Below are 57671 nucleotides of genomic sequence, written 5' to 3'. Positions count from 1 at the left end.
AAACTCATTAATCGCGGACATGACTACCAAACACTAGTTGAAGGAGTTCAAAAACTACGAGCAAAAAATATTGATGTCATCATCCATATCATTAATGGCTTACCGAATGAAACACATGACATGATGCTCGAAACTGCCAAAGCAGTTGCCCAACTCGATGTACAAGGGGTTAAAATACACCTTCTTCATGTTATCGACGGAACACCGATGCACAAAATGCTAACAAAAGGCAAACTAAAACTCATGGAAAAAGACGAATATGTAGACTTAGTCGTTGATCAACTCGAAATTCTTCCTCCTCATATGGTTATCCACCGACTAACAGGTGACGCCGTTCGTGAGGAACTCATTGGTCCGATGTGGAGCCTCAAAAAGTGGGAAGTGTTAAACGCCATCGACGATCGATTAAAGGAAAGAAATACTTACCAAGGTCGCCTTTACAAAAAGGAGGAAAAGTAACATGGCTCAGACACTAGAACGTATCCTTCCCTTCTCAAAACACTTACTCGAACGGGCTCTATCTCCCGGTGATGTTGCGATTGATGGAACAGCAGGAAATGGACACGACACCTTATTCCTAGCGGAACTTGTAGGGGAAACAGGTCATGTTTACAGTTTTGATGTTCAAAAAGAGGCGATTATCAATACACAACATAAATTAGAGGCTGCCAACCTCACTCAAGTGAGTCTCATTCATGATGGACATGAAAACCTGTCTAATTATGTGACCCAACCAGTGAGTGCTGCAATCTTTAATTTAGGTTATCTTCCTGGAAGTGACCAAGCCATCACTACCCACGGGGAAACGACATGGAAAGCAGTCACTGATCTCCTCTCATTGCTCAAAAAAAACGGGATTATCATCCTTGTCATTTACCACGGGCACCTAGAAGGAAAAATCGAACGAAATCATCTGGAGTCACGTCTTCATGAATTAGATTCAAAAATGTATCAAGTGCTCACCTATCAATTCACCAATCGAAAAACGGCCCCGTTTATTATTGCCATTGAAAAACTCCATTAAAAAAGGTTACCGAAAGGTAACTTTTTTTATCCTTATATATTAATAATGAATCTAGAGCCTTTTTATGTCCTATCTAAACCGCTAATCATCCAAAACATTCGATTGCCAATTTCATTTTTTAGAAAAACTCCACTTAAACAAGTAACTATACTAAAACATTATTTCATCGCGAGACTGTTTTCTCGTTGCCCAAGTTTCAGGGGGGGAGAGACGACAAAGCTCCTCTCCCCCTATTTTTAAGATCGGACGAATTTCTTTGTATGATGAAGTAAAAAGCGTGCCCTTAACCCTAAATTTTTCATGATTTTTTTTTCGAATGTTCTTAGCATTGGATTTTTCCTCAACCCTTCTGCTAAATATAGAGCAAACAATCCATCATTAATCGTTTGGTGAAACACTTTCTCCGGTAAATGCTCCACCTCGCGTTGAACTCGCCGATATAATTCAAGGATTTGATCGATTCCTTCATCGTCATTCTTATAATAAGAAAAAAAGTTTAGCTCGCCATCCGCTAAATCCTCTGGTAAATCAATTACATAATCTAACATGATATGTAGTTGCTGAACACCGGGAAACATGGACCGAAAAATACGGTCTGGAGTCACCTGATACTTTTCTTGATTCATCGCATAGGCAACCATCGTAAAAATTCCAAGCGTTGAACCACACGCCGCACCAAATTCAAACCAAGTAAGTCCTTCAGCTAACTTTTCATTTTCAACTTTTAATTGCTTCAGACGCTCTTCACGTTCGCTCACTTTTAAATGTTTATACACTTGTAAATCCACGTAAAGTCGTGCTAAACGTGAAAAATAAGGTTGGTATCTTTTATAATTATCAATCGTTCTTAAACATCTTTGACAAATTCGTACGAGTAAATTCAAATACCCCGAATCGAGTTGTTGGGTTTGATACTGATAATAATGTTGATTTGGCGGCGTCAATTTAAAAACATCTAATAACGATTGATGCAATCGTCTAAAATTTGTTTCGTTTATAATAGGAGTCTGATCCACTAGATTATCAAGATAATCGCAAATACTTTGGTAGGCAGTCATAAAACATAAATAATCAGACTGTTTACTTTGTGGGACTAAGGAGGCATAAAAAGATGCCCCATAACAATGAAATGCCTTTTGTTTGAGACTGGCTAATGCTTCTTTTTTTAATTTAGGATCTGTTATTTGAGTCGCTTGCTTTTCATAAAAAATTAAGCAAGCTTTCGTTTTAGGCTGATAGAATCGATAAAAATTCATCATTAGAGCCGGATAAAACATCTTATCACCTCTTCATGCTACTTCCTATAGTTTAGGCTACCTCTTTAATATTCAAACAACATTTTATAAAAATATTCCTCATTTTAACAAAAAATATTACTCTCCCTATCAGTAACCGATTACAACCTCGCCTCTTTCATGCGAGTTTTCTATTTTTTTCCCCTTAAAGATGATATAATAAATGTGCATTTATGGAAACGGAGGAATAAATAGTGAGGGAGAGTAAATTACAAAAATTATTACATACATTAAGAAAGCATGACCAAAAAAATGACGTTTATAATTACGTGGTTCCAGATTTATGGAATGCTTGGAACTATCAAGGGGAAGAAATGGTGCGCACGAGTTGGGGAGAGCTTATCGTCAATCCATACAACTTCTACAGTGAAGTAATCGAGTCTTACATCTTACCAAAAGCAAAGGAAAACGTGAATTATAATCAGTCAATTAGTCAAATCAATCAAGCATATGAGGCTAAACCTGGCTATTTAGGGGGAGACTGGATCAAAGATTCAGTTGTTTATTCAATGATGGTACGTACATCGACGTCATGGGATCATGACCGCAGCGGTGATTTAGAAAATCATAACTTATACGATTTAAACGAAACGGGAACATTTGTTAAATCATTAGTCTTACTTCCGTTACTTAAAAAAATGGGTGTGGATACGGTTTATATGTTACCTATTTCAAAATTTTCATTAAAAGATAAAAAAGGTGAATTAGGATCTCCTTACGGAGTTTGTAATTTCTTTGAAATCGACCCAAGTTTAAAAGATAATATGACAGGTTCAGACTTAACTGTAGAAGAAGAATTCCAGGCATTCGTTGAAGCATGTCATATTTTAGATATGAAAGTCATGATTGACATCATTCCTAGAACGAATTCGGTTGAAAGTGACTTAATTTTAGAACATCCAGATTGGTTCTACTGGGTATATACCGATACGTTCCATGAATATTACCCACCACATGTACCTGGACTTGGTAATACACTTGCGCCAAAACCTGAATACTTACCACAAGTCTATTCATCACAATCTGTATGGAATCACATTCGTAAATTCTCATACGCACCAAACATCATCGATCCTCAAAAATGGGAACGTGTCGTTGAAGAATACCGTCAAACACCAGGAGCTTCTATTTTAGATATCGTTAGTCGCGAATTTGGTTTAACTGTTGCACCTGCCTTCTCAGACCATATTAACGACGTTCAACCACCTTGGACAGATGTTACTTTCTTCCGTATGTACATGGATCATCCAGTTGAGAGCCAAAAATATTTAGGTGGCCAAGATCTTCCTCCTTATATCTTATTCGATACAATTAAATCAAATTTATATAAAGGTAATATTATCAACGAAGGATTATGGGCAACTTTATCAAATATTATTCCATTCTATCAACAAAATTATGGAATCGATGGGGCTCGTATCGATATGGGACACGCCCTTCCATCTGAATTAATCCATCGCATTATTGAAAATGCGCGTACAAACGATCCAGACTTCTGCTTCATCGCTGAAGAATTACAAGATGAAAATGCAAAAGTATCACGCGATAATGGATATAACATGATCATCGGATACGGATTCTACCAACAACCTCGTACATTTGAACACCGCACACACAAATTCATGTATGAGTCACGACACTTACCATGTCCAGTATTTGCTGGAGGGGAAACACACGATACTCCTCGTTTAGCTGCTCGCGAAGGTGGACGCACGCTATCAAAAATGTTAACAGTGATGAATATGTTTATGCCTAACGGGGTTCCTTTCATTAACTCAGGGCAAGAGGTTTATGAAATTCAGCCAATGAATACAGGACTTGATTGCCGTGATTATGAACAATATATTTTACCGCACAACGATCGTTACTTCGGAAAATTAGCGTTATTTGATAAATTTGCAATTCACTACTTAAATCATATGCGTTGGGAATTACCTGATACATTAGAAGCTGTTTCACAAATTCGTAAAAACCATTTATCAACGTTTAGAAACTTAAGTAACTTCGTTCCACTTGGATTTGATAACTTAGGTGATCCTGCCATTGGATTTGGATACATTGAAGAAGGAAAACGTGGTCACTTCAACAATAACACTTTCATTATTGTAGCAAGTACAGATATGTATCGTCCAATTGACGTAACAGTACACATTGAAGATTTACGTAAAAATTCAGGAAACACATGGTGTACAGGATCATTATTATTCTCAACTCATGAATGGCAACGTGAAGTTCATGAATTTGACAATAACCATAATTTACGTCTTCACTTACAACCAGGGGAAGTTAAAATCATTAAATTATAAGACAAAAAAAATCAGCGTTCTGTACGCTGATTTTTTTATTCCCCGTCCCTCTAAAAAGAATGCTAACTACCGGATCCCCCTATTTATCTCCCCTTTTTCGCAGCCCTAAACCTCATTTCTCTTAATAAAGCGTCTATGCCCACCCTAATCACCTCTAGTGCCTATTATTAAATGAGACTAAACGCCTCAAGGTAAAGGAAATACGATACGAATAAGCATAAAATATCTAGTTTTTTCATATAATAAATACATAACCATATAAAGGTAATTAGTGTGAGAGATTAATTATTGAATTGAAATGAATGATCATGAGGAGGAATCTATGATGTACCGAAATATTTTAGTCGCTGTTGATGATAGTGAAAAATCAAAAACCGCTTTTAGATCAGCCGTTGAAACTGCACGTGCGTTCAATGCCAAATTAACAATCTGTCATATTAAAAAAAATACAATTATTTATACCCCAATCGATCCAACGGGAATGCTCGCAACGACCTATATTTTTAAACAAGATTTCTCAGATTATATGGATGGTGTCTTAGATAAATTTAAAGAAGATGCAACGAAAGAGGGAATTAAAGAAATAGAAGTGGTTCAGACTTATAGCTCATCGCCAGGACTTGCGATTGCTGAAGTCATTGCACCCGGTTACGATGTCGATTTAATTGTATGCGGTGCAAGCAATAAATCTGGACTAGACCGTTTCTTATTAGGAAGCGTCTCTCTTGATATTGTTAAACATGCAACATGTGACGTGAACGTCATTCGTAATGGTGGTTCTCATTAAATAGAACCTCGTGACCCCTTATCGATTATAAAAAAGACAACGATTCAAACAATAAGAATCGCTGTCTTTTTTTTATGAAGAATTGTCAATACAAATGCGACAGTTTCTCATGAAATAGCTCGAATGAAGTTTTCCAACCTAAGCATTTTCGTGGTCGATGATTAATGAGGAGGAGGGCTTCATCAATCTCTTTCTCACTAACTCGTGCTAAGTCCGTCTTCTTCGGAAAGAATTCTCGAAGAAGACCATTGGCATTTTCATTACTTCCTCTTTGCCAAGAGGAATAGGCGTCAGCGAAGTAAACAGGAACCTTTAAATCTGCTTCTACTTTGGAATAACAAGCAAACTCTTTTCCTCGATCAACGGTATAAGTTTTAAAGGTGTCTTTAGGAAAATGTTCATATAACTCACTAATCGCTCGGTACATTTCAGATGCTGAGCGATTTTCGATTTTAACGGCGACATAAAATCGTGTTTGACGTTCAATAAATGTAGCTAAACATCCTTTACTTTTACCACGGCTTGAAACAACTGTATCAAGTTCCCAATGACCAAATGCCTGACGTTTTTTTACCTCTTTCGGACGTTGATGAATTGATGTCCCAATGTTAAATCGTCCGCGTGTTTCTCGTGGTTTTCGGCGTTTTCCCTTTTGCCTTAAACAGCTTAAATCCCCTAACAAAATCGTTCCGTCATAAATCCAACGATAAATAGTTTTGAATGAAATAACACCCTTTAAAACCGTATTAGAAATTTGTTCAGGCGACCAGGTTAACTTTAAATAATGTTGGATGGTTTGAATAACTTCTTCAGATTTGGTCTCTGGACGATGACAAACTAAGCGACGTTGCTCGGCTAATTCATCTGCTAGCTCTGCTTGATACGTCTTTTGAGTATTTCGTTTTAGTTCACGAGCAATGGTTGAATGATGACGATTTAATTGCCCCGCAATTTGTCTCGTTGAATAACCCATTTTTGAAAGAACTTCTATACGTGTACGCTCAAATGTGTTAAGATGTTTATAACTCATAAATAGATCTCCTTGTTAAGAATTTGGTGTGGTAACTTCATTCTATAACAAAGAATTCTATTTATGAGCTTTTTTTATTTGTCGCACTTAATATTACAATCTGTCTTATGAAAACAAATCATTTTTCCACCTCTTCAAAGGCATATCGCCTTGAATGACTCATGATTTAGAGTTAAACATATCAAATTCTTCGCAGAAATCCATGAAGCATTTAATCGGCACCGAAATATACTTATCTCGATGAATCGCACAAAATAACGAACGATTAAGTTCATGGCCTTTGAGCCTATACACTTTTAGCGAGTGAAGTCGTTCCTCTCGAATCACTGACATATAAGGTACACAACTAACACCCATATTCAGTTTAACATAATTTAAGATTGCCTCTAAATGGCTTAATTCAATTGTCGAATTGACAGTAATCCCTTGGCTTTCTAAAAATTCCTCAAACCGCTCTCGTGTCCCACTCCCACTTTCTCGAATAATAAAGACATTATCCTGTAAATCTGCGACCTCTAAATACTCCTTTTCGCGCCAATTATGCTCAGTTGAACTAATGAAGACAAGCTCATCCGTCCAGATATCTTTCGAAATAATCTCTTTTGCACCAATGCTCCCTTCAATAAAGGCGAGATCAACCTTATTCGTTAAAAGTAGCTCCTCAATATGATGCTTATTATCAATAATCATCGATATTTTAATGTCTTTTTCTCGCTTATTAAATTCGTGAATCACATACGGCATAATATAGGCCCCTATCGTTGTACTGGCCCCGATGACTATTTTACCTTGATGCGTCTTCGAATATTGAACTGCATCTACCGCCTCCTCGTAAATATTCAATAACCGTCTCGTATATTCATAAAAAATCTTTCCCTCATTAGTCAAATAGAGCTTTTTTCCTATTCGATCAAATAATCGTATACCCATTTCTGACTCTAATTCTGATATGCATTGACTAATCGAAGGTTGACTAATATACATTTCTTTGGCCACTTGGCTCATATTTAAGCACGTCGCTGTTTTATAAAAAATATGTAATTTTCTAATATTCATTCTTATCTCTCCTTAACGACTAAACGAAACAAAACGAGGTGAAAATAAGTAATCACCTCGTTACACAATAATTATTTTTTATAGATTGTGTTACCCTCTTTAATCGTTTCTAACACATTAATTTCTTTGATTTTTGATGACTCTACTTCTAATGGATTACGATCTAAGATGACAAAGTCAGCTAATTTTCCTTCTTCAATCGATCCCTTTGTCTCTTCCTCAAAATATTGGTAGGCAGCGTTTAAGGTTAAAGCTTTAATGGCTTCCATCACCGTTAAGCGTTGATCTTCTCCTAGGATACGACCACTCTGTGTTTGTCTATTAACCGCATTATGAATCGCTAAGATTTGATTTGGCATTTTAACAGGGGAGTCTTGATGTAAAGTAAAGTTCATATTTCTTCTTAAAGCCGATTTCGCTGGACTTAATCGATTAGCTCGCTCCGGACCGAAGACAGAATCATAATGATAATCTCCCCAGAACCAGATATGATCTAAGAAAAACGTTGGTATAATTCCTAATTCCTTCATCGCATCCAACTGATCTTCACGAACAGTTTGCGCATGAACCATAACAGGTCTTAAATCCGTTTGACTTCCCGTTTCTTCTAACGCTTTTTTATAACATCTAATAAATTGATCTGCCGCCGCGTCCCCATTACAGTGAACGTTAACTTGAATATTATTTTCAATTAATGATTTAAAATAATCAGTAACCTCTTTATCTTCTTGTGTTCCATAACCACAATAGTCTTTTGATTCTCCTTCAGGAACTTCATAATACGGTTTAGTTAACCACGCTGTTTTACCTTGTGGCGATCCATCTAACCATGTTTTACCGCCTAATAATTTATAATGGTTAACATACTCTCTTTTTGGTGTTCCCTCATTTTTCAATAATTTTAATGTCACGTGCTGAACTGCTTGTCCGACAACATCCATTATTAACTCATTTTTTTGAGCTGCTAAACTTAATAATTGATGAAGATTTTCATCAACCCCGGCATCTTGAGCAGTCGTTAATCCATACGAAGAATAGATTTCTTGTGCTTTTTTAATACATTTTAATAACGTCTCAATCGATGGGGCAGGAATAATTTTTCTTTTTTCAGGGGCTAAGCACGCATTTTCTTCTAAGACTCCATTCGGCTCATTTGATCCTTCGACTGTTCGAACAACCCCACCTTCAGGTACCTCATAGTCTGTTCCAACATACCCCAATGCTTCAAGCGCTTTGGAATTCGTTGTAGAAATATGACCTGAAGCATGACTAACGAAGATTGGAACCTCAGTTGTAACCGTATCTAAATCAAATTTAGTAGGGTGCTCCTCATTTTCAAACTTCGTATTATCATAACCGAATCCAATCACCCATTCACCAGCTTTAGGGGAATTATTTTTGACGTATTCTTTTAACATTGAAATAAATTCTTCCTTAGAATTTGCTTCGCTTAAATTAACAATCATTAACGTTTGAGCGACTGCCGTGATATGACTATGCGAATCAATAAATCCAGGCAACATCGTTTTTCCTTCTAAATCAACAAGCTCTGTCTCACTATCCTTTAACTCAAACACTTCGTCTTTAGAACCTACTTTTATAATTTTTCCATTTTCAATTAAAACGGCCTCTACAGTCGGCTGATTTTCATTCACCGTGATAATAGTTCCGTTAAAATACAATTTTCTCATTTATTTCACTCCTCGTACTGTTTATAAATAAGTCATTCACTAAGTAAAATGATTTGAACAGATAGTTTTCTCAATCATTCCTATATCAAATGAAAATATAGAATAGAAAACAAATACTTAATGACACATTTATCTATAAAGTGTCTAATAATATAATCACAAAAACCGACAAAAATATTCAAGAAGAACATTTTTTATCGTCTAAAAAATACTCATCGTCTCTTCATTGTTTATCAAGGATATAAAAATAAGTAACTTATTGGCCTACCCTCTCAATCCTATCTATGATTTCTCTATTCGTAAAAAATTAGAGATTTTATTAAAAAATTCTCATAGAAAAAAAGATAAAAATCAATACTATAATAGATTTTATTTTAAAAAATAATGATCAGGCATCCATGTTTGATTCATGAGTTTTTTTATAGATTAAGTGTGATTAATCTGATTCTTATACATTTAAATGAATCCAATAATTAGACAACTTTATGAGATGTTTCTAATGAGTCAGATAATGGCTTTCTAAAGTCATATCCTCTTCATCATCATTTTCTCAAAAATTTAACATTTTTATTATAAAATTTTTTCTCAGATTTGTTAAATACATAAATGATATAGTTCTTATAAGGAAATACCTATAAGACAGTATGTATAATTAATTCTTATATTTTTCATAAAAATTTTGTATTTAACAATTAATAAATAGGTAGTTACAATTATACTGGATTAAACGAAAGGAGTCTCTTTATGAAAAAAAACAAATCAAAATTTATCCAAAATATAATTGACATTATTCCCGGATTTTTAGTTTCCCTCATCGTTGCGCTCATTAGTATGTTTATTGCTACATTCATTCCAAAGTTAGGAGCCGCATCAATCGCTATCTTCCTCGGAATGTTTGTGGGAAATGTATTCCTGAATCAAAAAGTATTTCAAAAGGGATATAAGTTTTCTGAAACAGATTTACTCTCTTATTCAATCGTATTATTAGGAGCAACCTTAAGTATTTCTACCATTTCTGAAATTGGATTTTCAGGTGTTCTATTTATCGTTCTTCAAATGGCGATTACTGTTATAGGTGCTTTATTTATTGGAAAAAAACTAGGGTTTTCAGATAATTTTAGATATATGATGGCCAGTGGAAACGCCGTATGCGGTTCATCAGCCATTGCAGCAACAGCTCCTGTCATCGGAGCCAATGATAAAGAAAAAGGAATTTCCATTACAATTGTCAATGTAACTGGGATTGTTCTTATGTTCTTACTTCCTTTAATTTCCCAAATTTTATATAATAACGAAACAACTCAAACATCTGCAATGATTGGAGGAATCTTACAATCTGTAGGTCAAGTCGTTGCAAGTGGAGCAATGGTCAATGAGCACGTTAAAGATTTATCTACAATTTTCAAAATTGTTCGTATCATCTTTTTAGTCGTTGTCGTATTTGGACTTGGACATTTAAAACATAAGTCAAATAAAGAGATTCTCGAAGAAGAAGTCGAAGAAATTGAAAAAGGGAAAATAAAAATTCCTTGGTATGTTATTGGTTTCTTCATTACATGTGCTTTATTCTCTGCTCACATTATTAGCGATGATATCTCAGTTATGTGTAAGGAAATAAGTAATAAATTTGAAATTATCGCTTTAGCAGCAATTGGTCTTCGTGTTAATGTAAAAGATTTAATTAAACAAGGAAAAGCCGTCTCATTATATGGTTTATTTATCGGATTAATCCAAATATTAACTGCCATCCTTTTAATTGCCGTCTTATTATAAAATATAATTTTCTACGATATGAAAATACTAAGTCATATAGAAAGGTGAGATTGATCTTCTCTATCGATAAAACGAAAAATTCACGTACCAGTCAATCACTATTGTTATTTGATTCATGTGAAAAACAAACGAATAATAAGGTCGTCATTAATTTTCCCCCTAACAAATTTAATGACGACCTAACTAACCTTTCTAAATCTATAAAGAAAGAATGTACGATTTATGAGAAAAAAAACATTTTTCTATGGCTGGATTATCGTTTTAGCGTGTCTTTTAATCCAAGCCGTTCCTTATTCCCTCGTAGCTAATATTTTACCTACGTTTACGAATTTCGTTATCTCTGGAGAAGGGTTTACTTATACCGAATTTGCGTTTTTATTTACACTCGGAACTTTCGTCTCAGCACTCTGCTCCCCCTTTATCGGTAAACTCTACTCACGCCCTAATCCTAATATTAAACGACTTTATACAGTAGGTTGCCTTCTTGTTGGGATTGGATTTGCTGCTATGTCCCTAGCTGGAAAAAATATTATTGTCTACTACGCACTCTCTATCCTCCTTCAAATTGGGGTTTCCATCGTCTCCGCCATTGGGGTCCCAATGCTAATTAATAGTTGGTTCGTCGAAAATAAAGGAACCGCCATGGGAATTGCATTTTGCGGGGGAGGACTTGGAAACATGATTCTCCAGCAGTTAGCAAGTAAATGGCTTTCTAATCCAAGCATCGGTTATAAGGGCGCCTTCCTACGATTTGGGTTCATGGCACTCATCATTTCGTTGCCAATCGCCCTATTTGTTATGCGGCTCCCTCGCTCTAAGAAGGAACTGCAACACACGCCACTTATTCATCCTAAAAAACAGCTCATACACGACGCTAACTGGGGATACTCCTTCAGTGACGTTCAAAAAATAAAATCATTTTGGGTATTCGCTCTTTCCTTTACCTTTATCGGCCTATACGTTGGAGGGATGTCCATTGAATTTATTCCTTACCTTCAAACATTAGAAAAAACAGGTGCCTTCACGCTAGGATCAGCCCTAGTTGCCTCGTTATTTGGATTTTTCTCCATCTTCGGTAATTTATCTGGAGGTTACCTATTTGATAAACTAGGGATTAAAAAATCGCTAATACTGGCAGGAATCCTTGTTGTCACGTGTGGCCTTTCATTAATTTTTGTTCCAACCTTTAATTTTCTTGGAATTATATTTTCCATTTGTTTAGGAATTTCTATGTTTTCATATATCATCGGCCCATCCTATATGACAGGTGCTTTATTCGGTAACCGAGAGTTTGGTACCATCCTGAGCGTGGTTCAAATATTTTTCGCGATTGGATTTGGTCTAGGATCTACCCTTTTCGGAATAGTTGTCGATAAACATGGATTCCCAGTCGCTTGGATTTCAACGATTATTTATGCTATTATCGCCTACAGCGGATTACTCTATTCCACTACGGCTATCATAAAATTAAATAAAGAGGCAAATGTCATCGAAACAAAAAAAATATCATAAAAAAAGGATTCCAACGAAAGGTTGGAATCCCTTTTTTATTGATAATTAACTAAAGCTAAAAATGATTGTGGATCTAATGAGGCACCACCAACGAGCGCTCCATCAATATGTTCTTGTGCCATTAACTCTTTAATATTGTTAGGGTTAACAGAACCACCATATTGGATACGAACCGCTTCAGAAACTTCTGATCCAAATAAACGTTCAATCACTGAACGGATATAACCAATCGTTTCATTAGCCTGTTCTGCCGTTGCTGTACGCCCCGTTCCAATCGCCCAAATAGGTTCATAAGCAATAACAACTTGTTTAGCTTGCTCTTTTGTTAAACCTTCTAATGCTTTAACCGTTTGTGCCTCTACAATTTGATTTGTTTGCCCTGCTTCACGATCTTCTAATGATTCCCCTACACAAATAATTGGAATTAAACCATTTGAAAAAGAAACATGTACTTTTTTATTAATTGCCTCATCTGTTTCATTAAACATTTCACGTCGCTCACTATGTCCCAATACAACATAAGAAACACCAATTGAACTTAACATCTGTGGCGCGATTTCACCCGTATAAGCACCTTCTGATTCGAAATGCATATTTTGTGCCCCAATACGTAAAGAAGCGCCCTGACGCTTAACTAAACATCTTAAATATGGAAATGGTGCACAAATCACAGATTCTACTGTATCTGCTGAAGCTACACGATCTTTGACCGCGTAAATAAATTGCAACGATTCATCTCGTGTTTTATTCATTTTCCAGTTTCCTGCAATAATTGGTTTTCTCATTACTTTACACTCATCCTCTCTTACTTCTCAGACGCTTCCCCTACTGAAACATCCTCTTTTTGTTCCTTAACCGGAACTTGTTTCTCCTTTGTTTTTTTCAACCTAAAGAGCCCCGTCGTATTAAAGATTAACTCGATTAAAACCATCGAGATAACCAATAGAACTAGTCCGTAAAACTTAGACACCATGGTATATAAAATCGCTGTAAATGAAAACAAAGCAGCAATTCCATATAAAACGAGTACACTTTTCACATGCCCAAGATTTCGATCTAGTAATTGGTGATGGACGTGACCACGATCGGGTTCAAAAGGAGACTGCCCATTTAGTATACGACGAATAATAGCCCAAATCGTATCGAAGATTGGAACCGATAGCATAATAATTGGGATAATAAACGACACAAAGGCTGCATTTTTGTAACCTAATAGCGATAAAACCGAAACCGAAAATCCTAAAAATAACGATCCGGTATCTCCCATAAAGATTTTTGCTGGATGAAAGTTATGAACTAAAAATCCCAGCGTCGATCCGAATAGTAAGCAGGCCATCATCGCAACAAATAATTCCCCCTGATATCCAGCAAGAATCGCCATTGTTCCAAATGAAATCGCTGATATCCCCGAAGACAGTCCGTCTAACCCGTCAATTAAATTAATTGAATTCGTAATCCCGACAATCCAAATAACAGTAATAATTCCCCCGAACCAGCCTAAATCAATCACAGGTAAAAACGGTAAATAAATTTTATCAATCATAAAATTCCCGTAAAAAACCATGATTAACGCTGCTACTAATTGAGCCAACGCCTTTGGTTTAGCTGGTAATTCGAACATATCGTCTAACATTCCCGTCACAACAATTAAAAAGGAAGCGATAAAATAGGCATCTATAAAGGCAATCTCATCTTGATCGATGGCGTACCCTTTTACCCTAAAGATCATATAGCCTACTAAAAAGGCGATATAAATGGCAAGACCACCCATTCGTGGCATCACCCGACTATGAACCTTCCGTTTATTAGGTTGGTCCACAGCATCTGTAAAATACGCTAACTTCATCACATACGGTGTAATAAAGCATGCGATAAGAAAGCATAAACTAATTGCTAATAAGTAAATCATGATGGCACCTCACGGTTAAAATTTGATGTTATTATATCACATGACATTTATGAACAAAAGATGAACACTATTATTTTCTATTTTTACGAGTTATTTCTACCTTTTTTCTACATCAAATCGTCATTTTTAATATTATTTTCGGCATTCTAAACGAGCAAGCTCATCCATGACCTCGATAAATTCTTCCATGAAAATACTTAAAATTTCCTCGTAGGCCCCATCCTCTTTCAGTTCCATTTCTAATTCACGACTATATTCGTACAGTTCATCTGCTCCTATTTGACCCGCTAATCCTTTAATCGTATGGACCATACGAATAGCCTCTTCTCGATTAGAATCAATGAGCTGAGGTAACTGTTCAGTCACCATATAGAAATGCTTTCTAAAATTGTGCGCGATGCGTAAATATAATCTCGTATTTCCTGCGACTCGCTCAAGGGCATAAGAAATATTTAACATCGTAGACATCTCAATCAACTGTTCAGGTTTTACTGGTTTAACATCTGTCGATTTAGCTTGTAAAACGCGGTAAACTCCATTTGAAAGTGTATAGTGATCAACAGGTTTAGGAACGTATCCATCCACCCCATGCCTTAAAATGAAATCAAGCTCTTGACGCTGGCTAACACCTGTTAATAAAATCACTTTCGCCTCACTATTAATTAACTTAATGGCTTTAAAGGCCTCCGTTCCACTCATTCCTGGCATAATCACATCTAATAAAATACAATCATAGGTATTTTCGGCCTTGGCGTAATGTTTAAGCGCCTGTTTTGGGTTTGAAAAAGCCGTCACACTATAACCGAATCCTTCAAGGAGCGCCGCCGTAATTTCTAAATTTGATGGTTCATCATCAATTAATAAAATCTTTCCAGCTCCATGTAACACCGATTCTTCAGTCACTAACTCCTCGATTCCGTGGTTAATCGGTAAATATAACGTAAATGTTGTCCCCTTACCGACCACGGAATCCACTTCAAGGGCCCCATTATGATTACGTAACGTTTCAACAACACTCGCTAATCCCATTCCGGTTCCTTTACCGACATCCTTTGTCGTAAAGAACGGTTTAAAGATTTTAGGGAGTAAGCTTTCTTCAATCCCAGAACCTGTGTCCGAAACTTTTAAAATGGCATAATGATTCGGCGTAATCGTCGTATTTAACAAATTGCCCGGTATCTCTTCCAACTGATCATGGGTTAAAGATAAACGAATTTCTCCCTGTCCAGCAATTGCATCACGCGCGTTAATACATAAGTTTAAAATAGCATTGTTTAATTGTGATTCATCACCGAGAACATAATAATCTTCCGGCTCTACATTTAATTCGATACGAATTCGACGGTCAATCGTATGCTTTAACATATTCACTGTATCTTTCACAATTTGAACCAAATCAAGATTCATACGTTTATTTTCAGGCTTATGCGAAAAGTTAAGCAGCTGACGCGTTAATTCCGTTGAATGACGCACCGAGCGCTCAATCCCATCCATATAACGCAATAACGTTTCATCCGTTGTCATCGTCTTCATCAAAGCCACATAACCCAAAATTCCATTTAACTGGTTATTAAAATCGTGACTCACCCCGCTCGTTAACTGCCCAAGCGCCTGTAATTTTTGAAGTTGGCCATCGATTAAATCGTGTTTTTTCTTGGCAGAAGAATCGATTAATAATCCGCGGACAATCACCGAACCCTCTGATTGAATAATCTTTTCGCACTTAATCGTCAACGTCTCCCACGGTTTATGTTTATGACGAATCATCACATCTTGCGTTAACTCCACACTCGGATCCAATAAGAAATTTTCAACAATTTCATTAATCGATTCATTATTATATAAACTTTGACTCTCTTTCGAATCTTCATCAAAATCTAACAATTGCTCAACGACTTCACTCACATACCAAATTTGTTCACTCACGCGGTATTCAAAAAAGCCGCAAGCTAAATGAAGTAACTGTAAATACCAATTTGTTGCCCCTACTTCTAACTCTAATTCAGAACTAAATGTTAATTTATTTATCTCTACAACTCTCATATCTTTTATTCTGTTAAAAAACAGGTACCCCACTTTCTCTAAAGTAACTAATAAAAGTTTCCCCTAATTTAGGAAACCATATACTACAATTATCCTAATTACCTTATTTTACCACACTCTATTCTATTATAGGTCTTTTAATAACAACATTCAATCTCTTCTGTATAAATGCGACATAAAATAACAAAGTTGTCTATTTTTATCCCCAACTTTCCCCCCTTGACATATACTAGATTAGATAGTGACTAACCTCACATCGTTTAAAACTATCTCACAGTTTTAGATGGGCTCGAAAGACACTTATCCTTTTAAAAACAACACGCCTTCACTTATCCGATGACTTGCCTGCCATTGAAGCCCCCTGTCTTTTAAGACACCGTGACATGACTCATCAAAAGGAGATTGTTATGAAAAACAAACAACAAACTAAAAATAGGACCACTCCCTCTCCTAAACAAAAGGCGCCTCCACAACAACTCACCCACCAATTTATTGAACTTTTATCTGAGAAAATCGATGAAGTTCAGACTATCATTAAGGATACGCCTATTCATTTAACAGAACCAGAGGAGACGGATTCGGACTTTTTAGATGATTTTGATCCGACTGACATGCGATTTCAAACACCAGATGCAGAAACTTTAACCGGTTCAAGTAGTCGTATAGTCATTCAAAATGATGCTGCCTCAAATAGCGGACAAAGTGCGGCGGCCATTGCCCGACGAACTTCCTTTCAATATGCTCCTAAAGAAACGAAATCCTATAATTATGGTTTTACGAACAATGAATTTTTCGCTTTTATCGGATCACTTGATCCCGTTGAATATATTTTGGTCATTACTGTTATTGCTATTATTGTTGGCGTTGAATTTAACGTCTTTGAACTCCAAATTTTAGGGGGAGCACTCGTTGATATCGGGGTTACACTCGGGAATATGGTTGAACAACAACTCTTCCAACAAGCGAGAAAAAGTGAAATTTTCAATCGCGAACGTAATGAGGCCGAACAAAATGACTTTGATACACTCTATGACGATATCGATGCCTTACAGGCACAAATTAACGAACTTAAACGTCAGTTAAATAATCAACCATCTTAAAAAGGACACTCATTTATAAAATGGTGTCCTTTTAATCGCTTATATCTTCCTCATCGTCATAAAGATGAATTAATCTTCTAGTTGATAACCAAAAATAACAACTTGAACCACAACTTCTAAAACTTCTAAAATTGCTTTCATGCATAGCCTCCCTAAAACATAAATAATCGTCATCTACGGTGGTGCTCCATCCCTTTGCTCAATTTCAATGAGATAGAAATAGAACGTTTTCTACCTTTCACTCAACAACGTCGCTCGATGACCTTCCGTTTTATCCATCAGACCTTCATTGACATCGACGTTTTACTTCTTAAATTTTTTCCGGCTTTAAATCACGGATGTTCCTCAAATAGATTCAACCCATTTATTTAAAACTTCCTCCCATCTTGACCGTTGTCATCACGCCGTTCAACTAGCTAGCATCGAAAAATAGTCTCAACTGACGCAGACATCTTCATTCTAGTTCGCCTTCTGTAACGGTCACCCTTATGTTATAGAAAAAAAATCAAACTTTATTCAAATCATTTTTAAAAAAATAAAAAAAGGCGCAACGCCTTTTTTTATTCATTCGTATTTTTTACATGAGTATCAATAAATTGATAGATATGTTGGAAGTATTCTGACTCCATCTTACTATCTGCCTCACAGTGTCCGAGTCCTTCAATATACCACAACTCTTTATTCTCATGCGGAATAGCATCGTAAATATATTGACTACTTTCTGGGGGCGTCACTTTATCTTCCGTCCCATGGATCAATAGAACAGGAACCGTAATATTTTTTACAGCATTCACAGGTTGGATATCGTCATACGTTAAATCTTCTTTTGCCTTTAACACGACATTTCCGGCCCATTTCGCAAAGCCAACAGGTAAAAGCGGAATATCCTCGGCAATAATTCCAAGCTCAACGGCACTTTCCATCGTATGGTAAGGGGCATCTAAAATATAAAAATCAACATTTTTGCTCTCTTCATTTAATTCAGTTTGCATCGTTGACGTGGCAGCCCCCATTGAAAATCCATGAACGCCGATGGTCCCATCTTGATACAGTGAGCGCGTGTAATCCGCAACCGCCTCTAAGTCAAAACGCTCATATAATCCAAACGTATAATTATCACCACCCGTTAATCCGGTATTTCGTTGATGATAAACGACCACATTATAGCCATTTTCTAAATAGTTGAACGCGACGTTCAACACTTCATGATAGTTACTCCCAATTCCATGAACAACAATCATCGCGTCAGATGTCTCCTGATTAGATTTGATATGAAGCGTTTCTACGTCATAATCATTGACTTCACTTTTGACAAAAACCGTCTCATGCTGATAACGATTAAGCGTGTCTAAAACCTTATCCTCACGCTCGGCATAAAAAGTTGGCATATCTTCCGCCTTTACGGATGGCTTTTTACCGACCGTTCCATCATAAACCATCCCACCAATAATCCAAGTCGCCGCACCTACAACGGTCGCCGCTGCCGTTGCCGCAATCCCAGATCCAATAATGACATTTTTCTTTTTCATAACTTCACCTCACAAAAAAGTACTTTCCTCTATTATAACAATATTTATTTTGTATTTCAAACTTTTAACCTAAATTCCTTTTCTAATCTTTAAAGGCCACTATTTCGTTGATGAAACGAAAGAATTCGTCGCTTGCTCCAACAAAAAAATGTCATTAAAACTCGATTTTTGTTTCTTAACATTATATAATAAATCCAACAAATTGAAGAACGAATACGAGGATATAACATGAATTTTAACGTACAAAATGCGGAACAATTCCGTCATACACTCCTACAACAACTGAATTTTATAAAAAAAAATGAACGTTACTGTTCACTCTATCACCATCCAAACACGAAAGACCAAGGACATCTTTTCATTTATGAACGTCCTGGATACTATTATTTCGCTATCGCGGATTATACGATTCCCCACGCCTTTTCCATTCACTTTAATAACCCCCAACGCCTGATGAGATTTGGAACCGTCTATAAAGGAACGACCCAATTTCAATTAGAAAATAAACCGGTCTCCTCCTTCACACCGTCCTCTTTCTTCGTCGTCGAAAAAAACTTAATTGGGACACAAACATGGCAACAAGGGCAACATTTTCATGGCGCTGAAATTACGATTTACGAAGCTTATTTTAATGAAGTCATCGCTCCCCTATTACAAACAACCATTAGCTTCGACTCTTTTATTGAAAACTACACGTATCATTACCTGCCGCTGGAGGTGATGAACGTGATTCAACACATGCAGACCCTTTCGCAAAAAAACAAACTTGATCCTCTAAGACTAGAAAGTTCCATTCTCGAATGTATTTCGCTTATTTTCACAAATATTGAACATTCCCCTGAAAATACGTTTACCCATCAAATTGATTATGGGAAAGTAAAAGTCGGGAATCGCTATCTTAAATTAACAGTTACCGATATAAAGAGTATCCAACGAGCACATGATTTACTGATTGAAAACTTTGCCACCCCTCCTACGATTGAAAAACTAAGCGAACTTGTTATGCTTCATCCCCAAAAATTAAAGGCCGGGTTTCAACACTATTACCACATGACCATTGGAGAATTTATTACGACTCATCGCCTCTCCATTGCAACCAACCTTCTTTGCACCACGGAGATGAGTATTGCTGATATCGCCAAGCACGTCGGCTACCCTTATCCGAGTAACTTTATTAAAACCTTTAAAAAAGCCTTTAACTGTACGCCTCTCCAATACAAAAATAAACAATAAATCCCAGTCCATTTAAATAGACTGGGATTTTTCATCTTCTTTAATTAATCGAACATTCCATCTGACCAGTAAGGTCACTAAAAAAACAAAGAACGCGGCCATAAGGATTAACAAATAAAGTTTTTGAGATAAAACCTCTAAAAGACCACCAAATAATATTTGTCCAAGTGGAATACACAACGTCGCAAACGCCGAACCAAAGGCTAAAATTTTTCCGAGGATTGCTCCATCAACAGCCTGATATAAATAAGCCGCGCTTAGCACGTTGGCAATTCCAAGCACCCCCATAATAATCATTCCACAAACGGTGAAAAGCACAACACTTGTCGCTGCATCAATAAAGCCGAAATGAAAAAGGTAAACAACTCCACCCATTAGCATCATCGAAACAGAGGTCAAATATAGAAGTTGATAAACTCGTTTAATATGAAAATGGTTTGGCCTATAAGTAATGATGAATCCTCCGACAATCATTCCAAGAGCAATCATCCCTTCAGCCCATCCATAAACCTCAGACGATAAAGCAAACGTCACCTTAATCAAGTAAGGGGTTGCCACACTAAAGACCGGAACTAAAAATAAGTTATAAAATCCAGAAAATAAGAGCATGCGACAGACAATTAAATTCTCATGTCTCAAATAATGATAACTTTCCTTCATATCGGTCATAAACGCCGCTTTAAATGATTGTTGTCCCTCCCGGCGTTGATGCGGAATTTCCAAAAATAACTCTAAGAGCGCAGAGAATAAAAAGCTAACTAAATTAATGATGACAACACCCGTAATCCCAAAAAAGCCGTATAAAAGACCTGCCAAAATAGGACCTAAAAATTGGCTTAACGAAGCGACTTGCTGAATAATGGCATTGGCTCTTACTAAATGGTCTCGGCTGACAATCAGTGGAACACACGTATTAACAACCGGTTGATAAATCGTAGAAATCGTTGACAACAAAACCATGACTGTTGCAATCACTAAAACATGGTCTTGGCCGTTAAAAACAATCCATACATAAACAAGCAATAATAAAGCACTTAAACTATCAAGCCCTATCATTAACCGTTTTTTATTCCCCCGGTTCAGCTAACTCATTTCTCGTGACACTTTGCAACACACAACCCGATGTGGCTAAACAAACAGCGACCACAAGGGCGACACAAAGACGTGGGAGGCGAATATCAAAAATAGTGGCATTTTGAAGCTTCGAGCCATTCCCCATGAGCGTCGCTATCACCTCGTAAACAGACATCTGATAACTTCCAAGACTAATAGCGACTAAAAAAATGGCCACTAACAGAAGACTTAAACTTAAACTGATGACAATCAATCGTTTATTCACTAAGCGCCCTCCTTTCTCACCATCCAAATAAATAAAGGAACCCCGACTAATGAAGTAAATAAACCAATCGGTGTTTCGTAAGGCTGATTAACTAACCGTGCTAATACGTCCGCCCAAATAACAAGCGTTGATCCAAATAGGAAAGAAAGAGGCATAATCATCCGATAATCTTGTCCCACCCATCTTCGAATAATATGAGGAACGATCAGTCCAACAAATGCGATATTTCCGGCGACTGCCACACAAACTGCACACATCGGAATAATTAAGAGTAACGTTTGCATGCGAATTCGATTAGGATTTTCCCCTAATCCAATACAAACATCTTCTCCTAAATTAACAACATTAATTTTAGGTGCTAAAAACAAAGCGAGAATCGTCGTCAACACACCCACGATTAACACGAGTTGGACGCTCGCCCATGTCGTCGCGCGGAATCCACCCGCTAACCAAAACGCTAGATTCTGAGACTTATTCGTTAGTAGCGCAATAACGGTTGCCATGGAAATAAAAAAAGTACTCAAGGCAGTTCCTGCAAGTAATAGCTTTGACATATTCATATGACGCGCACTCTTCATACTAAAAAGTAAAACGAGGGTTCCGCTCACTAACGCCCCGATAAATGCCGCAAACATATAGCCAAAAAGACCTAATAACCCTGAACTTGCCCCCATCAAAGCGATGGCGAATGTCGCCCCTTGAGTAATCCCCATAAGTGACGGTTCCGCAACAGGATTCCTTGTCACCCCTTGCATCATTGCACCCGTAATACCAAGAAGACCGCCTATAAAGGCGGTACAAATAGCTCTTGGTATCCGAACATCTCTAACTAACTGCATATCTAAAATATCTTCATAATGAAAAATACTATCGATCACTGTCTGCAACGGGATACTTTTCGCACCCGCACAAATCGCAACAATTAGCCCGATTATTGCGAATAAACTGCATAACGTAACTAAAAGGGTTACTTTCTTATTCATGCATACCCGCTAATAAACTTTGTACTTCATCAACAAATTCTAAACGTCCAATTGGGCTATAACCTTGATTAAAATATGGACTTGCCGGTAAAATCACAACATTCCCTTCTTTTACTGCCTTTGTTCCTTTCCAAATGCTGCTCTCTTCTAACGTTTTTAAATCCTCATCTGTTCCCACTGCAAAAATATAATCTGCCTCAATAGATGCTAATCCATCTAAAGAAACAACTGGTAAACTAATATCTTCTTGCTCTGGCATTCCGACTGGTTTTAATAATCCCATATCATTATATAAAATCGATCCAAGTCCCGCTTGATCAAAAATGAATAAACTTCCCGCACTCGCTAAAAATGAAAGATACGTACTATCCGCTCCATAAGTCGCTTTAATTTGTTCACCGACTTCTTTTGCTTTCGCTAAATAATTATCAATCCAAGCTTGTGCCTCGGCCTCTTTTCCAAATACCCCTGCCACATGTAAGAAATCCTCTTTCCAATCCACTTGTTTCATCTCAACCATCACAACAGGCGCGATTTTTGATAACTGATCATACATCTTCTCTTGCACCGTAGAAATAATAATTAAATCCGGATTAAGCGCCATAATCGCCTCAACATCCATCTCCGCTAACATACTATATCCTAAAATTTGAGCATCAGCTAACGTCTCTTCTAAATAGGTAGGTAAGATTGTGTAATCATATCCATCACTATTAGCTGTCCCGATAACCTCATATCCGATTAACGATAAAATATCACTAGCTCCACTAATATCAACAATACGTTTTGGATCCTTTGGAATTTCAACGTCACCCTTCACATCTGTGACTGTTACCATTTCAACCGTCTCTTGTTGATCCGGTTCCTTTGGTGACTTAGAACATCCAACAAGTAATCCAACTAAAACAAAAAAACTCATAAAAGATAAAAATGCTTTTTTCATGTTTGACTCGTCCTCCTTTAAATTTAACCATCTCGCATCAAATGGTTAGCATAAGCTAACTTATAGGATGATTATACAAAATTAACCTCTTGGACACAAGAATTGCATCTCATTTCATTATTTTATCATCCGATTCCATTATCTTTCCTTTACACAAATCTACCTATCTGTCATTCCCTCCCTTTAATCTCAACTATGTTTAATATGTAAAAAAAACACCTATCTTATTCCAAATCTCTAAGTCTCGCTCAAATTTTTAGGCTAAAAAATGAAAAAGAGCCGGAGCCGACTCTTTAACAGTCTTTCATTTAATCCATCGCTCGGCCAAAAGAAGTTGGATTAATCAATTCCAAATTCTTTGGCATACTTGATCGTCCCACACACCTTCGGTACCTCTTCTTTTAGTGGATACGCCATAAAATTCTCGCTTGGCACCTCAAAAGGTGGCTTAATTCCAAAGGTAGCTGCTGGTAAATAACCGGCCTTTGGGTAGTAAGTTTCACTGCCTAAGACAACCGAATAATCATAACCTAATTCACGCGCCCTTTTATGTCCCTCGTTGATTAAGGCAAGCCCAATGCCCGACCTTTGATAATCAGGAAGCACCGCTAACGGGGCTAGTGCTAACACCGTTTCGCGTCCCACCTTAGCCTCGGTAAACAAAATATAACCTACAATTTTCCCATCTATCTCGGCAACGAGAGATAAATCTTTAATAAACGCCTCTCCCTTCTTTAATGCCTTGACGAGCTCATGTTCATTCCCATCCGTGTGTTCTGCCTGCTCAAACGCCGCTTTAATCACTGTATGGATGATTTCATCATCCTTCGTCGTCTGTTTTCTTATCAACAACATAATCCCTCCATTACATTTAATTCATTTAAACTAAGTATACCGTTGTAACGTTAAGGCCTCAAGCTTCTTCTCCTCCCATCGTTTAAATACTCCCTCATCAAACGGCACCATAAAAAATTGCCTACGAGCCGAAGCTAACGTAGGCAACCAACATCCTCTTATTTTCGTTTTAATGGTTTGTTTTTACGAACGAGACGTACGACACATTCCACGTGAGATGTTTGAGGGAACATATCAATCGGTTGAATGTAATCAACGCGATACTTTTTCGTTAATTCTTTTAAATTTTTCGCCATCGTTGAAGGATTACATGACACATAGACAATCGTTTGCGGTTGAACGCGTTTTAACATTTCAATTAATTCTTCCCCTAATCCTGTACGTGGAGGATCCACAATCACAACATCCGGTTTGAATCCGTCATTCGCCCACTTTGGAACAATTTGCTCAGCCTTTCCAACTGCGTAATACGTATTAGTTAATCCGTTTAACTTCGCATTTTCCTTCGCATCATTAATCGCTTGGCGCGTAATATCAACCCCGCGAACCTCGCTTGCTTTATCCGCAACCCATTGACCAATCGTTCCAACCCCACAATAAGCATCAACGACTTTCTCTGTTCCCTTTAAAGCCGCCGCATACTTCACTTGATTGTATAATTTAACCGTTTGTTCTGGGTTTAACTGATAAAAGGCACGTGGTGATAAATTAAATTTAAATCGTCCTAACTCATCCGAAATAAACTTCTCACCCGCTACATGTTGCAACTCTTTTCCTAAAATCTCGTGCGTATCTTCGCCGTTAATGCTCACATACACCGATTTAACATCTGGGCAGTATTTCATTAAATCTTTCGCCAACGAATACATCTTTTTAAAATCATTATTCGCAAACACGAACGTCACCTGAACCTCACCCGTTTTAAACCCGCGGCGAACCACAATATAGCGTGCCGTCCCTTTACGCGTCTTCGGTGCATACGCAAATACTTTATAATCATCTAATAAATCAACCGCATGATTAATAACCTTATTAATTTCCTCATACTGAACATCACAATCCGTCACATTTACTAACTCGCGTGAGTTCATACTATAAAATCCGACCATAATTCCATCTTCATCATAACCGACCGGCATTTGCGCGCGATTACGATAATTATAAGGGTCATTCATTCCCATCGTCGGACGAATATCACACTCATCTGGATCTAAACTTGTATAGCGCTCAATGGCCTGAGACACAGCATCACGTTTAATACGTAATTGCTCTTGATAAGACATATGTTGTAATTGACATCCACCACATTGCCCATAAACTTCGCACGCCGGTTGAACGCGATGTTTTGATTTACGCTTAATACGAACCACTTCAGCCTCTGCATAACCATTTGCCACGCGTGTACACGTCGCGACAACCTCTTCGCCGACTAGTGTTCCTGGAATAAACACGGCTTGCTTTTTATAATAGCCGATTCCTTCACCGTTAATACCGATACGTTTAATGGTAACTAAAAATTCTTGACCAACCTTTAAAGGAGACATCTTCATTTATTTAAACCTCCAACTGTATTTTTTCATTTATCTTTTAATCTTACCACATTCGCTCACATTTTACACTGAAATCTCTACATTTTACGACAACCCTTTCTCTTCCCTAAAAAAAATTAAATGGTAATACTTGACTATCTTTTAAAAGGTGCTACAATAGACTTAATTGAATACGTTGCTTGTTCTCTTTGATGAGTTAGAGGCGCATGGCCAATGAGTAGGAATTTCGAGAGTGACGTCCATGACAAATTCCAAAAGGTGTCCATGCCGAAGTCTTGTTTGTGTCAATCAAACTTGTGCTGGTGTTACGTTAAATAGGCTTAACACTGTCACTACGAAAGTAGTGGAGGACTAATGATCGGAGAGTTAAATGATACCTGTCATCTGACGTCTACTTCTCGTAGGCCTGAAGAGTCATGTTAGAGTTTAACTCAACATGACTCTTTTTTTTATCAAAAGGACAGTTACTTATTCAAATTAAACAAAGGGAGAGGATTTTATATGACTGGAACAATCTATTCTTTAATTCCCGCGTTACTGACCATTGCCCTTGTCATCTTAACGCGTCGTGTTGTTTTATCACTTGGGGTCGGGGCATTATCAGCCGCCTTTATTTTGGCCAACTTTAACCCGCTTCAAACATTAGAAATCTTAATGAGGTCATTTAGCGGACTTATCGTTGAAGAAAATGGACTCTTCGGATTCTTAAATGACTGGAACATGTCTATTATTTTCTTCTTACTTGCCCTTGGGGTCATCACCGCTTATATTGTTTTATCAGGTGGCGCAACAGCCTTCACCAATGCAATTATTAAACGCGTCAAATCACGTGAGGGCGTTCAATATACGGCAGCTATCTTAGGAATTCTTATCTTTGTCGATGATTACTTTAACGCACTTGTTGTTGGAAACGTCTCTAAACCTTTAGCAAAAGAACAACGTGTCTCACGGGCACGATTATCTTATATCGTCGATTCAACCTCAGCACCTGTTTGTGTCATTTCACCTATTTCAAGCTGGTCAACAGGAATCATGGGATCGATGGCGGTTATTTTTGCAAGCACAGGAGCGACGTACAATACGTTTTCTGCCTTTTTAACAACAATCCCTTACCACTTCTATGTTCTTGTAACGGTCATCATGGTCTTCATCGTCATTAAATATAACTTCAATATTGGATTGATGAAAACTTATGAAGAAAGTGCCCTCAATCAGCAAGACACATCACTCACTCATGCTGAGGCGACGGCTCAAGAAATGGACGCCCAATCATCAAAAGGAACCGTATGGGATTTAATTGCCCCGATCTTAACCTTAATTATCGTGACTATTTGTACCATGGCGTATACGGGATATACAGGAGCAATCAACTCAGAATCAGACTTCAATCTCTTCTTTGCCATCCTAGAAAACATTAGTTTAGCGACCTCACTTCGCATCGGAGGATTAGCTGGACTCGTTGTTTCAATGGCACTGACTTACCGCCACATCATGGCACGCGAAATTTCATTCGCTCAATATACAAAAGCATTTTTCCTAGGAATGAAATCAATGGTCGGAGCCATCGTCATCTTATTATTAGCTTGGGCAATTTGTGACCTCGTTGGTACACTTGATGCAGGTGGATATCTTGCGTCACTCATTACACAGGCTAATATTGCACCGGGACTGATTCCAATGGTCATGTTTATAGTCGCTAGTTTCATGGCATTTGCGACGGGAACCTCTTGGGGATCATTCGGTATCTTACTTCCAATTGCGGGTTCAGTCGCTGCTGCCCTAGACATGGACCTAATGATTCCGATTATGGCCGCTGTCTTATCAGGAGCAATCTTTGGAGATCACGCCTCACCCATTTCAGATACCACATTGCTTTCTGCAACAGGAGCGGGATGTGACCTTGGCGCACACTTTAACTCTCAACTTCCTTACGCCCTACTATCAGCAACGATTGCTGCCATCGGGTATTTAGTATTCGGACTGAGTCAAAGCTTAATCATCGCCTATGGAGTCATGGCCATCTGCTTAATCGCCGTTATCTTCTTTGCAAAACGAAACAGAAAATCAAGGGAAGGAAATTCAAAATAAATCAAAAAGGAACCGATCGCAGGGGGGAAACTGCAAGTCGGTTCCTTTTTATATTAAAGAGAGGTTGAGAGAATTGGAGAAAAAATATTTATAATTATCAGAAAAGGATAATTATAAATGACTTATCTTTGAAATAGAGAACTTTAAACCATCATTTAAAGTATAGCCGGACGACTATTAACTTGGGGGGAGTCATCTCTACTCACCCCTATTATGGGGCGAAGCTTTTATTTTTAAACAACTCGCCTTTCTTTTTTTAAAAAAATAAAAAAAAACCTTAAGAGGGGGAACTCTTAAGGTTGGTAAACGGTCGTGGGGGAACACGATCCGTTTAGGGAGTGAGAAAACATAATGAATAAGAAAATCAAAGGGGAGAAAATTTATTATCATTTTCATCCTCAGTTATTATTACATAAGGTTATGTTCAAAAAATGATTGAAACGTGTCCATTTTGTGTTCTTTTTTTCAACTATTTGAATAAATATCCAAATAAATCCTGATTGATTTTTCATCTATTATTTTCCATCTTTTCCTGATATTTAATCCAACGGAACAGGGGCATCCTCGGTCATTAAATATTGAATAGACTTAAATTCATAACCTTCCTTTTGAAGTTCGGGAATTAACTTATCCAGACATTCGGCGTTATCACTTGAAATACTATGCATCAAAATAATGGCCCCTGGATGAATGCGTGCCAGAATTTGATTGTACGCATAGTCCGCACCTTTTTGTTGGTCAACATTCCAATCCATATAAGCTAATGACCATAAAATCGTGTAATAGCCGCGCTCTTTCGCAAAATCTAACATTTGTTGATTAAAATGGCCTTCTGGGGGTCTTAAATAGCGAACCATCTCTTGACCCGTAATCTCTTTATATTTATCTTCAACAAGTTGGAGCTCCTCGTTAAATTTTTCTTTCGTTACTTTGGCTAAATCAGGATGATGCCACGTATGATTTCCAACAATGTGTCCCTCGTTAGCCATTCGTTTGACTAAATCGGCATTTTCATCAAGGAAATGACCGGTCACAAAAAATAATGCGGGCACCTCATGTTTTTTCAAAACATCTAAAATTAATGGGGTATTCCCATTCTCATAACCGCAATCAAAGGTTAAATAAATGACCTTTTCATCGGCTGAGCCAATATAATAGGCATCATTTTGACGGACGATTTCATCAAACTCTTTACCTGGCCACGGTTGTTCATGATTCTCTCCTTTTGGAATACCCCAGCCAATATCTTTCGCCTCGGCGTGATAAACTGAGATAAAGCATAAGAGGAACGTTAGAACCGTCAACTTCAAGAACCTAAAGTTAAGCGTTAGTTTCATGTTGTTCACCTCTCATCATAAAAATTATCATTAATAATTTGTCGTTTTTTTGTACAAAATATACATTAACAAACAAAAACGATCGATGTCTCAAGGCATTTCTTAACAAAAAGTATCATAGGATGAAGTAATTACTCTATTTGGGAGGAAACAGTATGAAACATATTTTTAGCATAGAGTTTATAAAAAAAATTCAAGAACAATTATCACACCGTGAAATTAAAGGTCTACCTGAACAGATTGCCTTCAACTTAATCATGGCTATCGTCCCGCTCCTCGTTGTCATCGTCCAACTCGGGACTTATTTTTCGTTAAACACCGATGCCGTTAAATACTTTATTACCGCCTACGCTCCACAAGAAGTTCAACAACTACTCCTTTACTTATTCGATACATCCGCTGCTCCTCAATCTAGCACCTTTTTTGTCATTGCAACGGCCCTCTCCTTTTGTTGGATTATCTCAAAAGGGTTTTACGGAATTTCAACAGCTTCAAACACCACCTACCAGGTCCCCCTTTTAAAATTCGCCTTTTTAGAACGCATCTTTTCTTTTATCATGCTTTGCCTGATGGTCGTCCTCCTTCTTGTTGCCATCATCCTTGTTTTCTTCGGGCAGGCCATTATCACCGCCATCTTCCACCTCTTAAACATCACCCTGAGCCCACACCTCATGATTATCATTACCGTTCTCAGAACAAGCATCAGTTTCTTTGCCTACCTCACCTTCTTTCTACTCCTGTTTTACCTCTCTCCCACCATCAAAATCAAAATACACGAAATTATTCCCGGTGCCCTCGTCACCTCAATTGGTTGGAGCGTCGCTTCCATCGCCTTTAGCTTTTACGCGAACAAAATCGCAAACTACAATAAATTTTACGGAAGCCTCTCCGTCATCATCATCCTCCTCTTTTGGCTCTACATCCTCGGCTACGCCATCACCGTTGGTCTCCAAGTCAACTACGTCCTAAAACGCGATTACTTCGGCGGAGTCGAATACACCCCACGCCTATCCTTTATTCAAAGATTTAAATTTCTATCCAAATGGGTGAATTTTTCAGATAATGGCGAACAAAACTTGAAAGAAAAGCACTAACTTTTCGTATGAATCAAACCTCTACTGAATACAATGAACCATACTTACAATTGAGGTGAATATTATGAAAAGAGTATGTCTAATAGCTGGATTAGCGGTGACTTTAGCAGGTTGCGCCAACAATAACGAGACAGCAAAAAGTATTTCCACACCTCAAACCCTTCAAAATTTATCTGTTGCACCTAACACGACCGCACCTGCTACAAGTGATCAAACAAGCGCATCAACTGAACAAACAACAAACGATTCTTCAAATGCCTCAGATACTCAAACTGAGTCAGGGACAGAAAAAACATTTTCCACACAACAAGAATTCGTTGATTGTATGTATGAAAAAGTAAAAGCGCTAGAAGATACGATTTCTTTACTCGACTCAAACTTAACACAAGTTTACTCCGTAACAGGAACAGATGAGGAAGCTGCTCAACTTTCTATTCGAAAAAACCTCATCAAACAAACGACAAGTGAAATGGAAGCCATCGAAAAATTATCGACGCCAACAGAAGAGGTCGATAAACTTCACGACTATGTCGTTAAAGCCTATGAATACAACATCGACTACAAGTCAGAGGAGTACGAAGTCTTTAAAGCTGAGAGCTTAGAAGACCGCCAAGTGTTACTCGATGCCAATGCAGAAAAGGAACAATTGGCTAAACAGTACATCACCTTAGCATGGGCAGAAATCGATCGTCTATCAGAAACAACGTACGATCGTAAATAAAAAAACTGAGGCTCTATTTATGAGCCTCAGTTTTTAATTGTTTCACATGATTGTGATATTTAAATTCACTTAGCATCCAGACGATAGAAGGAATCACTAATTGAAAGATAGGGAGTAAGTTTTTAGGGTGATTAAGAATTGCCTGATAAATATCCTCAACTCCGCCTGTTGTTAAATGCATGGCTATAAAGATGATTAAAACACTAAACGGAAAGGCTAATTGACGATAACTAAATCGACGAATCAGTTTTTCAATACAACTTAATCCCGCATAAAAATAAAGACTTAATTTAAAAAAACACGTCATCATGACAATGATAATCGCTAACGGATCAAGCCGTTCAAATAAAACGTTAACCCCTACCATTTTCATGGCATTGAAGAATGGATAAATAAAATTCTTCATTAATCCCACACCTAAAATTCCCACACACATCACATCGGCGGCGAGTAAAATAATCGTTGCTAACACAATAGCCCAATAACTATATCTTAAAATTTTCCCTTTTCCCTCCTTCGGTAAGAGCGGAAAAATCGTCAGAAAGACAATGGACTCTCCATAAGGAAACAGCGTCATCGTATAAATATTTTGTTTCAATGGGGAAAATCCTTTTTCCAACACAGGTAAAAAGCGATCAAAACTAAAAATATCAGAAGTAAATACTGCAATGACGAGGGGAATAAAACAAAGAATTACCACATAAAAAAGCAACTCCGATGAACGTCCAATTGCATTGACCCCAAGGATTAATCCGTAAACAATCGGAACCATCAATAATAGCATAATTAATATCATATTTGCATCGACCATTAAGGTCACCTCAATGACGTCTGCTGTGCTTTTTAAAAGACTTGCCGTCATCAATAAAAAGTAACCACTATAAGCGATTAAAATAAGACTTCCGAAAAACTTCCCAAATAAATCGGTCAAAATGCCCGACAAGCTATCAAACTGATGCAACTTTCCAATCCGGTAATACATCGTAAACAATAGCGTCCCAAGAACCGCACTGATTAATAACGAAATCCAAACATCGGCCCCAGAAAAGCGACCCACATTAACGAGCGTAGCGCTACTAGATAAGAACAAGACTAATAATGAAGAAAATTGATTTAAACTAAGGCGTGACGTTTTCAAAAAATCACCTACTTTCTACTCCTGTAAATTAGCCACATCACCAACAGATGTAATCTCTAATTTAACTTTCACGTCAAACTCTAACTTCGGATAGATGTCTTCCCAGTATCCACTCACTTCCGCCCATTTCTTTGGATTTTTCTGATGAACCTTTCCACCCACGCCTAAAATATCTGACGCTAACTCGTTTTGCGTCTTATCAATAAGAGACTGTATATTTTGTTTTAGCTGCTTTCCTAATGCGGCCTCTAAATCACTCACGTTATCGGGATTCATTAAATCTATAGGATACCCATTCTCCATTAAAACTCCTTTAACTGAACAATCTACCATTACCTTATTTTTTTCTAAATCAGGTTTTATCTCTACTTTCGATTCACGCACCTCATAAGAAAGCTTATATTCATCATCAAGTACTGTTGTCACAACATAACGCTTACTCGTTCCAACTAATAAATTATAATATTGAGCCTCTTTACTCGTTAAGTATCCAACCAATTGATCCCCTTGAAATGCAGCTAATGAATCAATTTTGAGTTGAGAAGGCGCCTCCATCTGTAAAACATTTTGAATATCTCCCTCCTCGCTCTTTTCCTTAGAATCAATTGATACACTATTTAATACAATATTAGAGCTTGGATCATTAACCATTCCACTGACCTGATAGAGGTTATAATTGACTTCTCGTCCCGTACACGTCAAACAGAGATTAGATAACGAATTGAGTTGATTAATCGGAATTTGTTCACTTGGAGTAAGAACATTCAATACCTCACGGGCCGTCGTATGATTCGCAACGACTAACGTAATATTGGGGCGAATCATCACATTACGTAAGACAAAATCAACAACGGGATCAATTCCCGATTGCGCTATATCTTCATTAACCACAATCACACTTAAATGCGGCAAGTACAACACCTTAGCTGTTAGTGAATTTAGTGATCGATAAGCATCGAATAACGTCTCACCTTCACCCGAGATTGAAAAAACGGATAACGTATCATGCTGATTCCCGGCAATAGAAGAGGGATTAACAACTTGGGCCGTCATTAAATACCCATTTTCCGTTTGATCAATCCCAAGACCCGCTACAATTCCAATTTGGCTCATCTCCACTTTATGGCCACATCCACTTAAACTAATGGCCATTAACATGACCATGACATACATCAAACGTCTCACGCCTACTCCTCCTTCCTTTTTTCCTGATTAAGATTATGACGGACCCGATTCGTCGTTTTATAAATTTTTGGACGATACTTCATCCAAGAAAGGGGTAAGCGTAAAAATTGATCTTCCTGATCATGTAAGTTTAATGGCGCCATCGGAGCTAAGTAAGGTTGATCGAGCGTCGTTAAAGAAGACAAGTGTAAAATCAATAAAATAACACCAATCGTTATTCCGTAAAGTCCAAAAGCAGCTCCTAAAAATAAGAAGGCAAACGTTAAAACACGCATCGCATTCGACAAACGGGTACTTGATAAAATAAATCCTGCAATCGATGTAATCGAAACAATAATAATGACAATATACGAAACTAATCCTGCTTGAACAATCGTCTGTCCGATAATCAACGATCCTACAATCGTCATCGAATCCCCAACTACACTAGGCTTACGAAGCGCCGCTTCCCGGATAATTTCAAACAAAATTAACATAATTAATGTTTCAATATATGTTGGAAACGGGTTAGCACTCCGTTGATTAATAATCGTAATCAATAACACCGTTGGAATCATCTCCTGATGATACGTCGAAATAGCCACGTACAAGCCGGGAACGAGGAGAACGATAAAAAAGGCCGCGTATCGTAATAAACGAGTGACCGTTGCAATAAAAGGTCGCGAATAATAATCATCCGTCACCTGAAACATCGAAGCAAAATAAGCTGGCCCCGTGGTCACAAAAGGTGAACCATCAACAAAAATCGCAATTTCTCCCTGCATAAGAGCGGCCGCCGTTTTATCCGGACGCTCCGTTTGAATCAACCGCGGAAATAACGTGATATGATGATCCTCAATTAACTGCATGAGCTCACTCGAATTCACAATCCCATCAATATCTAAACTCTCAATCCGTTTATTCACCGTATGAACCAACTCTTTATTCGCAATTCCCTCAATATACGCCACAAAAACATCCGTCTGAGTCACCGTTCCCACCACATGAGCATCAAATCGCAAATTCGGATCCTTAATTCGCCGACGAAGCGTCGCCGTATTCGTACGAATCGTTTCAACAAAACAATCTTTCGGACCATAAAGCGACTGTTCCGTCTGTGGCTCGCTAATCGAACGCATTTGCCATCCCTTACAGTCAAACATCATAAATTGGTCGACACCGTCGACAAGAACAATAATATGGCCGTTAATAAGATTCGTGTAAAGATCCTCGTACGACTGTCCACATTTCGCATCTAACATACTGATTCGAGACTCAAAAATCGTCTGGAAAACGCCACAACTTCGAGTATTCGATTCCTTAACTAAAGAAAGATCAATACTTAACACATGAACAATAAACTGTTCAGCTTGGTTCGTATCGATAATACCGTCGATTCCTAAAATGGCGACCGAAACATCTTCAGCACCCTTTAATGTCAGCGTGCGAACTAACAAATCGTTGGCGTTTCCTAACCTCGTTTTAATCGTCTGTAAATTTTCATCTAATGCGTGATGAATTCGATGTGGCGTCGGTTCTGAAACAGGCTTTTTAGTTCCTTTCTTACCCTTAAATACCTTAAAAATATCCATGAATGACCCACCTACCTTTCTACTATTATCCGTAAACTTAAAAAAGTTATACGTCCATACAGAGGATAAATTTCCTCATCCTCCCTGATAGGAGGCCCCCCTTTTTTATAAAGAACAAACCATTTAATTTCACTTAAGGAGGAGTATGATGTCATCATTAAAAACACCGTTATCTTACTTAAAACAACTTAAACTTAAATTAGCTTTTGAGGGAATCCTCATCGGCCTCATCTCAGGTCTTGTCGTCGTCTTTTACCGCCTCATTTTGCAGTATGCGGAGCAGCTAAGACAATGGGTTACCAATCAACCGACGCCCTTCGCGTTTTTTGGTTGGTTCATCATCCTCATCCTAGCGGCTCTTTTCGTCGGTCGCCTCATGGTCAAAGAACCAATGATCTGTGGGAGCGGAATCCCTCAAGTAGAAGGCGCCTTAGCCAATAAAATTAAAATGAATCCCCTCTCCGTCTTAATGAACAAATTCATTGGAGGAACGATTTGTATCGGAGCGGGATTATCCGTCGGACGTGAGGGTCCTTCTATTCAACTCGGTGCCGTCGCCGCCCAATGGGTTAGCCGTCTAACCAAACGAACTAAGCTAGAAGAAAAGTATCTCTTCTCAAGCGGGGCGAGTGCTGGACTAGCCGCCGCCTTTAATGCTCCACTCGCTGGGGTCATGTTCGCGCTTGAAGAGGTGCACAAACACTTCTCACCCCTCGTTTTAGTCGGTGCCATGTCCGCCGCGCTAACAGCTGATTTTGTCTCAAAAAACTTTTTTGGTTTAAAACCGGTCTTCCGCTTTGACCTCATCCATAACTTGCCCCTCCATCACTATGGATGGATTGTCGCCTTAGGACTTTTAACCGGAATTTTAGGCGTCCTGTATAATAAAACACTCGCCTCTACGTTAAACGGGTATGATAAACTAACCTTCTTAAAAAAACAGTATCATCCCCTTATCCCCTTCCTCCTTGCGGGGATCCTCCTTTGGATCTTACCGGATGTATTAGGGGGCGGGCACGGATTGATTGAAAAATTAACAGCGGATCTCTTTTCAATGAAGACCTTACTTCTTTTATTGACTGTCAAATTCGCTTTCTCCATGGTGAGCTTCGCGTCTGGTGTTCCAGGAGGAATCTTTTTTCCGCTCCTCGTCCTCGGGGCGCTCACCGGTTCAATTTTTGGCCATCTTCTCGCAAGCCTCCATCTTGTCGATGAAATCTTCATTCAAAACTTTATTATTTTGGCGATGGCCGGCTATTTCAGCGCCATCGTCCGTGCCCCAATTACCGGAAGCATTCTCATTGCCGAAATGACGGGATCATTAACAAACCTTCTCCCGCTCTCTCTCACCTGCCTTATCGCCTACACCGTGGCGGAAGGACTGAGAAATGAACCAGTCTACGATTTCCTATTACACCGATTACTGCGTGGAAAAAGCAGCCTAACCGTCGGTCAAAAAAATATCCTCGTTGAAATTCCAGTCTTCGCCGATTCTAGCATGGATGGATGCCTCGTTCGCTCCCTTGACCTGCCAACCGATTGCCTACTCATCGCCATCAAACGCGGAAATGACGAGCTTATCCCACGGGGAAATACCCAACTGATGGCGGGTGACGACCTCATTATTTTAATGAAAGAAAACTTGGCGGCCACCCTTCAAGAGCACCTAAAAAGTACCTCTCAAAAAGTTCCCATGTACTAGCCCCCTTCCTCGATTTATGTGATATAATAGCCTTAAATTGATCGTAAAAAATGGAGGGTTAACACTTTATGAAAGAACTAATGCACCTTTTAGGGTTTAAAGATAAAGAAATGGCGACCGATATCTTAGTATCGATTGAAAACCAAACATTCTTCCCTATGACATCACACGAAGAATTGCAACAACTCGCACTTCAACCAAACGCTGTCGATTGTGTTTATTTACAATCCTCACAAAAACAAGTGTACGAATTAGAAGAATCACACGTATATACGATCGCCCACTGTACACCGGCGCAACAAACCATGTATACGAACGTGAAAAAAGAAGACGTCATCCACTTTATTAAGCAACATCTTGAAGACTATGAACAAAATAACATTGCAATCTACGTCGCAAACGACTGCCTTCCGTTCACGGACTATATCAAACAATGTGGGATCTATATCGCCAAAGAAGATTTACTCATTATTGAAAACCAAGCGATTTGGACGGTTGATCAAGGGGAAAACTTAGAACCAGCAGACTTTACAAAAAATGCCTTTATCGGGGCCTATCCACTTGAAAAAAACATGAATATTGACCAACTAACACCATCTGAAAAATACTGTATGGTCATTAATGCTTACGAGTTAGGCGTTGTCGATGCGTTTAGTAACCTTGACATGATGGAAGTTTTAAAATTGGTCAATCAATACATTAAAGAATACGCAGCAGGAAACTTATTCATCTTTCGTGAAAACGACCGCTTAGTCTACACTGATTTATTTAATCAAGTGAAAGAAGAACCACGTTATCCATCATTCAGCCAAGTATTAAACTTCCTGTTCGCAAACCCAACAGTAAATGAAGAACACTTAATGCAAAAAGTAAATGCCTATATTAAAGCACGCCAACAACAGTTCGCGGCTCAAGATCAAGCCAATAAATCAGAAACACTTGCCTTAAAAGGTGAAGAAGATTTTGAATTGGCGCAATTACTTGCACCGGTTTTCAATGCTCACCGTGACGTTAAAGAATGTACATTAACAACGATCAACCAGACACCTGTCTTTAAAATTGACTACGTTGCGTAAGTTTCACAGCAAAAAAACACCGATTCTTCGGTGTTTTTCTTTAGTCTTGATCAAACCCTTTTGTTAGGAAAGAAAAATCTCGTATCATAAAACCAATCAGAAAAAAGGAGAATGAAACATGATTGATAAACTTAAAACCAATCCAAAACTAGCTGAATTTATCCGCTTTATCATCGTTGGGGTTTTGGCAACTGCCCTCCATTACGGAATTTACCTCGCCCTTGAATACGGAATCGGACTGAATTACAACATGGCCTACACGATCGGCTATCTCTTAAGCTTTATTTTTAACTTCTTTGCTTCAACCTTCTTTACTTTCCAATCCGAGGCAAACGCCCAAAATGGAATTAAATTTGCCGGCGCACACCTCATCAACTACTTCGTTCATATGTTTTTACTCAACTTCTTTATCTTCATCGGTATTCCTGGAGGAATCGCCCCAGTCTTTGTCTTCCCAATCGCCATCATCATTAACTTCTTCATGGTACGATTCGCCTTAAAAAAATAACCCTACAAAAAAAGGTTCTATAATATTTGGTGTGGGTGGGATTACTCACACCTTTTTGATTGCCATAAATATTGAGACAAAAAAAGAGACATAGTCCCCAAAATCCTATACAATGTAATCGGCTAAAACAACACGAAAGGATTGGTTTTATGTCTCACACTAATTGTATCTCAACTTTACTTGATTTAAAAGATAAAAATATTACTTTTTCAAAAAATTGTATCCAAGAAACTCAGATTAAGAATGTTCGTTCTAAACTTATTTTGGGAACTCTTTCTTTTCAACCGACTCATTGCTACCACTGTGGTCATTCTTTTGACTCAAATATCATTAAACACGGCTTCAAAACTTCACGTATTAAGCTAGTCAAAATTTCCGGATTTGATGCTTATCTAGACTTAAAAAAACAACGTTATAAATGCCGTCATTGTGACCGAACATTTACCCTAGAAACATCTCTTGTTAACCCTAATTGTTTTATTTCCACTCCCGTAAAACAAGCCATCTTTTTAGAAGCTAGTCATAAGAAATCCGAAACAGATATTGCACGTGAGCTTAACGTTTCTCATTCAACCGTTAACCGCGTCATTCATTCTTCCTATGAAGAACAGCCGCTTCCCTTTAATTCTCTCCCAAAAGTTCTTTGTTTTGACGAGTTTAAGTCGGTTAAATCGGCCGAGGGAGCAATGTCCTTCATTTTTTGTGATGCGTCCAATGGAAAGCTAATTGATATCGTTGAAGACCGTCGCTTAAGTACACTAAGGACTTATTTTATGCGATTTTCTAAAGCAGCTCGTGAAGGTGTAACCCACGTCGTCATTGACATGTACGCCCCTTATATGACACTCATTAAAGAGGTATTCCCTAAGGCTAAGATTGTTTTAGATAAATTTCATATCGTTCAACTAATCTCTCGTGCTCTTAATAAAACACGCATTCGTTTCATGAATCAAAATAAAGAGTTTTATAATAAATTCAAACATTATTGGCGACTTCTCTTAAAAGCCCAAGAAGATCTTAATGCCACTCATTACTTCTATTCCAACTGCTTCAAAAAGATGATCTCTCAACAAGAAATTATTGACTTTTTATTAGCCCTAGACCCTGAACTAAAGGAGACTTATGATTTCTACCAAACTGTCCAACAGGCTATTAAACTTCGTAACCTTGAAATATTTCATCATGCCATTCAACACCCCTCTGATCTGCTTTCACACGAAATGAAAACAGCTTTAAAAACACTCACTCATTATCAAGACTATGTCAAAAATACAATTGAAACTCCTTATACCAATGGAGTACTCGAAGGAATTAACAACAATATCAAAGTCATTAAGCGAATCGCTTTTGGATATCGTAGTTTCTACCATTTCAAAGCAAGAATTTTGATTATTCATAAATACACTTTTGAACAAAAAAAGAAGAGGAATCAAACCATCTAAAGAATAGCCTAATTCCTCCCGATTATATGTATAGATTTTATTCACCCACACTATTTGACAAAGAACCCAAAAAAAAGTGCACCTATCCGAAATGATAGCTGCACTTTTTTTGATTAGTCAACTTCATTAATAAATTCCTCGACAATAAAGCGAGGGCGTTGTTTAGATTCTAAATAAATTTTTCCGATATATTCACCAATCACACCAATACAAAGAATTTGCAATCCACCTAGCGTCCAAATCGATAAAATTAACGTCGTCCATCCTTTAATCGTATTCCCATTCATCCATTGGACGAGAGAGTATAGCAATGGAATTAAACTAATAACAAAAACGCTAATCCCAAGTGTGGTGACTAAACGAATCGGCTTCACACTAAGCGAAGTAATCCCTTCAATCGCAAAGGCAATCATTTTCTTTAACGGATACTTCGATTCCCCTGCAAAACGCTCATGTCGCTCATAATACACAACATCCGATTTATACCCAACAAGTGGCACTAATCCTCGTAAGAATAAATTAACTTCTTTAAATTCGGATAATCCATTTAACGCCCGACGACTTAACAATCGATAATCCGCATGATTATAAACGATGTCGGCCCCTAATTGATTCATTATTTTATAAAACATTTGTGCCGTATGTCGTTTAAATCCCGTATCTGTTGTCCGATCGTTTCGCACACCATAAACCACATCACATGATTCATTTAAAAACTTATCAATAAATTGGTCAATAACATCAATATCATCTTGTAAATCAGCATCTAAAGAAATCGTTGCATCACATAAATCTTTAACCGTCATAAGACCGGCTAATAATGCATTTTGGTGACCCCGATTGCGTGATAACTTGACCCCGCTGATTAAGTGATGAGTCGTTGATAACTCTTTGATCATTGGCCACGTTTGATCTTTACTTCCATCATCAACAAAAGTAATTCGACTTTTAGGAGAAATCACGTCCCGCCGAATTAACGACTCCACTTTCTCCATTAACTTTTGTGCCGTCACTTCTAAAACGGCCTCCTCATTATAACAAGGAACAACAAAGTAAATGATATTAGACATGTTCTCTACTCCCCTTCATCGAATTTTTATTTAAAGATGCCATGGCATACGTGCAAAGCATCATCATTAACGGTAAATAGAGCACCAAATACCGTGAGCGGGTTTCCCAAATCAGTAAAAATAGGAAGTTACCGAAGAGGGTGATGGCCATCACATGAACAAACGCGTGACGGTTTTTAAATAAATAAACACCGGAGATCGTCATTAATCCAAGCATGACCAACTGGATTGCCTGGACGGCATAAAGATACGGATGATTTTTATCACCAAACACGTAAGCTTGGTAAACATTCGTCTCAATCGGCTGACGGCTTAACTTTTCAGGGATAAAATAGGTCCCCTCAGCCCAAGTGAAATTCATCTTCTGATGGAGATGGTTAAGAAACCCTCTAACCCCATACTCTGATAACTGTTGTTTAATTCTATCTAGATGAATGTCTTTAATTTGATCATTCGTCAACCCTTCTAACTTTAAGGAATTCGTATATTCGGCATCTTCATGAAAATATCCACCGTTTCCGTCTAACCCCATCATTACCCAATGCGTCATTGGAAATCCAAGTTCTGATTTCTCTGTCGGATAAAGGGGCGAGATTCGTGACTGATAGATTGTATTCACGATAAAAAATGGAAGTGCAATACCGATCAACAACTGAATCCATCTTTTCATTGGATTCATCATCAAATAATGAATCAGGATGGCAACGACTAAAATAATCGCATTTGTCTTCACTAATACACCGATCGATAACACAAGCCCTAATAAAATTAAGTAGACATAACGGCGCCTATCCGTCGAATGATAAAATAAATCATAAAGGATAAGCCCTAGAATTGGAAAAATCATGACCAATGTATCGGTATAGACGATAGGAACGTACATATATAATGGCGTCATAAATAACATCAATAAACTCGCCCATGTGGCAGAGACAAGGCCAAAATGGCGATGAATCAACCAATAGAGTCCACCCATCGATAATAAGATGACAAGGGCATTAACAAACGTAAAATAAAAATAATAATTCGTAACCCCGAATAAATCTAAAAACCGCATCCCGAGAATAAAAACAATGAGCAACGGAATATTATTCGGATACTTGATCGTAAAGTAATCCGACAAGGCATAAAAACTATCTTTCTGTTCAAGTGCGGCTCGGTAAACATCCCCGACATCCCACGTGGGATTCACTTGAAAATAACGAATAAAGAAAAGTTGTAACAGCACTAAAAGCACTAGATTGACAAGACTTACGATCATTAATCCACGCGTTGATAATTTCTTCATGCCCCGATAAGCAAAATAGAAAAAAGCAGCGATCAAACAAGCGAGCCCGCCTACTTTCCACCCACTCATCTGCAAAAAGGTTGCATTGGGATGAATGAGCGCATCCGTAAAAATAAATGCAAATGTTGCGGTAAATACAAGTAAAAATAATTGCAGTAATATCGACTTTATTTTTATAACCATTTAGCTTCCTTCCCTCATAAAATATACATATTTTTTATTATACTACAAAATTTTTCTAATATTTATCACTTTTTCTTTTTTTCTTAAACTCCGTACGCTCCCTCAACAAAAAAACCTCAAGCCATGGCGTGGGGAATCCCACCGTAACGGCTTGAGGTGATTTAATCTTATGAAATGAGTTGAAGCAGTTGATCCATGGTTTTTGCCCCAAAGTAAACGTGATCATCATTAAGGATGAGGCATGGAACTGCGGTAATCTGATAGTGCGCCTGAAGGTGTGGGAAATGGGCTAAATCAATCATTTCCGCCTCGACATTGGGGTTTTCAATAGCGATTCGCGTCGCTGCAACGACGACATCCGGGCATAAACGACTCGATAATGAAACAACAACCTTTAAATTCACGTGTTGACGAATCGCACGGATGGCTTCTAGCGTTCGCTCATCGATGGCCTGTCCCGGTCCAGCCAAATTATAAATCGCCAATAAAAACGCATTAATCTCTTGGCCCCCAGGAACGGCATGAAACTTCACCCCTGAGTAACACCCCTTCTCATCAAGCAAGGCAACAACAGGAAACTTATCCACCCTTATCTTCTGTTCTAAAGACACATCTTCCCCCTTCATTTTGACAATCGCTTCTAACTGATCCCCTAAATTCGCAAGATCGAGCACAAAATCACGTAACTCAAGAGACACCTCTAGATGAGGATCCACGATGGTTACTAAAGTCACCTTTGTTTCCATCCGTTTTAAAACCGTCGCCAGTTGTTGACGTAAAGTATCATTCAATAAATGAGATTGTACATTCATTTAAAAGCCTCCTCTTTTCGTTTTTAGATTAGTGTTCCCACAAGAAACCATTTCATTTACTTTCGACAACCATTGAAAAAATGCACGGAAAATTCCGTGCATTTTTTTCTAACATTGTGTGTGTGCAACTTGTGTTTATGAGACTCATTAAGCAATTAGGTTTAACATCTCTTGGATTGATTTTGATCCAAACGCGATTTTTTCATCATTTACGATCATACATGGAACTGACATCACTTTATGTTTTGTTTTTAATTCTGGGAAGTTGGCGATGTCTAACATCTCAGCTTCTACATTTGGATTTTCGATCGCAATACGTTGAGCTGAAACAACAACATCCGGACATAAGTGACATGATAAAGAAACCGCCACTTTAATATTTACTTTTTTATCAAGTGATTTAATCGCTTCTAATACTTGAGCATCTAAAGCTTGTCCAGGTCCAGCTAAGTTATAAATCGCGAGTAAGAATGAATTTAATTCATGTCCACCAGGAACACCGTGGAACTTCACACCCGCATAATTTCCATCTTGGTCAAGTAACGCAACAACTGGGAATTTATCGGCATTCACTTTTTCTTCTAACGCCACATCTTCACCTTTTGTTTTGACGATAGCCTCTAATTTATCTCCTAAATTCGCAATGTCCATCACTAAGTCACGTAATTCAATCGATTTTGCATTAGCAGGATCAACAATCGTCACAAGTGTAACATTGTTTTCCATACGCCCTAAAATTCCAGCGATTTGTCCACGTAACGCATCATTTAATAAAGCAGATTGTCCACCTTTTGCTACTTCTTTAGCTGGTGCTTTTTCTTCTTTCACTTCTTTAGGTTGTGGAGCAACTTCTACCTCTTCCTCTACAATTCCTAAACGTTCCTTCTCATGCGCCACATATTTTTCAGCTTCAAGAGAAGCAATCGCTCCGTCAGCCACAGCAGTAACCACTTGGCGTAATACTTTAGGACGTAAATCTCCGGCTGCATAAACACCTTCAACACTTGTGTGCATGTTTTCATCCGTGATAATGTATCCGAATTTATCCATGTCAACTAAACCATTAAATACTTTTGTTTGTGGCACGTATCCAGCGAAAATAAAGATTCCGAATGTTTCATCATCTTGCGCCACATGTTCAAATGTTTCATTTGTTTGATTATTAATAAATTTAACGCGACGTAATAATTCATCCCCTGTTGCTTCTACCACTTCAGTATTGAATTTAACTTCAATTTTTGGATGAGCTAAAACTTTATCCGCAATTGTTTTTGCACATGTAAACTCTGGCTCACGGGCGATAACTGTTACTTTACGAGCAAAACGAGTTAAGAAAATTGCTTCTTCTGCTGCCGCAAATCCAGCACCGATGACAAACACCTCAAGTCCTGTGTAGAACTCCCCATCACACGTTGCACAGTAAGCAACCCCGCGTCCACGGTACTCTGCTTCTCCTGGGAATCCAAGTGTACGTGGTGTCGCACCTGTTGCGATAATCACTGAACGAGTTTCATAGTCCCCGTTTGTTGTTTTTAACACTTTAATTTCACCTTCAAGTTGAGCTTCTAACACTTCAGCTTGAGCAAAAGCTACACCAAAATCTTCAGCTTGTAAATGCATTTGTTCCATTAATTCTGGCCCTGTCGTATGACGAATCCCTGGGTAATTCACAATTTCATTTGTTGTTTTTGCTTGACCACCTACTGATCCTTGCTCAAGCACTAATGTTTTCATTTTTGCGCGCCCTGAATAAATCCCTGCAGACATTCCGGCAGCCCCGCCACCAATTACAATTACATCATAAATTTTCTTTGACATTGAAACTCCTCCTTCTCCTCTATTGTACTTCATTTTTATGGTTATTTGATGTACTTTCCTAAATTTTTCTAATTAATTTTTAAAAGTAGTAATAATTACTGATATTATTATAAAACTATCGTGAAAGAAAGTCAATGCGTTTTCTTATAAAATAATAATATAGTTATTAATAGTATTTCTTTATTGATAAAAGGTATGCAAATAAAAAAGGAGGCCACCTTCCCCGGTTTGCCTCCTCATCTTCTTAGATTTCTGTAATCGTGCCATCCTCAGCGACGAAAAGCATCAAAATAATGCCATCGCCACCTTCCGTCTCTTGCAATACTTTTGACTTTAAGGCCACGTAATAACCGATTTGATTATCGCCGTAATGTTCGTGATTTTCGTCATACATATAGACAATATCTTCGTCAGATCCATAACGATCCACGGCTAAGGCAACCGCATCAACCCCTGTAAATTCATGGTTATGCTCCTGATCATGAACCTCCACTTCGTGTAGCGTTTCTTTTAAAACGTTCAGACGCTCTCGTTGCTCATCGGTTCCCTCATCATCTAACTCGACTAATAATTCGTTTAAAACACCTTTAGCGGCTGCTAATTCATCGACTCCCACAAGTGCCTCAATATAATTGAGCCCTTCTTCAAGTGAACGCTCGCTTAAATTCGTCCCGTTTTCTGTCAAACGTGGTCGATGCAAAATATCTTCTTTATGATTATCGTTCTCCCCATCTGTCTCATTTGCACATGCACAAAGTGCGATCATAAGTGCAAGTAACACACTGATTCTCTTCATCATGATAATCCCTCCATTTCATCTCTTAAGGCGATCAACGTCTCTATTTCTCCCCTAAATAGTTTTAATGATCCCATCCTTTTTTCCACGAAACGAATTAACGCAATTAACTCATCATAAGCTGACGTTTTCTCTGCTTCAATGGCTCGGTTAATTTTTTCCTCAAGAGAATTTAATTGAGACCGTACATAATTAATGGCCTCATCTTTCACAAAACTTGGCTGACTATCAACTAAGTTTAAATCCGTCCAAGCCAACAGCAGTTTATCCAAGTCCTCTAACTGATCATATTCAACCATCTTAAGTAGAGCCTCCCCTTGCTCATGCCAAATCTGATACTTTTTATTTGAACTTTCATCAGTTGCTAACTTTAAAAAACCGACGCCCTCTTGATAGGATCCGTCTTCAAAAGCCTCCCTCGCCTCTTTAACTGCCTGATTTGCTAGTCCACTATCCCCACAAGCGACCAACATAGCTAAAAAGGTGACAAGCAGATAACGCTTCTTCAACCTCTATCACCCCCCGATACTACAAAAATAACACACCTCCTTAAAGAAAATTGCCATATATTAACCAAAAAATAACACTACTTCTGTCTTGTTTTAGCTTGCTCCCCTAAAATGACCACCATTTGGACAAACCCATTAATAAGGCGACAAAAAAAGGTGTCTCCTCGTCGAAGAGGAACACCTTTAGCATGTTCATTCTTATTAAATTTACCACTCTCATTTATAAAGAAGATTCAACTTAATGTAGTTTATTATGCTTAACACGACTAATTTTCTTCCATTGATGCTTATGCTTACGATATCCAATCAAAGCACTAAATCGATACAAGGAAATCAATTGTCGATAACCAAAATTCTCTATCAAACTAAATAAAATTAACTTAATTCGTGCCCGTAACGATAGCGACTCCCTAAACATATACTCCTCGAATTTTATCGCCATAATAGATAAACCCGTATTATAAAAAACATAGATTAACATAAAAGTTAAAAAGAAGGTCATGTTTAAAAAACCAGCAAAAAAGGCAAGAACAATAATGATAATTCCTAAACTATCAAATACGCATGACATCATCTCATAGATAAAAAAGTATGTAAAGGAAAAGAATCCCGTTAAGCCGTATTGAGGATTTAATGCCATTTGCCGATGATTAAACATCGAAGTCATTAAACCAATTTGCCACCTTCTCCTCTGATTCTTCAAATCCTTTAGTTTAGATGGAACTTGAGACCAACAAACCGCATAAGGTTCGTAACTAATTTGATAAGGAATCTGATTTTGGCGATAAAAAGAATGTAATTTTAATACCAAATCCATATCTTCGCCAATACTTTTAGTATCATATCCTCCAACAGAGATGACGGCATCCTTACGAAAAAGACCAAATGCACCAGAAATAATTAAATTACCATTAAATAAATTTAACCAGACCCTCGTATTTAAAAACACCCGGTAATATTCGATGAGCTGCATCATCACGATAAATCGTTTTGGAGTCAAATATTTAACGACTCGCCCTCTATCTAATATTACCTGGTTAGAAACTTTAATATTACCACCAACAGCTACCGTTCGATTATCCCGATTAAATGGCATTACAATTTCACGAAGAGAATCATATTGTAAAATTGAGTCGGCATCCAACGACGTAATTAACGGATATCTTGCTAAATTAATTCCCATATTTAAAGCATCAGCTTTCCCACCATTTACCTTATTAACGAGGGTTAACTTAATCTTCTCATTAATGATTCCCTCATAAATATCAATCTCACTTTGGCAAGGTACAACCCTACGAATCGGACGATTGACACGTTTTAACTTAAAATGTTCTTGAACCAAATCACCTGTTCGATCCTTAGATCCATCGTTAATAACAATGACCTCAAACTCTGGATAATCTAAATATAAGTTAGACTCAATACAATCTATAATAGTCTGTTCCTCATTATAGGCAGGAACCAATATTGATATTGGTAATAAACTATCCTCATTCTTTGAATCTATCTCATGTTGATATTTCCGATAAGATTGATTTTTTTCAATAACAAAGATGGCAGAGAGAGTGGAAATAAAAAATATAATAGCGTAAATGGCAATATATATCATGAAAAAATTATTAATACTATCAACCAAAAACTCTAACACTGCACCGCCCCCTTATTGAAAAGATTTTTCCTTTAAGGATAATGCATATTGCAAAATATCCCTTGAATAATAATCCTTTGATTGTAAAATATATTCTTTTATTCGTTGATTGATATTAAAGTTACAAAGGGCCATGGCCGAGTTAAAACGAACATGCCAATTAGAATCACCCGTAGCTATAAATAACTGATTAATAACATCTTCCTCAGAGAAATACTGCAAGGCCTTAGCACTTAACACACGGTACTCCCATTCATTATGCTTTAAATAATCTAATAGTATTGATTTACTCTCTAAATTCGGATGATTCGCAAAATATTTGATAATACTTAAACAGATTTCCTTGTGAGAATCTCTGCCTTCCGATAAAATTTCACAGAGTTTCTTTTCAACCATTGGACATGGAACAACGGTAAAATACTGAATCAATAAGAGTTGAAAATCATCTTCAGCCTCTTTAAAGTTTCTTATTAAAAAACGATTTAATTCATCGTAATCTCCACTAAACTGTTGCATAATACCTATTAGCACTTTATTATTATATAATTCAAAATCTTTATAGCTACTAGTCAAGGCCTTAGCAAAAATCGAACTATTTCCAATTTGAGCTAAGGAGGTTAAAACGTTCAATTTTAAATACATAGAGTTTTTATTCAACTTTTTTAATAACCATTGATTGATAAAGGGTAAATCCATTTGATAGTACCCGAAGAGTTTGGCAAGCTTTAACTCTTCAATTTCACCCTTTCTCTTATCCAATTTAATCACTCGCTGTAAAAAGCCAATATAAATTTCTACATAGACTTTAAGGATAGGCCTATATTCCTCTATCAGAAATAACTCTTCAATTACTCGATTAAATAAATCAAAATAAATATTACTTTTTAAACATTTCTCAGTTTGGTCGATTGTTTCTTGACTTAACCGATTTCCCATCCTTAATGTATCAAATTGCTCTCTAATTTCAACTTTAAAAGAGGCATGCTTCATTAATTGCTTCTGATGGCGCTGATCCTTTCGAATTCTATAAGATAAGTAAAGCCTCATACAAAAGATTAAATAAATAAAAAAGGTAATCATTAAGGAAATGATAAAGACCTGCATCTCACCGCGTCCTTTCTATTTGTCCCTAAATTCATTTTGTAATAGCGTATAGGCAAGTTTTAATCGTGATTTATATGTTGGATTAACCCATGGCATTAAACGATATTTTTCAGATGGTAATCGAACACTCGAATGATCTGCTTCCACTACCGTCAATCCAATATTTAAATGATTAATAGACATGGAATGAATTCCAAATCGCTGATAATAGTCGTCATGAATTTTTAAATTAGTAGGATCACTAAAGTTTAAAAGTCCCCATGGGATTTTTATCTCTATATAGTTATCTCCCACATAATAATTAGCCAGGGAATTAAATTGATTGGAATTCGGATTAGCATTCCCCTCAATTAATCGTCCTGCTTCTTGTACAATAGCCTCCTCAAATTCTTTTATTTCCTGATTATATGCTTTCGACTTAACCTCGATTAAAATAGGCGTGAACTCATCCATATCCGGAAGAACTTTAATTTCATCGGGATGGATTTGTAAATTCGTTCGCTCCTTTAAAAATTCATACGTGTGATAATAACGTTGAACTAATAGACGACTTTGATTATTAGGATTAATATTAATGACAAAGTCTACCGGATCTTCAAAGGTCAATCCCTTCTCCGTATAAGATTTAGTTCCTGAATTAGGAGTCACATCTAAATCAATCCAATAACTTGACTGATTATTTATTTGCTCTTCTGACTGAATAAGAAAAAAGATTCCCTCTTCATCCGTCTTTACAGATAAGGTTAATCCATCGTGGGTGGATAAAACATTTTTATCTTTCCACTCATCTATTTGGTGATCAGGATAGTCAGTTGAAGCATCAAAGGTATAAATTCCCCTCGATTGTAAATCCGTTAATTTATTTGGCCAGTAAGGGCTACGATCGAGGATAACCCGATCAACTGTCGTAAAGGATGTTCGATCCCATCGATCTTGCCACTCAGACAAACAAGAGCCCAAAATAGATAATTGTCGAAGTGTGCGATAAATAGTAACCAGGCCTTCCGCCTGTTCTCTTTCATTAATCCCTAATAACTGTCCCGACATCTCCTCATAAACTACCTTTGCCGAGGGAAGACTATACTCCGCTATCATAATCGGTATTTCATGAAACCTTTGTAAATCCGTTATCACTTCTCTTATGGACTCTCCCATTTTATCACTATAAACCGGATATAAATAATACGATGCAAAATAGCCACTTTTTAGCTTTTGCGTCGGTTTAATCTCATTTAAATCAACAACAGGCTTAATATTTCGCTTAATTGTTTGGCCAATATATTTTTCTGACTCTGCGTTTAATTGACTATTTTTATAAACTAAAAAATCCTCTATATTAGACCCTACGACCGTCACCAAATGTTGAATTCCATAACGTTGAACCTCATAACTAACTAATTTATCCATAAGTTTAGCTAACAATCCCTCAACATTAGACGCCGAATCCGATGTATAAAAATAATCCCCTTCATACGCGTACGACTCATTCATAATATCCGAAAAAATAACATCCTGATTTGCCCATTCCATACCTAGACTATATCCTATTAAGTAAGATGAAAGATTCACCCCTTTTTGTAAAGAAACACCAAGATCATTACCTGGATACGCCCCGCCGTACATAAAATCAATGATTTTCTTTATCTTACCCATATAAGACTGCTCTAATTGCTGAAGATCGGCACCATCCGCTAATGCAACGTCATCCATATAAATTCCTTGTAAAAGATAAAGAGGCTCCTGCCGGTTTTCATTAAATTTGTCCAATGCCTTGTAAAAATTTAGTGGCATTAAATCTGGTACCCTTAAAACCGTTACGCCTAACTCTTGAATTAACTGCAACCACTCTAAATAAGTTTCTTCTCCTAAATCTACTTCATTAGGAAAACTACCAGGAAGTGCTGAAGTAACATTCATTCCAATAAATTGAAAAGGAGTCGTTTCTTTATTAAATGAAGTATATAGTTGCCCATCTCTAATAGTAAATGGGCTCTCATCACCTCCACCATTATTTAAAAAGGGAGGAATAATCCTAAGGAATATTAGAAAAAAGAGGGCAAAAACAAGGGTACTCAAAATAAGAAATCTTTTCATAATCTCTCCTCCTCTCCTACTCTGCCCATTTTAAAAGACTATCAATATTTTTATCAATCCAAGCACCACGCTCACGAATAAATAGCTTAAGCTTCGCAATCTCCTCATCATAATTATTAGCTCGATTTTCAACTTCGGCAGTATATTGTGGATGTTCCCTAAAAAAATTCAACAATGCGTCAACATCATTTTCGTAAGGTCGGATAATGGAGTAATACTTTTTAAGCATTTCAGATTGATTACATAACTCAACAGGCCACTTTTCAAAATTACGCTCAATCGCTTCCCCCAATTCACTGACATAATCATCAATCTGTTGAATAAGATAATCATCACTTAAATAGGTTAAGCGAAGTTGGTGGTAACGGCTAATAACTTGATTCACAAATTTTTTATCTTTTAATAACTCACTAAACCACGCTGTTTGAGGCATATAAAACCCCGTTTCGTCATAATAAGGGAATAAATGCGTACTATTTCCCATGGCTGAGTCAAAATCCCAAACAGGACCCGCTTTAATCTTCTCTCCATAATCCTTGTGTAAGTACGTACTAAAAATACCCGCATCTGTATTCTTAAAAAATTCATTTATAATAAAATAATCGACAAATGAATCCACATCGATATAGGCTGCATACCCCTCTTGCGGGTCATCGAAACGATCTGAATACAAAACTCGTTCAAATTCACTAACCGTTTGGGTAATATAATTTTTTTTCTCGTCTGTTAAATTTGTTTTAGGGTACTCTACAACCATATTGTAATCGTAGAGATATGTTTCAAACCCATAGTTATCTAATAGTATATCTGTAAGCTTTAAACGATTTCTCGCTACAATAAAACTTGTTTCAGAAGAGGCCGATTGAGTTTTAGAAATATTAATTCGTTTATCATGGCGTTCTATCTTTTCAACCAGTAAATAAATCCCCTTATAGTGCTGTGAAGAAAGTGGCTGATTATCATCAACTAAGTAAACCTCACAAAATTTAACACGGGGGGCGTATTGCATGATTTTACCAGAAATATCATAGGCTAATTTATTTCGCAATAAAGACTGGTCTTCAAAAGAGGCATTTAGAATCCACTTTGCACTTTTAGGCATTCCTAATAAGGACGCCTTTTTTTCATCCCCTTTTTTATTTAATAACGTCAAACTATACTGCTTTTTGGGAAGAAGCCGAGACGTATTTCCCCTCACGCCAATATCAACCATTGTCTCAACCTTTGCCTTTAAATCTCCATTTTTAAAGTTTTCAGGAAGGTAAAGACTAAACTCGGCTAAAATGCTCTCTCCCAAACTCTCTCCCTTTCTTACGTAATGAATTTCTTCACCATTTGTATCTATTACAACAATCGGCAAATCCGAATGTTCTAGGACATCACCAGGTAAGCCTAAAGTTGATTTAATTTGCTTCTGTTTTTTCTGATCTAATTTATCAATACTTTCGACCATCACCAAGCAACTTATCATTAAAAATAAAAGAACCATCATAAATGCGACTAATTTTTTCATCGTCATGCTCCTAGCCAATGGTTTCCCCATTTTGCGCCACTATATTTACACTTTGAACCCCCTCAATTCGATAGAATTGATCAAGCATTGTTTGTTGCGCCTCATTTTTTAACGTGATTTGATAAACCATTTCAATGCTTTGCGTCGTTGTATTTTTACCACGTAATTGCGCCCCTTTAAACTGTTTAAACAAATAAGACATAACCTCCTGTTCACAACGGTTTTCTCCTCGAATAATCAATAAATACCTATTTTCTACACCAAACTTTCCAAAACTAAACAAAATGAGAACAGTGGCTAGAAAAATAGATCCCATTAAAGCTATAGCATAGTTTTGCGTTCCTGCACAAAGTCCAATTCCAATACACCAGAAAATGTAGGCTGTATCCCGGGGATCCTTAATAGCCGTTCTAAAACGTACGATCGATAGTGCCCCGACCATCCCAAGGGATAGTGAGATATCACTTTTAATAACAATCATTACCATCGTTGTCACTAATGTTAACATGACTAAGGAAACATTGAATTTACGGTTATATAGTACCCCACTGAATGTAAACTTATAAGTCCAAAAGACAACCATCGATAATAATAAAGCAATAATTAAAATCTCGAATGCCTCAAATAAGTTTACCTCTCCACTCCGCGTCACCAAATATTCATACAAAGTCTCTTTCATTTTTCTTCCTCCTAAAATTTATGCTAAATACTGATCAAACAATGACCTTGAAACGCAATACTTACTCAAAGATTGATTAATCGTATCGCGCCCCCGTAAAACTTCCGCAATCCAACAAAATAAATCACCATTAAACTTAACCTCTAAAATGGCATGATACGTTGTAAACGCCGGTACCATCGGAATATTTTCCGAAAATATATCAAAATTTGTTTCACTACTTCTAATGTTACTATCTAACGTAAGTCGAATGTTATTCTCCTCATGATAGAAGGCACGACGATCGTAATCAATCAGAACAACAGGTCGGTATTGCCCTAGTGTCATAATATTGTAAATCGTTTGGGCTGTTTTCTCCTTATATTTTAAAAGAACGTCGTATTGACAATTAATAAGCGATCTGGCGTCATCCGATGAAATCCAAACCGTTTCTTTCACCTGATTAACATTAATTTTTCGTTTCAGTTCTAATTTCACTCGTTTTGTATTTACATCGTATAAACGAAGACGGATTTTTTTTCTCACCTCTTCACCGTTCATTTTACTGTAATAATCGTCATCCGTAAAAGTATCGAAATATAGGCTGCGAATCGTATATCCCCCGTTTTTTGAATGTGGGTCACTTTTCAAAATTTCGTTAAATAAATTTAAGTAACGATAATAGTCCGCATCACTAATAGAATATTTAATCTCCCGCCTATTAACAACAATCAAAAAACCACTCCTCCACTAATCACTTTATAAATCTTTTAATTTAGTAAACTTAAACTCCCTCAGTATAATACTTATAGGTTCTGATAAACCTTCACGTTGAACAGCCTCCTCATCCCTTAAATAGACATTTAGCCGAAATCTCATCTCATCACCTTTGGCTATCCCCCGCGGATACTCCCATGTCGCAAGGGGTTTATGATTGGAATCCCCCATATCGTAGATTTCAATTCTAACCTTATCAGTAAAATTATCGATACGATAACGTGTCATTCCACCCTTTTCACCTCTATTTAAATCTAATTTCTCAGTTGGACGATTAGAATTCCCCCTTTTATAGTAAGGTTGTACAACAAATTGATAATTTCCCTCCCTTAGCCAAGGACTCTCATTAGCATTATCTTCCTCATCCCATGACGAAAACTCAATATCTACCTCATTTTCATCATCAGCATATAAAAACGGACTGACAATCACTTCAGCAGGAATCCGATCGACACCTCCCTCTAAGACAAACTCATATCGACCTAAGCCTTTAGCATCAATACTAATAATCTCGGCAGCTAAAATCTGATTATTTTTTTCTATTAGCTGCAAGTGTATCCCATCCTTACTTTGAAACACCACATCCTCATCATCCGAAAACACATTCAATCGAGGTCCTACACGCTCGCCTTGCGAATCCTTCACCGCAAAGGTATAATTATTTAATTCATATCGCGTTTTATAATGAGAAAATTCATCTCCTTTCAAATGTTTACATCCTGTTAAACACAAGATAGACAATAACACACATCTTCTAAACGTTTCTTTCATTATGTATCCCCCTCTATACACCCATTAAATCCAGTTCATCAATCGTAAAAAAATTTTTCAATCTTTTATTTCTACAAAAAATGTACCCTCCTTTTCTCTATGCAAAAGGCAATCAGATTGACTTCAATTGCCTCTTATCTCTTTACATCTCAGATTTTATTAAAAAAATCAATGTAACACCCTTACTTAAACTTTAATCAATTTAATAAAATTTTGTTCAGACAACGGACGTGAAAAATAATAGCCCTGAAACATTCCGCATCCGATTTCAACCAGAGTATTAAATTGGATTTCTGTCTCAACCCCCTCAATAATTACGTTCATATTTAATAAATCAGCAATTTTATTAATATGACTAATAATCATATAGGCTCTGTCATCCAAATTTGATAAGAATACCTTGTCTAACTTCACAATATCAATTGGGTATTTTTGAAGATAGCTAAATGAGGAATAACCTGTCCCAAAATCATCTAGTAAAATCTTACAGCCTTTTTCACGTAAATGATGAAGATTTTGAGTCAATGCTTCACTTTTTTCAAGAAGAACAGATTCTGTCAACTCAAATGAGAGCCGCTCGAAAGGAATTTGATACTTTTCAACCATTGCTGCCACGCAGCTAAAGAAGTCAACCTCTAATAACTGAATCGGCGAAACATTAATACTAATCTCAATCGAAATTTGCTGATCCCGAATAAAGCGACAAACCTCCTCAATAATCCAACATCCAATAGGGATAATTTCACGTGTTTCCTCAGCGTATGGAATAAACTCTTGTGGACAAACATTCCCTAGTTTCTCACTTTCCCAGCGAAGTAAAGCCTCCGCCTTTACAATCTGCTTATTCTCGTCGATGATAGGTTGATAAACGATTCTAAATTCATCTTTTAACAGAGCTGTGCGTAGTTCATTCTTTAAGTTTTCAACGTTAATTAAATCTTGATAGACCTCATCATTGAAGAAAATCATTTTATCCCTTAATCCAGCACTTTTATTTTTATACATCATTAAATCACTTTTTTGAATCAACTCTGAAACTTCTATACCGTCTCTTGGAAACGCAGCCGCCCCAATCGAAAATTCGATAAATACTTTTACATCAGGCATTAACTCTACTGGCAATTGAAAGAGGGGAACAATTTTATTACGGTAATAAAATTCAAATTCCGCATCGTTTGTATAATTCTTATAAATAATCACAAACTCATCACCAGAATATCGCGTGACAATCCCACGCTTGCCTAAAGCTCGTTGGATAATATGACTAAATCGAATAAGGAGACGATCCCCAACAGTATGACCAAAGATATCATTAACCATTTTAAATTTGTTCATATCCACAAAAATAAGAGCAAACGGCTCATTTTGTTTAATTAACTCCTCACATATTAAATGTAATTTTTTACGATTAGGTAACCCTGTAAGAGGATCGTAATAAATCATTGATTCGACTTTATCATCAAACGTCTTGTCCAAAACATCTGCAATTAATTCTAATTGGGCAAACTCATTTTTCTCACCTAACAAATCGTCATTTTGATTTAATTGGACGAGAATTTTCCTCAATTTTTTTATCGACTTAAAGGCAGGATCAAAGGCAAGATAAATAGCAGTAATCATACAGAATGCCCCAAAAATTCCGACGGAAACAATGACAATCCGCATATCTTTTGTATTGGTCATAATCGGCTCATTTTGTTTCATACTTTCCTTTTCAAAAGAAAACATCATCTGATATCCGGGGAATATTTCACTTAATTCCTTTGTATAATAACCGTATTGTTTACTTTTAATGTCAACGAAGTCACTGCCTTCTTGATCCGGAATAAGTGTCGTTTTAAGTTTACCTTGATAAAAGGTGGAATCCACATAAGACAACAATACATCGACATGAATATCTAAAACAACTGCCCCTAACAAGTCCCCCTGAGTCTCACTACGAATAAAGGCAACAATGGAAATCGTCTGTTTGTCCGTCACAAAATCTTGATAGACATCGGTGACAAAAACTTTAGAACCTAGCTCTAGATAGTCCCCTTTAAACCATTCGCGTTGGGAGACGTCAAAGTCACTATACAATGAGTCATTAGAAAATAAATAGTGTCCTGGAATACTCACAATACTAATGGGATTTTCAATAAACGGGATAGCCTCTAGTAGTTGATTAAATAAATTCAATGACCAACCAATAACTTCCTTATCCGTTTGATCCAGTTGATTAATATTCCGGTTATTTTCTAAACGACTAATGACCTTATCATCTACCGCTATTTGTTCAACGGTGTTTTTTAATGTCGTAAAATCTTTAGTTAACTGTTGACTGACTTGGTTATAGTGAACATCTGCGGATAGCTCAATCACGTTATCTAATATACGATTCACCAATACATTTGCTGACAAAACAAACATCGCCGTGAACAAAAAAGAAATTAAGACAAGCTTATAATTAATTTTATTAATAAAATTCATTGTGCTGGCTTGGCCTCCCCTCAACTAGCCATAGTTAATTCAAACCTCTTATTATATAGAAGCGGTGACAAACCTTTCACTCTTGGAAATTTTCAAAGCCACTCTCTCAATTAGACCCTTATATTTGTCAATAAAAGCTACAACGCTCTCTCCCAAAAGGTGAAACATTTTTTACTTCGTATATCTAATTAAAATTATATCATATATTTACTCTGCTATTATATGGTTTTTTCTCACACTCGACGTTATCTATCTATTAACAGAAACGGTTTCGCATTATAGCGTTATAGCCTTCCCCTCTCCACTAAGACATATCTAGAATTATCTCGAGAAAACTGACA

General features: G+C 37.3%; 47 protein-coding genes and 1 riboswitch (1 of these 48 cut by a window edge). Of the genes, 15 read left to right on the top strand and 32 right to left on the bottom strand.

Annotation, left to right across the window (positions count from 1 at the left end; translation table 11 throughout):
- Positions 1-459: the 3' end of a tRNA modification radical SAM protein MnmL/YtqA gene (gene mnmL / locus AC6I0I_RS02640; protein WP_161832170.1), read on the top strand. Its footprint begins 495 nt before the window's first position; only the last 459 of its 954 coding nucleotides appear in the window; its start codon lies beyond the left edge, outside the window; the stop codon is at positions 457-459.
- A gap of 1 nt (position 460) precedes the next feature.
- Positions 461-1024 (top strand): tRNA 5-(aminomethyl)-2-thiouridylate-methyltransferase MnmM, encoded by a 564-nt coding sequence (gene mnmM, locus AC6I0I_RS02635; RefSeq protein ID WP_161832171.1) that lies wholly within the window; start codon positions 461-463, stop codon positions 1022-1024.
- A 236-nt stretch (positions 1025-1260) separates the two neighbouring features.
- Here the strand turns inward: mnmM and AC6I0I_RS02630 are convergent, their stop codons facing one another.
- Positions 1261-2301 (bottom strand): DUF2600 family protein, encoded by a 1041-nt coding sequence (locus tag AC6I0I_RS02630; RefSeq protein ID WP_262953815.1) that lies wholly within the window; start codon positions 2299-2301, stop codon positions 1261-1263.
- Positions 2302-2513: 212 nt separating this feature from the next.
- Between AC6I0I_RS02630 and AC6I0I_RS02625 the strand changes: the two genes are divergently transcribed.
- Positions 2514-4625 (top strand): alpha-amylase family protein, encoded by a 2112-nt coding sequence (locus tag AC6I0I_RS02625; protein ID WP_262950290.1) that lies wholly within the window; start codon positions 2514-2516, stop codon positions 4623-4625.
- 325 nt (positions 4626-4950) lie between these two features.
- The gene (locus AC6I0I_RS02620) at positions 4951-5412 is read left to right on the top strand and encodes a universal stress protein (protein ID WP_161832173.1); all 462 of its coding nucleotides are present in this window, start codon (positions 4951-4953) and stop codon (positions 5410-5412) included.
- A gap of 85 nt (positions 5413-5497) precedes the next feature.
- Here the strand turns inward: AC6I0I_RS02620 and AC6I0I_RS02615 are convergent, their stop codons facing one another.
- From AC6I0I_RS02615 to AC6I0I_RS02605, 3 genes are all read right to left on the bottom strand, one after another.
- On the bottom strand, positions 5498-6442 hold the full coding sequence (locus AC6I0I_RS02615) for an IS30 family transposase (RefSeq protein WP_289461060.1): 945 nt from the start codon (positions 6440-6442) through the stop codon (positions 5498-5500).
- 159 nt (positions 6443-6601) lie between these two features.
- Entirely contained in the window at positions 6602-7498 is an 897-nt protein-coding gene (locus tag AC6I0I_RS02610) for a LysR substrate-binding domain-containing protein (protein WP_161832808.1), read from the bottom strand.
- Between the two features lie 71 nt (positions 7499-7569).
- Entirely contained in the window at positions 7570-9189 is a 1620-nt protein-coding gene (locus AC6I0I_RS02605; protein WP_161832809.1) for an amidohydrolase, read from the bottom strand.
- A gap of 744 nt (positions 9190-9933) precedes the next feature.
- On the opposite strand from AC6I0I_RS02605, the gene AC6I0I_RS02600 reads away from it, so the two are divergent.
- A complete protein-coding gene (locus tag AC6I0I_RS02600) occupies positions 9934-10962 on the top strand; it encodes a YeiH family protein (protein WP_161832810.1) in 1029 nt (342 codons plus the stop codon).
- Between the two features lie 222 nt (positions 10963-11184).
- Positions 11185-12474 carry a conjugated bile salt MFS transporter gene (locus AC6I0I_RS02595; protein WP_161832811.1) on the top strand — a complete coding sequence of 430 codons (1290 nt, stop codon included), beginning with the start codon at positions 11185-11187 and terminating at the stop codon, positions 12472-12474.
- A gap of 35 nt (positions 12475-12509) precedes the next feature.
- Here AC6I0I_RS02595 and tpiA read toward each other — a convergent pair whose 3' ends face one another.
- From tpiA to AC6I0I_RS02580, 3 genes are all read right to left on the bottom strand, one after another.
- A complete protein-coding gene (gene tpiA, locus AC6I0I_RS02590) occupies positions 12510-13259 on the bottom strand; it encodes a triose-phosphate isomerase (protein ID WP_161832812.1) in 750 nt (249 codons plus the stop codon).
- 20 nt (positions 13260-13279) lie between these two features.
- Positions 13280-14383 (bottom strand): MraY family glycosyltransferase, encoded by a 1104-nt coding sequence (locus tag AC6I0I_RS02585; protein ID WP_161832813.1) that lies wholly within the window; start codon positions 14381-14383, stop codon positions 13280-13282.
- 132 nt (positions 14384-14515) lie between these two features.
- A complete protein-coding gene (locus tag AC6I0I_RS02580; RefSeq protein WP_161832814.1) occupies positions 14516-16426 on the bottom strand; it encodes a response regulator in 1911 nt (636 codons plus the stop codon).
- 407 nt (positions 16427-16833) lie between these two features.
- Here AC6I0I_RS02580 and AC6I0I_RS02575 point away from each other — a divergent pair, with 407 nt between their 5' ends.
- Positions 16834-17526 carry a hypothetical protein gene (locus AC6I0I_RS02575; protein ID WP_161832815.1) on the top strand — a complete coding sequence of 231 codons (693 nt, stop codon included), beginning with the start codon at positions 16834-16836 and terminating at the stop codon, positions 17524-17526.
- Between the two features lie 560 nt (positions 17527-18086).
- Here AC6I0I_RS02575 and AC6I0I_RS02570 read toward each other — a convergent pair.
- Positions 18087-19055 carry an alpha/beta hydrolase gene (locus AC6I0I_RS02570; RefSeq protein WP_161832122.1) on the bottom strand — a complete coding sequence of 323 codons (969 nt, stop codon included), beginning with the start codon at positions 19053-19055 and terminating at the stop codon, positions 18087-18089.
- Between the two features lie 228 nt (positions 19056-19283).
- On the opposite strand from AC6I0I_RS02570, the gene AC6I0I_RS02565 reads away from it, so the two are divergent.
- Positions 19284-20288: a helix-turn-helix transcriptional regulator gene (locus tag AC6I0I_RS02565; protein WP_161832121.1), complete on the top strand. Its 1005-nt coding sequence runs from the start codon at positions 19284-19286 to the stop codon at positions 20286-20288.
- 12 nt (positions 20289-20300) lie between these two features.
- On the opposite strand, the gene AC6I0I_RS02560 is transcribed toward AC6I0I_RS02565, so the two are convergent.
- The 6 genes from AC6I0I_RS02560 to rlmD all read right to left on the bottom strand — a co-directional run bounded on the left by AC6I0I_RS02560 (position 20301) and on the right by rlmD (position 25958).
- Positions 20301-21344, bottom strand: coding sequence for an MFS transporter (locus AC6I0I_RS02560; RefSeq protein ID WP_262953671.1), 1044 nt, complete (start codon positions 21342-21344; stop codon positions 20301-20303).
- Positions 21345-21354: 10 nt separating this feature from the next.
- On the bottom strand, positions 21355-21627 hold the full coding sequence (locus AC6I0I_RS02555; protein ID WP_262953672.1) for an iron chelate uptake ABC transporter family permease subunit: 273 nt from the start codon (positions 21625-21627) through the stop codon (positions 21355-21357).
- A complete protein-coding gene (locus AC6I0I_RS02550; protein WP_262953673.1) occupies positions 21627-22610 on the bottom strand; it encodes a FecCD family ABC transporter permease in 984 nt (327 codons plus the stop codon). The genes AC6I0I_RS02555 and AC6I0I_RS02550 overlap by 1 nt, the downstream gene beginning before the upstream one ends.
- Positions 22603-23553, bottom strand: a complete 951-nt coding sequence (locus tag AC6I0I_RS02545) for an ABC transporter substrate-binding protein (RefSeq protein WP_262950166.1) — start codon at positions 23551-23553, stop codon at positions 22603-22605. The genes AC6I0I_RS02550 and AC6I0I_RS02545 overlap by 8 nt, the downstream gene beginning before the upstream one ends.
- 339 nt (positions 23554-23892) lie before the next feature.
- Positions 23893-24405 (bottom strand): GNAT family N-acetyltransferase, encoded by a 513-nt coding sequence (locus AC6I0I_RS02540; protein WP_262950164.1) that lies wholly within the window; start codon positions 24403-24405, stop codon positions 23893-23895.
- A gap of 161 nt (positions 24406-24566) precedes the next feature.
- A complete protein-coding gene (gene rlmD / locus AC6I0I_RS02535; RefSeq protein WP_262950163.1) occupies positions 24567-25958 on the bottom strand; it encodes a 23S rRNA (uracil(1939)-C(5))-methyltransferase RlmD in 1392 nt (463 codons plus the stop codon).
- A gap of 189 nt (positions 25959-26147) precedes the next feature.
- A riboswitch (Lysine riboswitch) is annotated at positions 26148-26320 on the top strand.
- Positions 26321-26459: 139 nt separating this feature from the next.
- Here rlmD and AC6I0I_RS02530 point away from each other — a divergent pair.
- Positions 26460-28046 carry a Na+/H+ antiporter NhaC family protein gene (locus AC6I0I_RS02530; protein ID WP_262953674.1) on the top strand — a complete coding sequence of 529 codons (1587 nt, stop codon included), beginning with the start codon at positions 26460-26462 and terminating at the stop codon, positions 28044-28046.
- Between the two features lie 539 nt (positions 28047-28585).
- Here AC6I0I_RS02530 and pdaA read toward each other — a convergent pair.
- Complete coding sequence (gene pdaA / locus AC6I0I_RS02525; protein ID WP_262953675.1) at positions 28586-29383, bottom strand: delta-lactam-biosynthetic de-N-acetylase; 798 nt, start codon at positions 29381-29383, stop codon at positions 28586-28588.
- Positions 29384-29538: 155 nt separating this feature from the next.
- On the opposite strand from pdaA, the gene AC6I0I_RS02520 reads away from it, so the two are divergent.
- Positions 29539-30477 carry a YihY/virulence factor BrkB family protein gene (locus AC6I0I_RS02520; protein ID WP_262950161.1) on the top strand — a complete coding sequence of 313 codons (939 nt, stop codon included), beginning with the start codon at positions 29539-29541 and terminating at the stop codon, positions 30475-30477.
- A gap of 64 nt (positions 30478-30541) precedes the next feature.
- Positions 30542-31198, top strand: coding sequence for a hypothetical protein (locus AC6I0I_RS02515; protein ID WP_161832110.1), 657 nt, complete (start codon positions 30542-30544; stop codon positions 31196-31198).
- A gap of 13 nt (positions 31199-31211) precedes the next feature.
- On the opposite strand, the gene AC6I0I_RS02510 is transcribed toward AC6I0I_RS02515, so the two are convergent.
- The 3 genes from AC6I0I_RS02510 to AC6I0I_RS02500 are packed head-to-tail and all read right to left on the bottom strand — an operon-like array spanning position 31212 to position 35092.
- Positions 31212-32336, bottom strand: a complete 1125-nt coding sequence (locus AC6I0I_RS02510; protein WP_262950159.1) for a GerAB/ArcD/ProY family transporter — start codon at positions 32334-32336, stop codon at positions 31212-31214.
- Positions 32337-32351: 15 nt separating this feature from the next.
- Positions 32352-33521, bottom strand: a complete 1170-nt coding sequence (locus tag AC6I0I_RS02505; protein ID WP_262953676.1) for a Ger(x)C family spore germination protein — start codon at positions 33519-33521, stop codon at positions 32352-32354.
- Positions 33522-33523: 2 nt separating this feature from the next.
- A complete protein-coding gene (locus AC6I0I_RS02500) occupies positions 33524-35092 on the bottom strand; it encodes a spore germination protein (RefSeq protein WP_262953677.1) in 1569 nt (522 codons plus the stop codon).
- A 148-nt stretch (positions 35093-35240) separates the two neighbouring features.
- Here AC6I0I_RS02500 and AC6I0I_RS02495 point away from each other — a divergent pair, with 148 nt between their 5' ends.
- The 4 genes from AC6I0I_RS02495 to AC6I0I_RS02480 all read left to right on the top strand — a co-directional run bounded on the left by AC6I0I_RS02495 (position 35241) and on the right by AC6I0I_RS02480 (position 39820).
- Positions 35241-36794, top strand: a complete 1554-nt coding sequence (locus tag AC6I0I_RS02495; protein ID WP_262950156.1) for a ClC family H(+)/Cl(-) exchange transporter — start codon at positions 35241-35243, stop codon at positions 36792-36794.
- A 68-nt stretch (positions 36795-36862) separates the two neighbouring features.
- Positions 36863-37870, top strand: coding sequence for a hypothetical protein (locus tag AC6I0I_RS02490; protein ID WP_262950155.1), 1008 nt, complete (start codon positions 36863-36865; stop codon positions 37868-37870).
- 118 nt (positions 37871-37988) lie between these two features.
- On the top strand, positions 37989-38378 hold the full coding sequence (locus tag AC6I0I_RS02485; RefSeq protein WP_161832105.1) for a GtrA family protein: 390 nt from the start codon (positions 37989-37991) through the stop codon (positions 38376-38378).
- A 149-nt stretch (positions 38379-38527) separates the two neighbouring features.
- On the top strand, positions 38528-39820 hold the full coding sequence (locus tag AC6I0I_RS02480; RefSeq protein WP_497993653.1) for an ISL3 family transposase: 1293 nt from the start codon (positions 38528-38530) through the stop codon (positions 39818-39820).
- Between the two features lie 113 nt (positions 39821-39933).
- Here AC6I0I_RS02480 and AC6I0I_RS02475 read toward each other — a convergent pair whose 3' ends face one another.
- The 14 genes from AC6I0I_RS02475 to AC6I0I_RS02410 form a co-directional block, all read right to left on the bottom strand.
- The gene (locus AC6I0I_RS02475; protein ID WP_262953532.1) at positions 39934-40890 is read right to left on the bottom strand and encodes a glycosyltransferase family 2 protein; all 957 of its coding nucleotides are present in this window, start codon (positions 40888-40890) and stop codon (positions 39934-39936) included.
- Positions 40883-42361, bottom strand: a complete 1479-nt coding sequence (locus tag AC6I0I_RS02470) for a glycosyltransferase-like membrane protein (RefSeq protein WP_262953533.1) — start codon at positions 42359-42361, stop codon at positions 40883-40885. Before AC6I0I_RS02470 ends, AC6I0I_RS02475 begins: the two co-directional genes overlap by 8 nt.
- A 167-nt stretch (positions 42362-42528) precedes the next feature.
- On the bottom strand, positions 42529-43173 hold the full coding sequence (locus AC6I0I_RS02465; RefSeq protein ID WP_262953534.1) for a thioredoxin family protein: 645 nt from the start codon (positions 43171-43173) through the stop codon (positions 42529-42531).
- Between the two features lie 147 nt (positions 43174-43320).
- Positions 43321-44991: an FAD-dependent oxidoreductase gene (locus AC6I0I_RS02460; protein ID WP_262953535.1), complete on the bottom strand. Its 1671-nt coding sequence runs from the start codon at positions 44989-44991 to the stop codon at positions 43321-43323.
- A gap of 244 nt (positions 44992-45235) precedes the next feature.
- A complete protein-coding gene (locus AC6I0I_RS02455) occupies positions 45236-45790 on the bottom strand; it encodes a hypothetical protein (RefSeq protein ID WP_161832100.1) in 555 nt (184 codons plus the stop codon).
- Complete coding sequence (locus AC6I0I_RS02450; RefSeq protein ID WP_161832099.1) at positions 45787-46296, bottom strand: hypothetical protein; 510 nt, start codon at positions 46294-46296, stop codon at positions 45787-45789. Before AC6I0I_RS02450 ends, AC6I0I_RS02455 begins: the two co-directional genes overlap by 4 nt.
- A gap of 238 nt (positions 46297-46534) precedes the next feature.
- Positions 46535-47944, bottom strand: a complete 1410-nt coding sequence (locus tag AC6I0I_RS02445; protein ID WP_161832098.1) for a glycosyltransferase family 2 protein — start codon at positions 47942-47944, stop codon at positions 46535-46537.
- Between the two features lie 12 nt (positions 47945-47956).
- Positions 47957-49048, bottom strand: coding sequence for a HEAT repeat domain-containing protein (locus tag AC6I0I_RS02440; protein ID WP_262953536.1), 1092 nt, complete (start codon positions 49046-49048; stop codon positions 47957-47959).
- Between the two features lie 15 nt (positions 49049-49063).
- The gene (locus AC6I0I_RS02435; RefSeq protein ID WP_262953537.1) at positions 49064-51142 is read right to left on the bottom strand and encodes a hypothetical protein; all 2079 of its coding nucleotides are present in this window, start codon (positions 51140-51142) and stop codon (positions 49064-49066) included.
- Between the two features lie 16 nt (positions 51143-51158).
- Complete coding sequence (locus tag AC6I0I_RS02430) at positions 51159-52655, bottom strand: CotH kinase family protein (protein ID WP_262953538.1); 1497 nt, start codon at positions 52653-52655, stop codon at positions 51159-51161.
- A 10-nt stretch (positions 52656-52665) separates the two neighbouring features.
- Entirely contained in the window at positions 52666-53334 is a 669-nt protein-coding gene (locus AC6I0I_RS02425; protein ID WP_262953539.1) for a DUF4956 domain-containing protein, read from the bottom strand.
- 18 nt (positions 53335-53352) lie between these two features.
- Positions 53353-54048, bottom strand: a complete 696-nt coding sequence (locus AC6I0I_RS02420; protein ID WP_262953540.1) for a polyphosphate polymerase domain-containing protein — start codon at positions 54046-54048, stop codon at positions 53353-53355.
- A 24-nt stretch (positions 54049-54072) separates the two neighbouring features.
- Complete coding sequence (locus AC6I0I_RS02415) at positions 54073-54861, bottom strand: hypothetical protein (protein WP_262953541.1); 789 nt, start codon at positions 54859-54861, stop codon at positions 54073-54075.
- Between the two features lie 186 nt (positions 54862-55047).
- Complete coding sequence (locus AC6I0I_RS02410; protein ID WP_262953542.1) at positions 55048-57330, bottom strand: bifunctional diguanylate cyclase/phosphodiesterase; 2283 nt, start codon at positions 57328-57330, stop codon at positions 55048-55050.
- Positions 57331-57671: the final 341 nt, after the last annotated feature.

Source organism: Turicibacter sp. St.80E1, assembly GCF_059728495.1.
The sequence above is the reverse complement of the archived record's forward strand: the minus strand, read 5'-3'. Positions and strand labels throughout refer to the sequence as shown.

Bases quoted from the DNA above. Each gene is read 5' to 3' on its own strand.
- AC6I0I_RS02515 (WP_161832110.1), top strand. From the start codon at position 30,542: ATGAAAAGAGTATGTCTAATAGCTGGATTAGCGGTGACTTTAGCAGGT.
- AC6I0I_RS02460 (WP_262953535.1), bottom strand. From the start codon at position 44,991: ATGTCAAAGAAAATTTATGATGTAATTGTAATTGGTGGCGGGGCTGCC.
- AC6I0I_RS02575 (WP_161832815.1), top strand. From the start codon at position 16,834: ATGAAAAACAAACAACAAACTAAAAATAGGACCACTCCCTCTCCTAAA.
- AC6I0I_RS02565 (WP_161832121.1), top strand. From the start codon at position 19,284: ATGAATTTTAACGTACAAAATGCGGAACAATTCCGTCATACACTCCTA.
- AC6I0I_RS02620 (WP_161832173.1), top strand. From the start codon at position 4,951: ATGTACCGAAATATTTTAGTCGCTGTTGATGATAGTGAAAAATCAAAA.
- AC6I0I_RS02610 (WP_161832808.1), bottom strand. From the start codon at position 7,498: ATGAATATTAGAAAATTACATATTTTTTATAAAACAGCGACGTGCTTA.
- AC6I0I_RS02595 (WP_161832811.1), top strand. From the start codon at position 11,185: ATGAGAAAAAAAACATTTTTCTATGGCTGGATTATCGTTTTAGCGTGT.
- AC6I0I_RS02500 (WP_262953677.1), bottom strand. From the start codon at position 35,092: ATGGATATTTTTAAGGTATTTAAGGGTAAGAAAGGAACTAAAAAGCCT.
- AC6I0I_RS02545 (WP_262950166.1), bottom strand. From the start codon at position 23,553: ATGAAAAAAGCATTTTTATCTTTTATGAGTTTTTTTGTTTTAGTTGGA.
- AC6I0I_RS02605 (WP_161832809.1), bottom strand. From the start codon at position 9,189: ATGAGAAAATTGTATTTTAACGGAACTATTATCACGGTGAATGAAAAT.
- AC6I0I_RS02495 (WP_262950156.1), top strand. From the start codon at position 35,241: ATGTCATCATTAAAAACACCGTTATCTTACTTAAAACAACTTAAACTT.
- AC6I0I_RS02490 (WP_262950155.1), top strand. From the start codon at position 36,863: ATGAAAGAACTAATGCACCTTTTAGGGTTTAAAGATAAAGAAATGGCG.
- AC6I0I_RS02425 (WP_262953539.1), bottom strand. From the start codon at position 53,334: ATGAAAGAGACTTTGTATGAATATTTGGTGACGCGGAGTGGAGAGGTA.
- tpiA (WP_161832812.1), bottom strand. From the start codon at position 13,259: ATGAGAAAACCAATTATTGCAGGAAACTGGAAAATGAATAAAACACGA.
- AC6I0I_RS02415 (WP_262953541.1), bottom strand. From the start codon at position 54,861: ATGAAAGAAACGTTTAGAAGATGTGTGTTATTGTCTATCTTGTGTTTA.
- AC6I0I_RS02430 (WP_262953538.1), bottom strand. From the start codon at position 52,655: ATGAAAAAATTAGTCGCATTTATGATGGTTCTTTTATTTTTAATGATA.
- AC6I0I_RS02615 (WP_289461060.1), bottom strand. From the start codon at position 6,442: ATGAGTTATAAACATCTTAACACATTTGAGCGTACACGTATAGAAGTT.
- AC6I0I_RS02470 (WP_262953533.1), bottom strand. From the start codon at position 42,361: ATGGTTATAAAAATAAAGTCGATATTACTGCAATTATTTTTACTTGTA.
- rlmD (WP_262950163.1), bottom strand. From the start codon at position 25,958: ATGAAGATGTCTCCTTTAAAGGTTGGTCAAGAATTTTTAGTTACCATT.
- AC6I0I_RS02560 (WP_262953671.1), bottom strand. From the start codon at position 21,344: ATGATAGGGCTTGATAGTTTAAGTGCTTTATTATTGCTTGTTTATGTA.
- AC6I0I_RS02435 (WP_262953537.1), bottom strand. From the start codon at position 51,142: ATGAAAAGATTTCTTATTTTGAGTACCCTTGTTTTTGCCCTCTTTTTT.
- AC6I0I_RS02520 (WP_262950161.1), top strand. From the start codon at position 29,539: ATGAAACATATTTTTAGCATAGAGTTTATAAAAAAAATTCAAGAACAA.
- AC6I0I_RS02480 (WP_497993653.1), top strand. From the start codon at position 38,528: ATGTCTCACACTAATTGTATCTCAACTTTACTTGATTTAAAAGATAAA.
- AC6I0I_RS02455 (WP_161832100.1), bottom strand. From the start codon at position 45,790: ATGATGAAGAGAATCAGTGTGTTACTTGCACTTATGATCGCACTTTGT.
- AC6I0I_RS02550 (WP_262953673.1), bottom strand. From the start codon at position 22,610: ATGAATAAGAAAGTAACCCTTTTAGTTACGTTATGCAGTTTATTCGCA.
- AC6I0I_RS02410 (WP_262953542.1), bottom strand. From the start codon at position 57,330: ATGAATTTTATTAATAAAATTAATTATAAGCTTGTCTTAATTTCTTTT.
- AC6I0I_RS02570 (WP_161832122.1), bottom strand. From the start codon at position 19,055: ATGAAAAAGAAAAATGTCATTATTGGATCTGGGATTGCGGCAACGGCA.
- AC6I0I_RS02585 (WP_161832813.1), bottom strand. From the start codon at position 14,383: ATGATTTACTTATTAGCAATTAGTTTATGCTTTCTTATCGCATGCTTT.
- AC6I0I_RS02485 (WP_161832105.1), top strand. From the start codon at position 37,989: ATGATTGATAAACTTAAAACCAATCCAAAACTAGCTGAATTTATCCGC.
- AC6I0I_RS02630 (WP_262953815.1), bottom strand. From the start codon at position 2,301: ATGTTTTATCCGGCTCTAATGATGAATTTTTATCGATTCTATCAGCCT.
- AC6I0I_RS02475 (WP_262953532.1), bottom strand. From the start codon at position 40,890: ATGTCTAATATCATTTACTTTGTTGTTCCTTGTTATAATGAGGAGGCC.
- pdaA (WP_262953675.1), bottom strand. From the start codon at position 29,383: ATGAAACTAACGCTTAACTTTAGGTTCTTGAAGTTGACGGTTCTAACG.
- mnmM (WP_161832171.1), top strand. From the start codon at position 461: ATGGCTCAGACACTAGAACGTATCCTTCCCTTCTCAAAACACTTACTC.
- AC6I0I_RS02440 (WP_262953536.1), bottom strand. From the start codon at position 49,048: ATGCAGGTCTTTATCATTTCCTTAATGATTACCTTTTTTATTTATTTA.
- AC6I0I_RS02580 (WP_161832814.1), bottom strand. From the start codon at position 16,426: ATGAGAGTTGTAGAGATAAATAAATTAACATTTAGTTCTGAATTAGAG.
- AC6I0I_RS02600 (WP_161832810.1), top strand. From the start codon at position 9,934: ATGAAAAAAAACAAATCAAAATTTATCCAAAATATAATTGACATTATT.
- AC6I0I_RS02465 (WP_262953534.1), bottom strand. From the start codon at position 43,173: ATGAATGTACAATCTCATTTATTGAATGATACTTTACGTCAACAACTG.
- AC6I0I_RS02530 (WP_262953674.1), top strand. From the start codon at position 26,460: ATGACTGGAACAATCTATTCTTTAATTCCCGCGTTACTGACCATTGCC.